The sequence below is a fragment of the Vibrio superstes genome (assembly GCF_003569005.1).
Lineage (GTDB): Bacteria > Pseudomonadota > Gammaproteobacteria > Enterobacterales > Vibrionaceae > Vibrio > Vibrio superstes.
The window spans coordinates 608861-666531 of sequence record NZ_BCUR01000001.1; the positions used below are offsets into that span (position 1 = coordinate 608861).

Below are 57671 nucleotides of genomic sequence, written 5' to 3' on the forward strand. Positions count from 1 at the left end.
TGCTGAGGCTACTTAGACCCTCGATAGAAACACTCGAGGGTGACGTGAAAGCGCGGCTTTGGCAACTCCGTCGTCTCCGAGAGCTTTTATCGGAGACCTATTCAATTGCTGAGCTACTTAGACCCCCGATAAGAGCACTCGAGGGTGACGTGAAAACGCGGCTTTGGCAAAAACACCCAGGGGTGACATGGATAAGTACAGTTGCCGACCTAAGCCGTTTAAATATTAGTCGTCACATACGGCAACCATGCGTTTTCGTATAACTCTTTTGACTGAAAGCGGTAACGCTTGATTTGCGAGCGTTCGATATTGAACTACAAAGAAAGGTACAGTTTAAGCCTTTGCCATTTGCTCACTTCCTTGTTTTGCTTAAATTGGCATTCAAGTGAATCTTTCACCAAGGCTTGATCCCGACTTATCTCTACAAGGCGCGTCGCAGAGGTATTCGATGATTTGTTATCCGCCTTTGAATAGCAACTATTAAGCCAACTTGGACCTGCGCCAAACAGCATCTCTTTTTGGCTCAAGATAAACGCCCAACATTTCGTCAGCGCAATTCGAATCATCCACAATAAGAACACCCCACCAGTAATGGTAATCACCCACCAAAGGAGCTTGTGGTAGTCAATGCCACCTGCATCAAGGTTGACCGCCTTGGCTGTCCACTCTTCTGCTTGTTTTTGCTGTGGATTCCACCAAGTTAGCTGTTCACCGCCTAAGCTATATTGACCAGGTTTATCTATGCTGTAACTGACAGTCTGAACCAAGGTCGTAGTGTGGTTACCTCGCAAGTAATCTGATGTCACCTGTGGCTCCATCAAAGACACGCTGACACCTTCAGGTGCCGAAGGCGCAAAATCCGGCATCATAAAGGTTGATGTATTATCCGCTTTGATCGTAATCCTTCTTTGGACGATATCCCCTTTTCGAAAATGTTGTGCAAGCTTTGCACCATCGAGACCCCAATCATCTTCAATGCTAACCTTGTCAGAAACCAAGTAACCCGACTCACCCTTCAAGGCGGCGGGCGATTTCACCATGATAGCCACAGGGTCAGTTTTAAGCTGTGTTTTTACCACTTGTAACTCATCGTCGACCGTTGAAAGAGTGACAGTCATCGAAGGTATGAGATACACACCTTCTTTGTTTGGATAAACCTGTATCGACCAACGCTGGCTTGCCACCTTTTCTCCATCAATATAAGAAAACCCTGACACCACCGATGTTTTCTCTTGTTTCACCATAGCGTTAGAAATGTAGGGAGCCGAAAATTCAGGGCTGTCCATAAAGTATTGATTAGTAGCGGCCAAGAACTCGAGGTTAACTTGTTCTCCTGGTGCAACATTGTGCTTATCGACCGAAAATACTAACTGAGGAGCGGCAACCGCCTGTAGCGATGCCAGCATCAATAAAAAGAGTGTGACCAGCCTTTTCATAGGTTCATCTCCCGATTGTATTCACTTAGGAATTTTCGTCTGACAAAGTCCTTAGGATCCAAACTAATATCGCGTAGCCACTTGTCTGTCGCGGCATCGCTGGTCAACACATCGGCAGCCTTAAGTTTCGAGTGAGGGATCTGTCCAAACGATTTTCGTTTCGCTCCATCAGATATCTCATTCACATCCTTAGGTGGTGGCGCAGCGTCTTTTGACGGCGGATGTGAGTCATGCTGATTCTCGCTGAGCTTCTTCATTTCTAACAAGATAGCATTCACCAACTTCAAGTTATGCTCTGCTTTCTGGTTACTAGGTTGAACTTTCAGAAGAGCAACATACAGTTGTTGTGCTGTTTTATAGCGCCCATCTTGAGCTGCCGCATTTCCCATATTGAAAATGGCGGTTTCGTCACCCGTCTTAGCAAACTCTTTCTGAGCGCACTTAAAATCCTCTTGGTAATAACAGGCCACCGCTTTCCAGTTGGGGTCTTCAAACTGCTCTTCTGCCTGCTCGTATTTACCCATATACATCAAGGCCATCCCCTGCTGATCCTTGGTCAAGAACCAATCCGTCACTCCTGCCTCTGAGCTCTGGCTGTATGGCATCAACAACAAGAGACACAAAGACCACTGCAAGGTCCATCCCTTACGAAACCACAAGGCAACAAAGATAGCGCCAATGATGATTAACCAGTGGGATTCATCTTGCCAGTGAGTGCTTTCAGAACCTCCAGCTTGGGTATTCAGAAAGTATTGCTGCAAAGCATCATCACTAATCCCCATGCTCACACCGTCAAAACTAGGGATATAGAGGTCTTTACCTACTTGTTTACCTAGATCATTTAAATACAAGGTGGCAGCTGTAATTTGGTGTTCTTGTATAAAACCTGCCAAAGCCTGTTGCCCAGAAGAAACACCATCGGTCACCAGCAGCAAGCTCGAACTGTCGAGTTTCAGGCCTTTGGTCATGCTTAATCGCTCAACTAAAGACGACAACTCTCCTCCGTCTTCAGGCATCACACCCGGCTCTAGATACGACAAATAAAGAGACAATAAATCTTGATCTTCCGAAGGCGGTAACAGTATGTGGCTAGATCCTGCCAGTGCAACTATCGCAATGGGACGATTGATCCCAGACGTTAGTAGGTTTTTCACAACAAGTTGAGCCTTCATATTGCGGCTAGGAAGCACATCGGTTTTATTCATCGATGATGATTCATCCATCACTATATATAGCGGTGGATTATCCTCAGGTGACGTATCTGATACTCTCCATACAGGCTTTGCCAAAACACCGATAACAATAAGGACAACCACAGTGACTGCCACTATCGGCCCATAGCCCTGCTTCTTATTTGGCTTATCAACAAGCTCAGCTAACAAGTGAGGAGCAATGGCCTTAGTCGGTGCCAATAAACGACTGCGTCGTTTATACAGCAAATAACCAATCAAGATGATCAAGGGGATCACTAGAGCAAAATAATTGGGTTCTAGGAAATGGAATGTCTTTAAGAAATTAAGCATTTGAACGCCTCGCCTTCCATTCATACACACTCAAGCCAAACCACATGACAAAGTAGTAACCAATGAGGGTCATTAGGATGTATGGATAGAGATAGATATACGGTTGATAGCTGCTTTGTTGATAGTGGCTTTGTTCTATCTGATTAATCTGAACCAGAACAGCATCCAATGCGCCCTTATTCATTGCGAGAAAACTCTTACCGCCAGTCAATGCAGAGACTTGTTTTAAGGTATCGACATCAACCTTGGCATTATCATCTTGGGTTGCAGGGTTACCCATAGCAATCGTATAGATCTTCACATCGCGGGTTTTCGCGACTTTTGCCGCCTCAATCGGTGGTAATTGACTCGATGTATCACTCCCATCGGTCACCAGAATCAACACTTTTTGTGGTGCAGAAGAGCCATCGAACGCGCGAATACTCAAACCAATCGCATCACCGATAGCGGTGGCAGGCCCTGCAATCTCTGTAGATAGGCTCTCAACAACTTGTGTCCACGTAGAGGGTTGATCGGTAAAGGGGACTTGTAGGTAAGCCCCCGTTCCAAACGCAATCAAGCCCAAACGATCGCCCTCTCGGTTGGCAGCAAACTTCTGCATTAGCCCTTGAAGAGCCTCCCAACGAGACGATAGCTGACCATTCTCTATTGGAAAGTCTTCTTTATTCATTGATTTAGAAAGGTCTAGAGCAACCATTAGGTCGCGTGCGGTCTTTTGTTGCACAACCTTGTTCCCTAATAACACAGGCTGCGCCGCACATAGCACCAATACACACCAAGCCACAATCAAAGAAGCCTTTTGGATCTTATTACTGCGTGGCACAAAGCTACTCTTTTGCGCTTGTTTGCCTGTGGTGTTCACAATCTTTTGGAAAAATGAGGCTCGTACAGCAATATCACTTTGACGATAAGCGGGCAGACCAAAATAAACAACGGGAGCGAGCAAACCTAACAACAGCCACCATGGCGATAACAGTGTCATAGTGAAACCCTCTTCTGTGGCATGTGTTTTTCGATCCACTGGACTGCGGCCTCAACAGATGACAGGTTGAGTTTGTTGTTATTCTCCCAGACATCAGGTGATTGATAGGTTACCGCCTCAAGATGTTGCTGGATATCAGCCGTGAACAAGACAGACTCCGCGGAGAGATTAAGAAAATCAAACCACTCTTCGCCAGTTAATCCGCCAATGGCCAAGTCTGGGTAAGCCTGGTTAGCAACCTGGCGTAATTGGCTTGGAACCAAGGCAATTGCGTCATCTGCAGACGAAGCACTAAGGTTTTTGACCGCTGCTCGTCGATAAGCATTGATATTCCATCGATGAACCTGCCACCAAACAACCAAGGCGACTGAGGCTAAAATCACAATCAAAGCTGCCCAAGCCCCGAACGTTTGGGGTTTAAAAGATACCGCTTGAGGCAACATAATGTCATTGAAGCCCTTGAGCAGATAATTGCCAAATATCTGAGGTTTAGGTAAGTCTGGAGTAAACATTATCTATTCCCCTTTAAAAGTTGGCTCAACTGAAGGTATGGCTCATCCACCGTATTAAAGTCACCAAAAGGTAAACCTGATTGATGGATGGCTTTGTGTATGGAAGCGAGCTGATCAGAAGTCGCTGCTTGGTAGCGTTGTATGTCTTTTGGGTCGTTATCGAGCTTTATCTGTCGATAGCCGTCACTGATCACCAGATCTGTGGCTGTTTGATAATCCAGCTCTAATAGATCGGTGACCAGTAACACTATGACGTTGTGTTTCATTGATAGGCGCTTGAGCAGCGATATATCACTCTCAATTAGTTCCAAGCCATCAATCACCAAGACCAAGGTGCCACTGCTTCCAAGCATGTGTAGATTTTCAGACAAGATGTCTTGAAACTGAGACTGCTCACGTGAAGTCTCTGGAAGGGTGTCACCCAATGACTGATTCACTCTAGCTATGCTAGACATGAACTGAGTGAGCTGTGAGGTCATACGTGAAGGCATTTGAGTTGCTGATTTCTGCGAACCTAGTACAACACCACCCACACGATCACCACGTAGGTGTAATAGCCAAGCCATTAGTGAGGCCATATGTGCCGCAACAACAGATTTCATATAAACCTGGCTACCAAAAAACATGTTTGGACGTTGATCACAAACGATCAATGCCGGTCTATCGGTTTCTTGAGTAAATACCTTAACTACACGATTCTTCGCTCTAGAACTCGCCTTCCAGTCAATATTTTTAATATTGTCGCCGACCCTAAAGGTGCGCAATTCTTCAAAACTTAAGCCTTGTCCACGAAGTTTGGAACGGTTTTGTCCAGAGAAGATACCACTAGGTCGAAACTGCCCACTAAGCGCCAATCTTTTTGCCTGGTTTTTGAAACCAAGTAGCGTAGAACTGTCTACGAAAAGCCGTGTATCTAACATAGTCATGCTCAACCAATCGCTATTAACTTTAGAATCTCATCGACAACGGTGCGGCTATCAATGGCATCGGCCATTGCATCAAAGCTTAATGTAATACGATGGCATAGAACCGCATGTACGACCGCTCTTACATCATCGGTATCCACATAGTTTTTACCTTGAATCAGCGCATATGCTCGCGCAGCTTTATCCAATGCAATGGTCGCCCTCGGGCTTGAGCCTATGCGGATCCACTGCTTCAAATCAGAATCTAGATACTGTTCAGGAGAACGAGTCGCCATGACTAGATCGACAATGTAATTCTCAATTGATGGCGATACGTACACATCTAAAAGTAGTTTTCTAGCCTGCAATATCGACTCAGGTTCTATCTGCTCAATCGTCTCAACAATCTTTTGCTCCTGTTTCACCAGTTGCAAAATGGCCAGTTCATTATCTCGTGTTGGATAATCAACCTCGACCTTCATTAAAAATCGGTCTAATTGCGCCTCAGGTAACGGGTAAGTACCCTCTTGTTCCACTGGGTTTTGAGTAGCGAGTACAAGGAATATTTCTGGTAACGCATGGCTTGTTCCGCCAACGGTCACCTGTCTTTCCTCCATTGCTTCTAAGAGTGCAGACTGAACCTTAGGTGGAGCACGGTTGATTTCATCGGCCAATAGGATGTTGGCAAAAGCTGGCCCTTTAACAAATGACATGACTCCATCGTCGCTAAGGGATTCGTATCCCACTACGTCACTTGGCATAAGGTCCGGAGTAAACTGAACGCGGTTGAGGGTTAAATCAAGGTTTTGAGCCAGGGCTCTTACCGAACGTGTTTTAGCTGTACCGGGCAAGCCCTCGAGCAGAACGTGTCCATCGGTCAAGAGTGCAATAAGCAGTGACTCAACAACATGTTGCTGGCCAACGACTTTTTTCGACAATGACTCAAATAATGTTTGTATATCGTTATATACACTAGTCTCTGACATAGCTTTATCCTCAACTTTTATTGGCTGAGATAATATGTCTTTGCTTTGAATAGATAAATTAGCCCTATGACATAGTGGATTAAATATAATTAAATCCAAGGTAAACCTAATTAGTCCATCCCCTCCTAATATACTCCACACGAATGCAAGTTTTATTCACACCTTTATATTCCCACTCATTAAATACGCCTAATCAATGATGAATGAAACTAAATCGACTTTTCAATATTGCTATTTTTTAAAGCTCATTGTTTCCATTAATATTCACCGCATAGCAAAAAGCTACACAGATTTATAACTCTATAAATATATGAGCAAATACATATGAATATACCATCGAAAAAAACATTGCTGACCTCAGCATTGCTGGCGATGTCAGCATTGTCATCGGTAACGGCGACAGCTGCACATGCAGCTCCAAAAGCACCGACTGAAAAACCTAACATTCTTGTTATGTGGGGTGATGACATTGGTTTGTGGAACATCAGTTACTGGAACCGCGGCCTAATGGGTTACGAGACTCCGAACATCGACAGAGTCGCGAACGAAGGTGTTGCTTTCACTGACTACTACGGCGAACAATCTTGTACCGCAGGTCGAAGCGCATTCATCACAGGTCAAGACGGTCTTCGTACCGGCATGACTAAAGTAGGCCTTCCAGGCGCTCCACAAGGTATCGCTGACGATGACATGACCACAGCCGAAGCACTTAGAGATATGGGCTACATGACGGGTCAATTCGGTAAAAACCACTTAGGTGACAAAGATAAAGATTTACCAACTAATCATGGTTTTGACGAGTTCTACGGCTTCCTTTACCACTTGGATGCAATGGAAGAACCAGAACATGATTTCTACCCTAAAGATCCTAAGTTCTTAGAGCAATATGGCCCTCGTGGCGTGATTCACTCTACAGCAGATGGTGAGATCAAAGACACGGGTCCATTGACTATCAAGCGCATGGAAACTATCGATGATGATGTCACTGCTCATGCGATGAAGTTTATGGATAAAGCACAAGCTGCGCATAAACCATTCTTTGTATGGTGGAACTCTTCGAAAATGCACTTCAAGACTCACACTAGAGCGGAAGATCGAGGCATTTCTGGTCAAGGCTTCTACAACGATGCAATGGTTGCTCACGATAGAAACGTTGGTCAACTTCTAGATTACTTGGATGACCATAACCTAACAAACAACACCATTGTTATGTACGGTACAGACAACGGTCCACACTTCAATGCGTGGCCTGATGGTGCAATCACTCCTTTCCGTGGTGAAAAAGAAACTAACTGGGAAGGCGCGTACCGCGTACCTGCTTTCGTTCGTTGGCCTGCAGGTAAATGGGATGGTGGTCGCGTACTAAATGGTATGGTTTCAGGTCTAGATTTCCTACCTACCTTTGTTGCTGCGGCAGGTAACCCTGACATCAAGGCAGAACTAGCAAAAGGCGGTTTCAAAGCAAACAATAAAGAATTCAAGATCCATCTCGATGGATACAACATGAATGATTACTTTGCTGGCCGTACTAAAGAGACTCCACGTAAGAGCATTATGCTCTACAACGCTGATGCTCAAATCGTAGCGATGCGTTACTCACAAGATAACTACATCGGCGGCGGTGAAAACCACAGCACTGATTGGAAAATTGTGTACGGTGAGCAACGTGCGAAAACTATGGCTCTTTGGGCTGAACCGTTCACATGGTTACGTCTACCTAAGATCTTTAACCTTCGCCAAGACCCATTTGAGCGTGCTGACCAAAACGCAAATGGTTACTGGAACTGGGAAATCGACAACGTCTTCGTATTCTACAAAGCTAATAAATTAGTTAAAGAACACTTGATGACTTACAAAGATTACCCACCATCACAACGCCCTGGTTCATTCACAATGGATGGCGCAAGTGAAATGGTTTACAAAAACTTTGGTATCGGTGCTGGCGGTTCAAAAACTCAAACTGCTAAATAAGCAACACAAATATCAACTGTAAATAAAAGGGTGAATGCGAATTCACCCTTCATTTGTTCTGGAGAATACTATGTATAAATCCCTCTTAGTCTTGTTGATGATTTCTTCATCCTATGCACATGCAGCAATTCAAGATGACGCCAATAGCGCCCTGCTAGAAAACATTTCTCGTTTTAACCAATACGAGCAAACGGCGACTGAAATGTCGCAAGGGCAAACCAATATCGTTCCTGCAAGCGCGCAACAGAATCAAATGGTACAAGCTACGCCACAGGTCGTAACGACACCAACCAGAGTGTCCCCTAACCCTTCTCAAGTTGGACAAACCACTACTGGCAGCAGTTCAGTTTACGAATCAGTAAAGATATTGATCAGTAGCGGGACATTATCAGATAAAGAAAAAATCAAACTAATCAGCATGTTGAGCTCTTAATTAGACTCGATTTAGTCTCGTTTAATTTACATCTAAGTACAGCTATTCGATTGATTGGCAATGGATGCCTTATAGTAGATTTCAACAACAAAACACTAGAAAGGTTAACTATGAGCGACATGACTTCAATAATCCAAGCTGGCCCTCAGTTTAATGGTCAAGCTTCTAAGCGTATGCACGTAATGGCTAAACCTATTGGCGCCGCATGCAATCTAGATTGCGATTATTGTTATTATTTGAGCAAAGAAGATCTGCTCGAATATAAAAAAGGATGTACGCCTCAATTAAACGATGAAAATCTAGAAAAATTTATTCGTGACTATATCCAAGGTCAAAATACTCCTGAGATTACATTCTCTTGGCAGGGTGGTGAAGCAACCATGCTGGGTATTCCTTATTTCGAAAAAATTGTTGAATTTCAGAAAAAATATCAACCAGAAGGCGTTGTGATCTCAAATGATCTTCAAACCAACGGTACTCTATTAAATGACAACTGGTGCCTATTCCTTAAACAGAATAACTTCCTAGTTGGCTTGAGTATTGATGGCCCAGAATTACTTCACAATACCTATCGTACTAACAAAGCTGGCCGTGGCACGTTTAAGCAAGTAATGAAGGCTGTTGATTTATTGCATAAGCATGAAGTGAAGTTTGCCACCCTAACCTGTGTGAACAACCTTACAAGCCGAAACCCTCTAGAGGTATACCGCTTCCTGAGAGATGTGGTTAAGTCTCCTCAAATGCAGTTCATCCCAATAGTTGAAATGAAAACCTTTAGAGAAACAGCGCCCAATACTTGGGATATCAGCGAACGATTAACTCAAGGTGACAAGCGACTCATTCCTGGCCAAAAAGATTCTGTTGTTGAACCTTTTTGCGTCTCTGATCATGCTTGGGGCAACTTCTTAATCGAGGTCTTCAATGAGTGGATCTGCAATGATGTGGGTACCGTATTCGTTCAGTATTTTGAGGCTTTGCTTGAGGCATGGATGGGACACAGAAACCCACTATGCACCCTTGGTGAGATGTGTGGTAAGGGTCTGGCTATGGAACCAAATGGTGACGTATATACCTGTGACCACTACGTATATCCAGAGTACAAAATTGGCAACATTGCCGAAACTGACCTGCAAGATATGGCGTTCTCTCCAAAACAACAACAGTTTGGTACAGCCAAATCTAAATCTCTGCCAAAACAATGTCGAGAGTGTGACTATAAATTCGCTTGTTTTGGAGAATGTCCAAAAAATCGCTTTACCCGAACTCAAGATGGAGAAGATGGGCTGAATTACCTTTGTGCTGGTTGGAACAAGTTTTATCGCCATGCCGATGCAGGATTTGCATTCACATTAAGAAGACTAGGCTTACCTGTTGCACATGGGAAACATAGCGACAAAGTGCTTGCCGGAAAACAAATACTACCGGAACACAGAGCATGAAGACGAAAATATTAGGTACGTTAATCGCTGGATTACTCTCTTTTTCTGTATTCGCCAATGGACAACCACCAGCGAATTACAACCCCAATGAGAATGATCCTGCCTACATAGCGCAAGACCAAGCTCAAACAGTACAAAATAGAATATCGGCCCTAGAATCATTGCGCACCGCGCCTTCACAAAATGCCTTGATAGCCATTGCAAGAGCACTAAAAGAAGATAATGAGCAGATCCAAGAAGCTGCGATTATAGGCAGCCATGGACTAGCGATTGAGTATCGCTGGAAGTTGGTTTCACCGTTTCTAAATAGCACGAGTCCATCCCTGACCCGAGCCGCGACATACAGCTTGGTTAGAGGATACCCTCAGCTCAATGGAGAAATGCGCTCTGAACTGGACAAGCACATTCCAGTCTTGGAGAAATATTATGTTTCTCAAGAAGATACATTCTCAAGATTCAAACTTGCTGAATTATACCGCTTGACTGGTCAAGCGGATAAAGCCATCGCTGAGTACAATGTGCTTGTCGATGAAATACCACAGAATCAAGCGGTATGGGTTGGGCTTTCTGAGTCATACCGTTGGAAAAAAGATGATAAAAGCGCCCTAGATACCCTAGATAAAGGCATCAGCATAAACCCAAGTTCATCACAGCTTTATTATGCGAAGTCTTTAACGCTGGTCCGCCAGGGTAACAAGGTTGATGCGCTATCGGATATTCGGTCGGCCGCCATTCTTGCTGAGACTAATAGCTATTACTGGTACCTGTATGCGGTAATGCAAAAGGAAGTAGACCTAAATCAGTCAGTACCTTTGTTTGAACATGCGTACCAATTATCTGGAGCACCCGATCAGCTATATGCCCTATGCGATGTATACATAGAAACGAATAATGCTGCAGCGTCTTCTTGCTTGAAAGAACTCAAGCCTATGCTGCCACAGACAGCATTTGAGACACTACAGTCCAAGTTACAAAGAAAATCAACTGAGTTACCATAAAAATGAAACAATTCAAAAACTTATTAAAAGGTATCGCTTTACTAGTCGTGGTACTTTCTGGATTCAATGCCCAAGCGAGCGAAGGCCCGATACATGCCAAAGACAGTGAAGTCTCAGCAGTCAAGACCATAAACAAGCCTTACTTCGACGCCTTCAAAGGCAGTGTTGAAGATAACTGGGTGTATCAACTGTCCAACAATAACCAGCTTCAGGCTCATTGTTATCTATCCAAGAACGAGTCTTTCGCCATTGGTGAAAAAACCAACTACACAAACATCCAAATGGAATGTATTCAAATTGGACAATCCACGCGAGTTTTCTGGCCAACTCGATGGGTAGAACATTGCCAATCAGTCGGTAAGCCCTATAACCAATGCATTATGGAAGAAATCAAAATCTAACTTCCCCCTAAATCTATCCAAACGACTATTGTCGTTTGGATTCTACTTCGCCCCATTAGCCCAAAACTGCTTGCTTTATTCACCTCAAGGATTGAGTCAGTATTTCATTGATTCAAATACAAAAACAACTATAACAGCCATAGAAATGCACTATGATTAAAGCTCGATAAACAAAGAGAAAACTTATGGATCTTAATCTGTTAAAGACATTTGATGCTGTTATGAAGTCCAAAAGTGTGAATGAAGCGGCTGAGATATTAAATATTACTGCACCTGCGGTCAGTCACGCTCTCAATCGACTCAGAGATCAGTATCAAGATCCGCTATTTATCAGGCAGGGTCGTGGCATCGTACCCACAAACTTTGCAATCGAACTCCATAGCGAGATCCAAGAACCTCTCAGCTTTCTCTTAAATGGTTCTAAATCGAGACAAGATTTCGAACCCTCAAAAAGCCAACGTACCTTCCGTATCTCTAGCCATAAAGATATTGATTTGATGTTGGTGCCAGCATTGACTCGATACAAAAAAGAGGTCGCTCCTCACGTCGTTATTCAAGCCGATATTGAACACCTAAATGAAGTGGATAGACAAGATGATCTGCGTCGCAGAAAAGTGGATGTGATCATAGCAACGGTCCCCCTTTCTGATCATGGCTACCACAATGAATTGATATTAGAGCTCGAAGCTGTGGTCGTAGCCAGCAAACGACATCCAACAATTCAAAAAGCACTTACCTTCGATGAATTCATGAAAGCACAACATGTAACGTGGCGAACGCAAAGACAAAGTACTAACGTGGTTGATTCTATTTTCATGGAAGGCGACTTGCCAATGCGACACGTCTCCTATTCAACCGGGTCTTTGTTAACAGCAATGCACCTAGTCTCAGAGACCGATTGGCTTGGGGCTTGCGGAAAGTGGCACGCAGATACATTCGCAGAAAAACTGGGATTGAATATCTTTCCACTGCCCTTTGAATCGAAGAAAGTACCTATCTATATGACCTGGCATCAATCACAAAAGCGAGATAAGGGACATGAGTGGTTTAGAGGCACCATTAAAAAAATAGCTCAAGAGATCATCGACTAAGCCTGAACAGAGAGTCAAAACTTTGACTCTCTGAATTCTTCACTAACACCCATCCCACAACCTATCCTACTCAGTGCATATACAGCAATTTCCAATTAGTCACTAAATACACCTAATTGTCGATTTAGTCCTATTTATTTCAACACACTTCCCGCCCCCTAAAAACCAGTTTAATTAGAACTTAAATACCATTAAAAACAAGCGACTAATCAATACTTACGCCTAATAAGGGACCGTTGACTGTTATTTTAATTAAACCAAACTAAATCGACTATTAAAAATAATGCCATCGTTCTATCTAACTACATTCATTAATATATTCACCATCAATTAATAATATTTGGTTGGAATATTCAAATATGGAACACAATAAAATCGTTGCAATCATCGAGACCCATAAAGAAGCAGAAGCGGCTATTGCTAAGCTTGCGGACAATGGATTTGATATAAATCACCTCTCTATCGTTGGTAAAGGCTACCAAACGGAAGAACATGCAACCGGCTTCTACAACACGGGAGACAGGGTGAAATCTTGGGGGAAATCTGGTGCTTTATGGGGAGGGTTCTGGGGCGCTCTTGTGGGGTCTGGTATGTTCTGGATTCCAACCTTTGGGGCTCTTCTCGTGGCTGGGCCCTTTGTATCAGCACTTGCTGGCGCTATCGAAGGAGCAGCAGTCACCGGAGGTTTAAGTGCATTAGGTGGTGCGTTAATGAGCCTTGGAATTCCTAAAGACAGCATCATCAAGTATGAGACTGCCCTTAAAACCGATAAATACCTTGTTGTAATGAACCTAGATAGCAATGAAATACAAAGAGCAAAAACCTTGTTAAATGAACACGATATCAGTCTACACCAGTCATGATTCCTAAAATGAAATTGAAGTCGGTCATCTCATGTGTGCTTGCTGCTGCAACGCTAGTCGGGTGCACCACTACAGCTGAATTTATCAATGATAACCAACCCTCAGCTGCGCTTGCCGCGCAAAATAGAGGCAGATTTGAACTCAGTTGTAGTGAGGTATCTACCACGCTTCTCAACAGTAAAACCATTGATCTCTATACGAGACAAATACCGGAATACCAGTTTGGTGTATCTGGATGCGATAAAAAAGAAATCTACACAGTCACCTGCAATCCAGATAGTGGATGTATGGCCTACCACAATAAAGACCAAGTTCTCGACGAAGTCGATGATAGCGGGGTCCCTGCTATCTCATACGTCAATGAAAGCATTAACTAAATAGAGAGAAAAACCATGAAAAATAGCAAACTCACTTTAACCACTGTAGCACTATTGTCTTCACTAGCATTGTCTCAAGGTGTCATGGCGAAGAATATTACCAATGACCAAAATTTCGCAGACCAAATGTCTCAAGTAGAGCAAGTATTTCAATCTGGCGATGTATTTATTGCATCCGATTCTGCTTCTAGTTTTAGTAAAACGGATGTTGCGTTGGATATTCAGACAGAACTAAAGGATATTTATGTGACCAAGCAAGAAGCACAAGACCTTGGGCTCACTGAAGCAAAATCGTTTAATGTTTATAGTGCAATAAGCTCCGACAAAGTAAGTGCGACTATCTCAAAAATGGTACGTAAAGATGCACCTGAATTTTTCACCGTAGACCTATATTCAAATCAAATGGGTCAATCGGACATGGTTGAATACGTCGCTAAGGTAACCGAATACAATTAAGCAAGACTAGCAGAGAAAGGAGGCACCTAGCCTCCTTCTTTTTGAAATCAGCACAAAGTTGACCACACTTACTTCATCTATCCGTATCTTGCCTCCCTAAACTACACCGCGTTTTTCCGCTTCTGGCAAACTCCAATGGTTCACCTAACCATGCACTCCGAAAGCTACCTTGTTTGGCCAAATCACTGAAGAAACAGAGTGATACAGAGTTCCAAAATACAAAGCCTTCATTGAGTTATGCGGGTACTGATTGACCTCTCAATGCCCTTTACTTCTCACCCATGACCAAAATCCCGATCACCAGCCTAGTTTGTGACATCTCATCCAATAAGATAAGTGTTCTTTCTAATCGTTAAACAGAATAAAGTCGGTGTGGTTTACGACTGGGTATCAAGAATTGCACCGCTCGATAAAGCCCTACAATCTAGGACTTATGCATCGAAATAGAGTGGTTATATAGAAATACTTTTTGTTTGTGGCACAGTCTCATCGAGAGGTTATCCACGACTGTCGTAGTTTGAAGTGCATTTGGCCTACAACCTCATGATAGTCATGGGCTGTACGCTGGGTGATTAGAGGTAGTATTCCACCTCCCCTATAGTTCTGGGTTGTTCAGAATCACACGGTTTCGGAACCGACTTCAGCGTGATATAGAATGGTCTCCAACGCCTCGATTGTTTCTCTGTCCAATACCGCAGCATCGGTAAATATCTTGCATGCCGCTATTTTTGATTCACTCAAAGCCTGCTCTGCATACTTTGGATACTCAACCAGTGCAGATACCCATAAATCATCCATAATATTGATTAATACATCGCTAAGATCCTGTTTTTTTTCGTCCTCTAGCAAGTCTTTTGCTAGTAGCAAAGTAAGGTCAGTATTTTTCTTAATTAACTCATCAATGACTTCTTTATCATCTAAATATTGGCAATCCTTGGATACTCGTTTCTTCAATACCTGCAGAAATTGAATCAGCGCTGACTTCTGCTTGAGTGATTGCAACTTATAGTCACTAATGGTTCGAGCCGAGATATCTTGCATCTCGTTTCCACAACATATTGGATTGCCTTCACTCGTAGCGCTTGTTGTCTTTTTATTGCCACAGACTGTGCATTCAAATAAATCTTGTTGTTCATTCATTATAAATTCCGCTCTGAATTAATGTTTCTAGATTGACGTTATGCAATCACATTCCTGTTCCGACTTGAAAATACAACGCATTGTCCTCTTCACTTTTAGCGATATCGATACCTACATGCATTCCATAGCGGCGTGCGATCAAGTATCGAAACCCCATGCCATAGGCATAATGATTGTCGTCAGAGAACAACTCACTAGTTTCCTCAACTGCTGACCCCAAGCCGCCAAAGACTGAGGCGGACCAGCGGTTAGTAATGTTATAAGTCAGCTGAGATTCTATCGATGCTGTGGCACTTCCTTGATAACGGTTTCTGGCTATTCCTCGTAACTGAATATCAGGATAGGCGGGAGGGGGTAACAATCGCTCATCGGTCGATAAATAGTTGTACTTACCCTGCAACGCAATGTTCCATGTCTCATTCAGACTAAAATAGTGCACCCCTTGGGCGCTCAGGGTTTGGAAGTCGTAATCACTTCCAATACTGTCATCAAACACCATATATTCCGCTTTGTAATCACCGCCCGAAGTGGGATACAAAAACTGATTACGAGTATCAACTTCCGCAACCAAGCCTAAACCAGAAACGACCGGGCTCATATTGACCCATTTTTGTAGTGCATCATCGACATGAGAACTATCAACAACCGCTAGATCTGGTGCGACAAACTTTTGTGCAAAACCAAGAAAGAGAGGTGTATCCGCCACACGGAACTTAAGCTTCTGAATGGCTCCGATTCCTTGCATGCTCATCTCAAACCCTGATGATTCGAGTTGTTCGAACGGCGAGTAGAAATTCATATGAATGTCTCCATAACCTATTCCGCCGAGGTATCGAATACTGTCTTTTTTCCAAGTATGCCTATGCCCTATAAAAGCCGCCCAAGAGCCATTCTCAGTCCCAAACGCGCCTGCAACGGTAATCGCAGGTGTCAATAACTGCGCACCACCATCCAGAGATTGCATAGCTAATTGTTTGCGTTTTTTCTTTTGTGCATCGGATTCATGGAGAAAAACCCCCATCATGCCACCGCCATAGCCCAGTGCTGGCTCTGTAATAAGAATAGGGACAGGTAAAAATCCATAAGCGTTTTCTGCCAAGTAATCCCCCATATCAAAGTGGTTATCAACGGGATCTGTGTATGTCGTTGCTAGGGCATGACTACAAGATGAGGCTAATAACATCGCTATAATGGGGTTTAATAATTTCATCGCTTTACCGTGGATCTATAAGGTGTTCTCAGAGCACTAGAGATACCTACGGCATGTCTTATGAAAATTAACAAAAGGCCATAAAACTATTGAGTTTTAGAGTGAGCCTAATGATAAAAAGGCGTGATTACGTAGGATTCCCTAGGCACTGGTTTAATAGGAAAATATTAAAGCTTTACTCAGAATCAATCGATAAAGCGCTCCTTAGAAGTGGATTAAGTGAGAGTAAATCGATTGCTTGGTTTGGGAGGTTTGTTGCTAAAGCTGACGGTATAAATTGCATTTCATACCTAAAAAATAGACGCGAAATACAAGTGAATACTGAGGGTTAGTACACAGCGGGTAGTTTTGGCAAATGATGATTTGTTTCTACGGCTAAATTAGACAATACGATTCGATACTCAGCAATCCAGTCATCAAGTTGGCTCTGAGGGACATTTAGGTTGCTCATCACGATGGTATTATCGTCTAACTGCCACAACTGACGAGAACCTTGATAGCTGAACTGTAGTGCTAGCATGGCATCCTTGTTTCCTTGCTCAGCAGCGATAAGCAACTTCCTGTTTTTCCTATAGATCAAGTTCAGCTGATGCTCAAGATCCCAAACATAGACAACTTCAAACATTTTAGGGTGCTTTTTCAACTTAACTAATGTCATGCCCAACGCGATTGCACTGACAACCACACCAAGCAAGTTCCAATGAAAATGAGAACCCGATTCTGAAGGAAAGATGTGAATCAGCACCTGAGATATAGATAAACTAAAAACCGCTAGGCTTGCGATGCACGCACAATCACTTGATTTAGTCGTGAACGGTATCGCTTTTTATCTATCTCTTTTAATTGCATTTTTGTACCAAAGTCTCTACATAATTGAGCAATAGCAACCGCTATCAATGAGAAAAAATTATACATGGTTCATGGTTTTCATTAACAAATATTTTTAAGAAATAAGAACCTTATTAGATCAAACGCTTTGTAATCAGAACCGACAATATATAGGCCTTATTATCGATAGTATAATGACCAAAAAGTAATGCCACCCTGTATTGGGTGGCATTGAACAGTACAAAGAACATGGACTTCACAGGGTTCTCATGAAGATATTAGTGAGTACCGCACTCAGTAAACACAGCATTGCTTAGTCCGTCGTTTGCCTGCTGCACTGTATCAGCACACATTGTTTTAGAGAAATTTAGCGTTTCGTTAAAATTATAACCAATCTGAGCACGAGTATCGTAGTTAGTGAACAAGAAGTCGCCGTTGTCGTGGTTATAGGTAAACTGGGTCCAAGTTGCGTATGTTTCACCATTTACAGGGTCAATAAGGTCTTGCGGTACTAAGTTACCGCTGTTGAATGAACTTAGAAATTTACCTCGCGTTTGAGCCCAAGATGCATCTTCTTTAAACGCAACGTGTTGGGTATTAAACAAACCACGAAGGTTACGGTCAGCGGAACTAATTGAGCTTGGGATATCTTTAGCTTTCAAGTCGTTAAGATCGACTTTAGCTACGTATTCTCTATGCTCTTGCTGAAGAGGAGCGTTCGTCATTACGCGCAGGTCACTTGATGTATCGCCACGGTGCACGACCATATTGCCGTCTTCGTTTAGCTGTAAAAGTGCAATATCACCACTTTTATCTTGAATAGAGATATGCAAACCATGTAAAGCACCATGTAGGCCGTCAGCCCATGCAATTTGCCATTCATTATTGTTGAATGCCTCAACCGCTTGTTCGGTTGTAGAATAGGTCTCTGTGATATAACGAATCACATCAAGGAAGCTCACTGCCGGTGCGCCAGTATCTTGGTAATCTTTAATAAACTGTTTTGAGTCATCCATATACAATAAAGATGCAGCTAAGCCTTCAGAGTTAATTGCGTCAGATGCAACACCATGAAATACATCCCACTCCATCTGAGAAATCGCATGGTATTTCGTGGTCCATTTCATTGCATTTTTGTAGCTTGGTGCTTCTGACGAATTCTTCATATCTACTGGGTTAACTTGGGCTACATTGCCTAATTGATCGCCCCAATCTAAAGAACGAACCGTGGAAACACCATGCGGAGTATCTAGCGTAAAGCGAGAACATGCGCTTGCTGTGCCTACAGTTCCTGCTAATGAAGCTGCTGCCAATACCACTGTTGCAATTTTATTCAGTGTGAATGATTTCATAATAGTCTCACTTTAATTTAATAGTTACTCTCTAAGAATGAGTCTATTATTGCTATTAATACCTTATTTAAAAGCCGCTGAGACTAGGTAAATCCCCTCTTAAAGTTGGCCAATCATCAAGGAAACTGTATGTCCGTTTCATTAGATCAGCTTAGGGCTTTTGTCGCTACCGTAGACAACAAAGGAATGGCACAAGCGGCTAGGCAGGTGGGCAAACACGTTTCCACCATACGTGAACAGATCAACACGCTCGAGATCGATACCGGATTAGATCTCTTTGTGAGACAACCACGCTCTCTAGAGGTAACCCCCGAAGGCAAACAGCTTTATAAATCGGCCATTGCGATGCTAAAAGAATCTGCGTTGTTTGATGCCAATGTTGATAGCATTTTGCAAGGCATACCTGGCAAACTAACGATCGCCATTGATAATGGCTTGTTGGACAGCCAAATTGATCAACTTCTTGCACAGATTTTGCAGACCTACCCGCACATTTCCTTAAAGGTGCAAAGCAATGACACTATGCAGATTAAAAGTGCCGTGCTTTCCGGTTTTGTAGATATTGGAGTGATTTTTAATACCGTTTATCTCCATGACGAGTTAGCAATGGAAAAAGCCTATTCATTCGATGTTGTGAGAGTAATACCCAATAACTGGTCACTACCAACAGAAGTGGATATAGACGCATTAAACGATAAACTGCAGCTGAGCCTTTCATTTTTGGACGATATTGGTATGCGTAACGCCGATGTATCAAGCCATAGATACATGCTGTCAAATAGTGGCATTCAAATTCTAAACTTAATTAAGGCAGGTGTAGGCTGGGCTTACTTGCCAAGGTTTACTTGTGAAAAAGCAATACAGAATGGGGAGGTAGAGCTATATCAAGACAGCACAGACAGTGTATCTCAATGGACAACAAACCTTATCTGGCAAAAACAGAAAACACTTAACCCTGCGATAGATTTCTTTTTAAGAGAAATGAAAATGTTCAAGGATCGCTAAAGACTCAAATCGCAAATGTCGAAGGAGTCGTGGATCGCTTTATCGTTTGAGGCACTCCAATATATGAACGAAAAACACCCCTGCTTGTAAAAGCAAGGGCGCTAAACGTATCGACCACCTCAAGCGAAATCAAGCATTCCGAAAGCTAAGCAATCAACACCTCAACTGTGTAGGTTTTTCCTGCCTCAATGTCGTCGAACAGGTTCGATGTTAAGTGTACCCCATCAACGCTCACCTCTGTTTTCATCACATCTGCTCGCTGAATTGTCACCTCAAAGGTCGCTTCGCGGAAATGGCGAACGACGCTGGCTTTATCCCACTCTGCAGGTAATTGAGGCTCGATAGATAAGCCACGCTCACACCCCTTCAGACCAAACAAGCCTTCTACAATACAACGGTAAACCCATGAAACCGTGCCAGTGTTAAATAACTGACTAGAGCGACCTGCAGTTCTTGGGAACTGATGGTACGCACCACGATAGTAGTTAGGTATAAACACCGGAAGTTGACCGCGCTGCATGTAGTCGGTCTCATCTGGACCCGTCAACATCTGGGACATTAGCTTAAACGCACGCTCCGTTTCACCTACTTGGTAGAGGCTAAAGATATAGAAAATCGCGGCGTGGTTATAAACGCTGCCATTTTCCGCAGAGCCTGGATGCTTTTGCGTAACACGCCCTACGTCATCTCGCATGCCAGTAAAGCTTGGGGCTAACATCATGACACCATAAGGCGTTTCTAATTGTTGCTCCACCTGCTTGAGCATCTTCTCTCGCTTTTCCCCATCAGCGGTATTAGCCAAGATTGCCCAGCTTTGAGGGTTAAGAAAAATACGTCCCTCTTGGTCTTTGCTTGTGCCAAACACAACACCATCATCAGTGATTCCGCGAGCATACCAATTACCGTCCCAGATGTGCTTATTGACGGCTTCATTGAGAGCATCTGCGTTGCCTCTAAACTCGCGCGCAAGTTCATTTTCACCTAATTGCAAACAAATATCAGACCAGATATTCAATGCATAAGCCGCCGCCATAGATAACCAACCCGACACACCCTTGCCTTTATAGCCCACCATGTTCATGGGATCACACCAATCTCCCTGTGCGATAAAGCTTAACCCTCGATGGTCTCGCTCATTGAACAACCAACGCATTGCGTTATTGATACGCTCAAATGCCGTCTCGGACTCCGTGCCTTTAAACTGTTGTACCTGCTCTTCGAAGATTTCATAATCGTTGGTTTCATCGAGGTAAGCACGCAAACAGACAGGGAACCAGATACAGTGGTCGGTATGTGGGATCTGGTTGATGTATTTAAGCTCGGCTTCTTCAGTCAGCAAAATGCCATCAGGGATTGCACCTGATTCTTCTTGCTGTGCTAAGGCATGTAAAAACGCGGCCCGTGTTACGTCTGGCTTGATATACACCATGCCCATCGCATCTTGGATGTAATTACGCGTCTGCGGGTCGGTGCTCAAGCGATTAACGTCACCATGATAGAACATCTGTCTTGGAAGCCAGCTGTTTACAAACTCGTTTAGCTGGGTATCTGGTGTTTGGATGTCGATACTGCCTTTTCCTTGGGCCACATACGCACTGTATTCTTGTTTGGTGCGCGCAAAATCAGGGTCTGCAAAATAGCGGTCTCGTTTTACTTTTATCTCTTCATCATCAAACGCAGGGCCTAACAAAAAGCGATAGTCTTCTTGTTGTTGCGATTCAAGAACAATCTGATATTGCAATGCGGCAGTCGGCGTCTCATATAAAGCGTCACCATTATCCAAAGTGCTTTGCTGAACGCCTGTAGGATTGTGTAAACCACCCTCACCCTCAAACACTTCTCGTATTGTTTCATACGAGGTTGGCGTTCTATCATGAAGGAAGAAGGTCTTATCCTTGAGGTCTTTGTTCTTAAAGTAGTCCTCTACTTTTTGATAAGGCGTGACACAGCTTGCAACCACACCACCAAGGTCTTGGCGATATTGTGCCGATTGATTCATCCAGCTCATATAACCGATGGGGAAGTATGGATAAACACTGATTTTTCTCGCACGTCCCGATAGGTTTTTAACCTTCAGTTGCCAAAGCTCTACCACATCATCCTCAGGCAAGCTAAGGCACAGCTCAACCTCTATCCCTAAATGCTCAATCTGCCATTTAATGTCGGACTGCCCCAGAGAGAAGCAATACTTGTCTTGCGCTTGTCTGACTGGCTCATACGGTGCAGAAAATATCTGCCCAGATTCTTCATCCTTGATATAAAAGAAGCGCCCAGGATGATGAGCAAAATAGGGTTGCTCAGGTTGCATGAAACTCTTTGCTTCAAGATTAGGGGCATGCATGTATTTTGCCGGCTCAGGTTGCATAAATTGTGCAGTTGCATACCCACGACAATTTACCTGAATCATCATCTGTTTGTTCCACAGGAAGCCAGAGGATCTCGGCATCTTGGTTGGACTTAAAAGCTCCACTCTTTCGCCATTTTCTTTAGTGTTTAATAACATCTCAGTCAGCCTTTATTAATTGTTCTAAACCGCAGTGCGCGCTTTTAATTCGATTTGAATGATTTCTATTTTGTTTGCGGTTAGGTCGTAGTAACGCAGTGCACCAATCGCAACGAAGGCAAAGAAAGCCGGCACTATGGTTTGCAGATACACAATGCTAGATAGTGACGCACCATCTTGAATTTCATTGGCTGAATACCCCACAGCGGCTAGCACCCACAACACAGTAGCCGAACCAATTGCACCGCCTAGTTTCTGTGAGAAGGTCGCAGCAGAGAATGTCATGGCAGTTGCGCGGCGACCTGTCTTCCATTCATTGAAGTCAGCGGCGTCTGCGTACATAGACCAGGTAATTGGAGACTTTGGCCCTAACGCTAGGCTTATTAGAATGTTAAGAATAAACATGGTGATGATTTCTATAGGTAGGTCTGAGCTGTCAATCATTTCACCATTGGCTAAGGTCTTTTGAATACTAATCACCGTGCCACGCGATTCATTGAGATCGAGTTGCTCTGTGCCCTGTGCAACCACAACCTTTTCATTGAATATCCAGAAGGTTTTGTGATGTTCAATCCACTCGATGTGCTCGCCTTGTAGAGTCGATTCGCCCAATACCTCTGAGGCTGTTAAGGTAATCGCGTCATCTGATGCGACCGTCACCACCCCCATAGCGGCTGGCTTAGGAACGAATGCAAACGCGACACTCAATGAACCTACGATCGCCATCAATATCATTAGTAGCTTGGCTTTATCCGCTATCTTGCGTGTGAGATAAGGCGTTGCCAGACAACCCACCGCATAGGCCGCCATTTGTAATCCTATGTATGAACCCATTAGCTCGGGACGCTCAACGAAGTACTTAAAGTAATAAGTTGCTGAGCTACCGCGAAATACAATGGTCATCATGATGATCATCGCAAGAGCGAACAAAATCAGCCAAGGCTTGTTGTTCATCAGGTCTTTGATATCCGCAATAGGATTGGTTTTCTGCCCAACAGGCGGAACCACGCGCTCTTTGGTGGTGTAGAAAGTGATAAAGAAGCACACAGTGGCAACACTCGCATACAGAGCCATTGTTAACTGCCAGCCTCTAGCATCATCGCCATTACCAAAATAAGCTGCTAATTCTGGTGTAAACGCGCCTACCAAAATGCCGGTTGCGTAGGCAAAGAAAAAGCGCAGTCCAAACAGGGAGTTTCTTTCTTCTGTATCGGCTGTTATTACACCCGCTAGCGAAGAGTAAGGAGTACTTAGTATGGTGTAACACAGCATCATCAATGAGTAGGTGCCATAGGCCCAAAGAAGCTTTCCACCCTCTCCCAGATCAGGTGTGCTCATGGTCAGTACCGCGGCACCCGCCATCGGTATAGCACCAAGCATAAGATAGGGTCTGAATTTGCCCCAACGAGAATGGGTTCGGTCAGCGATGGCTCCCATCAATGGATCAGAGATGGAATCGACAATTCGGGTCACCAAAAACATGGTTCCTGCTGCCGCTGCCGACAAACCGAAAATATCAGTGTAGAAGTAAGATAAGTAGGATCCTATGATGATCCAGTAGAAGTTGAAGCCAGAGTCACCTATGGCATAACCTAACTTTTCACGTAAGCTGAGCTTGGCTGTTCTATCTAAAGAGTTCGACATTAATTGTGCCCTATTTTTATTATTTTCCGTTATGACCGTATACACGGCTTGTTTGACACTTTAATGTATTCAACACTTCGTTCTATGGCACAATCTCTCTTGAGCATGTCAAAAACTATCAAGCGGACAATTACGTCGATGATGTCAAATAAATTCAAATTGGGTAAAAACTCGAAAGAGCTGTTTATTTCTCAAGACAATGCACCGCTTTTCGCCAGCCAGCAGATAAGGATGGCGGGAGTGACCAATGTGTGTGATGAATACCTTTGCGCTAGGAAAAACCCTGATCATCACACCCTGCTGTTTACCCTTTCCGGCAACGCAACTGTGGAAAGCGAAGGACAGACAATAAATCTAACCGCGTCTAGCATGGTACTGCTCAAACACGATGTTGACTTTGTGTACTACAAAACGGACAGTCACTGGGACTTTGTATGGTTTATTCTTGAGCCAACCTCAAACTGGGCCGGAATGAACTCACTTCCTCTCTCTTTAGGTAAGGGACACTACAACGATAATCTAAAGCACATGCTGCACTTGCTGACATTGGATGTCCCTTTTGAAACCCGAAAGATACTCAATCAAGACATTCATCGCTACATTCAAAAATCCATTGTTCAGTTTGATGCGCCTAATATTGAAGGCCAGCTTGAGCGCCTGTTTCTAGAGGTAGATCAGCAGTTGCACTTTCCTTGGACGACCCAAGTTCTCGCCAAAAAGTTGCATGTTTCAGAGCCCACCTTGCATCGCCTTTGCAACAACATCTATCAGCAAAGTCCCAAACAAAAGGTGATACAACTCAGGATAAAACGCGCTCAATTCTTACTCCTCAGCACACACTGGCCCCTAGCGGTTATTGCCGAGCAGGTGGGATATAAAGACGGGTTTGGTTTATCTAAAATGTGTAAAAAGGTACTGGGTGTTAGCCCTGAGAGCCTAAGAAGCATGGCGGAGAAATAATCTTTGTCGCTGATGGAATCTGCTCCATGCTAGGTGCCTACCTGCTATAAACACTGGTAAATTTAGTCATAAGGCTTAGAATGCGGGTAAATTTAATAGCTACCTAGAGCGATTCTTATGCTTCGTGATTATACCTTTGATTGCCTTGTCACCATGCCGCGCCATGAACTTGAAGAGTTCGGTGCTCGAATGATCAGTAAAATGGTACCTGAAGACGTAATGAGCGAGCTTTTCACCTTTGATCATGAAGAGGTTGATAGTGAAGAGCGCATGATGTCGGCACGCCTAGATGCCACTCTTCGCATGACAGCCATTGCGCTTAGTGAGGTTCAGCAAGCCTTTGATGACTCAGAGAACGCCAAACAAAACAGTGTACGAATGACGCGCTTAGTACTTTGGCATTTCTATGCGATTTCATTCAACCTAGAAGAAGCCATCACCCTAGAAACTCACTGTGAGCAGGTAGAAAAGATTCTGCTTAACCCGCCTCAAGAAGCCTTCGGCTGGGTAAAAACGCTCACCGAACTGTTGCACACCTACGCAAGTATTAACGCAGAACAAAACCCTTAATTTGAGGTTAGACTCTGTATCCAAAGAAACAGGCTCCAATAATGATGTTGGAGCCTGCCCATTTATGCCGTTGCTTTAAGCATCAACTGGTTTTAACGCCCAAAACATCATGGTGGTCACGCTAGGTATCGCAAGATGTGCGAAATCAAATTGATCGTATAGATACGTAGGTGGGATATCTTTGGCAAGGTTGGTTTGACCATCAATAAAGATGATCTGGTCTTGCTGTTTCTCAGCATAGATATAGTGGCTGTTGTCGCGAATAAGATCTTCTTCTAAGCCTATTGCAACAACAAAACGAGTCCCATTTGGGTATTCGTTCATTTCATGCCAAGACAGAGACTCCTGCACCTTGGTTTGATCCAGCGCTCTCCATTGACTGCCTAGCGGTGTCGCAAGTTCAAATGGCATATCTTCCGTCTTAACAGACAAATAGTTGGAAATACCTACTAACTGCTTTTCTACCGTAGGAGCATACTGACCCCAAAAGTGATCCCCAGTATTTGGCATAATATCTTCAGCTTCATCTGAAACCGAAGCGGTTGTTTGACGCGTCGCAAGCCCAGTCGCGTTCAATGAGCAGTTCGATAACATGCGACTCTCATTATTAGTCAAGAGTGCAACGTTGATAATTTCACCAACCTCACTAGTAATTTGATTCGCCACCGGCTTTAAGCCCTGATTCTGTGCAACAAACGCACCATTTTGGGTCGCTACCGCATTCTTAATCCCCACAATTCGCTCATCATCTATATCACTAGAAGTAAGAGCGTATGCGCTTGGCGCTAATAAACAAACTGCCATAGCAATGGACTTCACTTTAAACATATTCATCTCCTGTATATATCACACAGGGAGATGCAGAAGGTGGGCCAATGTTCGCCATACTAACCATAGTAAATGTAAGAGAGTGTTATCGGCGCCGATACACATCTTCAGCATTTGGCTAGCTTAGTTGAATCTCATAAGATCTGGAGCGTATGGAAATCGAACAACTCTTCATTTACCTAGCGCGTTTTCTGAAATGTTTGTTGACCCAAGGAGATGAAAGGATATTATGGATGTCTAGACATCTACTTTGTCTTTTCTACATTAAATGGAATTATTATGAAGATCACGAAAAGAATCACAGCATCGCTGTTGGCATCAGCACTCGCATTTGGCTTAACAGGATGTGGGGACAACGATGAGTCCGTTATTAAGATTGGTGCAACAGTTGGTCCACACGCCCAAGTTGTTGAAGCGGTTGCGAAAGAAGCTGAAAAACAAGGTCTCCATATTGAGGTGGTTGAATTCTCTGACTATATCACCCCTAATGCAGCCTTAGCTGATGGAAGCATCGACTTAAACAGCTATCAGCATCAGCCTTTCTTGGACAACTACAACGACAACCATAGTAGTGGACTGGTTTCTATTGGTCGCTCTATCTTAATGCGTATGGGCGTTTACTCGAACAAATACGACACGCTTGACTCCATTCCAGAGAACGCTCGAATCGCAATTCCTAACGACCCAACCAATGGCGGTCGAGGACTACTACTACTTCAAGAAGCAGGCTTGATCACACTAAAAGAAGATGCAGGCTACAGTGCTACCTTAGGTGACATCGAGACTAATCCAAAAAATATTCAGTTGGTAGAGGTGGACGCAGCTCAACTGCCACGCACATTAGACGATGTAGATGCAGCAGCAATTACCATGAACTACGTGATGTCTTCGGGCCTAGACCCTAAAGAACAAGGCATCTACCTAGAGTCAAAAGATGCACCTTTAGCAGTAATGGTCGTTGCTTCGAGAAACGCAGAGAAAGACAAAGAGGTTTTTGAACAAATCATGTCTATCTATCATTCGAAGGAAATCAGCAATTTCTTGGATACCACCTTTAAGGGCACTATCGAAGCGGCTAATTGATCGAACCCAGCATAAATAAAAAAGTGATGCACTTTTCAGTTTGCTTCAGAGAGCGGTAAAAAGAAGGCCTAGTAATAAACTGCGGACTAGGCCTTCAAAAAAATGCTTCTTAACTTACATGTATTACCTCAGTAGAGGTGAAGTAACGGATCTAGCTAACCGCGCTTATCAATCACCGTGTTCAAAGTAATCTATCGTCGCGTCTAGGCGGGCTTCTTCAGCCAGCATCTTACACTGCTCCGCATCAACACTACTCAAAGCTGATGCTAGCTCGATAACACGCTCATGGTCGTTAACCGCCTGAGCCTTACCCAGTTCAATACATGCTTCGGTACTGGCAAACGCCGATGCAGAGAAGAGTGACAAAATCAGTAACTTTTTCATAATTGCCTCACTGGTCCATTGTCCACAGATGACAAACAGATAAGACCCGCTTTGGCTCAAATTTATTTCGTTTTAGAAAAACTAGTAGACAAAGCGCACTCACTACTACCCCACATATACACCTGTATATCGCTTTCATCATTACTAAAGCAACTGTCGATGCTTCTGTTAGATCCTAAATACTACAACGCTTAATTGAGATATCGAGAACGCTGTAGAAAATTTGTTCAAACCCAAAAGCGTCAACTTTATGGAGTCCCTACAGTTCGCGAGGCTTTTTTGTACTTCACATTTAAAATCAAAAAGCAGTATGGAGAAACTTATTCTAGATTGCTTTTAGCTAACTTTTCGCACTGTTGATTGTTGATAATTATCACTAAAAACCAAGTCAGCCTCGAATAAACCTGAGTTACATCCAGTTACTTTTACTTAAAATCAGGGATGCTTTGGTTGCTGTGTGTACTACTAAATTTTCTGGGTATTTATGTCTATGAATATCCTGAATGTTTTTCGATGATAAGAGCCCAGAACCACCAGCTTGAACTGAACATGAGTAAGTTTAGGCTATGATGCGGCAATATAAGCGCATTGAAGCAAACGATTGCAACTGGTAGACTCCGCGCTCTTTTTCATTGAACAGTTTACCTATGCAAAATAATCAAGTGTTAACACATCTAAAGGGCCAGCCTATTCTTGTGCAAGGGGCCATGGATGTTGAGACCGAAACCCTCATTGCCTCACTGGATAACCCAACTAAAACCACTATCGCTTCATGGACGTTTTGGCAAGGTGAATACTTAAACTACCCTGTTATTGTGTCTCGCACAGAGATTGGACTTGCGAATGCTGCCGCGTCAACGACATTAGCAATAGAGCGCTTCAAACCAGCCTGCATTATTAACCAAGGTACCGCTGGAGGCCACGACCCAGAACTTTATCGCGGCGATATTGTTATTGGTGAAAGTAGCTTTAACATGGCGGCGCTTAAGTCACAGTTCACTGAAAAAGGAAAGGGAATGCATCCTCAAACGTGGGAACGCCTTGGGTATCCAATGCACCTTAGAGAGGATGACAAAGTCGTTGAACATGAACAGTTTTTTGCTAACCCTGAACTGGTAAAACTTGCACTAGAGCAAGCGGAGCATTACTCACAAGGCAAGGTGGTTAAGGGCGTTATTGGTACTGCTGATGAGTGGAACCGCGAGTTGGATAGAATCAACTGGTACCACGAGACATTGGGTACATCAGTAGAAGAGATGGAAACATCCGCGGCCGCCCTAGTCGCACACGCTTATCAGGTTCCTTTCTTGGGCATTCGAGTGCTATCTAATACCGACCAACACGAGCAAGATTTTGAGCCTAGTACCGCTATCGATTGCCAGAACTATACGCTAGGCGTCATTAAAGCACTGATAAAAAACGTGCTTTCTTAATCGAACACACATTTTCCTTTAAAAATTTTTTCGGAACACAGAATGCACATTTTAATTAGTTTTATCGGCATTTTTGCGCTGCTATTTATTGCTTACTTAGTATCAGAAAATCGCAAAGCCATCAATTTCCGTACTGTTGGTTACGCTTTTTTAATCCAGTTTATTCTCGGTGGTTTTGTTCTCTATTCATCATTTGGTCAGGCAGTCATTCTCTCTTTAGCCAATGGTTTTTCAGCCGTTATTGGTTATAGCAATGAGGGAATTAGCTTCCTGTTTGGCGGTCTTGTTAGTGACAAGATGTATGAGCTATTTGGTGGGGGCGGCTTTGTCGTCGCATTCAAAATTCTCCCCGTCATCGTTTTCTTCGCAGCTCTTTCATCCATTCTTTATCACTTGGGCATTATGCAGTTTGTGGTTAAGTGGGTCGGTGGCTTCTTGCAGAAACTGCTTAAAACCAGTAAAGCTGAGTCAATGTCGGCAAGCGCAAACATCTTTCTAGGCGTGACGGAAGCTCCTCTTCTGATCAAGCCTTATATGCCAAAAATGACCCGCTCTGAACTATTCGCTGTAATGTGTGGTGGCTTGGCTTCGATTGCCGGCACCATGCTGGTAAGCTATGCACAGCTTGGGGTGAAGATGGAGTACCTTCTAGCCGCTTCATTTATGGCAGCACCAGGTGGATTGCTATTTGCGAAGCTTCTTATCCCAGAGACAGAAACGTTCAACGATGAAGACCTTAAAGATAGCGAAGAAACCAAAGCCTCAAACATCATCGATGCTGCAACCCAAGGTACACTAAGTGGCCTTTACCTCGCATTCGCTGTTGGCGCAATGCTACTGACCTTTGTCAGTTTGGTGGCCATGTTAAATGGCATGCTAGGTGGTGTTGGTGGTTGGTTTGGTTTTGAAAACCTTAGTCTTGAACTTATCCTTGGTTACATCTTTGCGCCAATAGCATGGCTTATGGGTGTTCCATGGGACGAAGCGATGCTTGCTGGCTCATTCGTGGGACAAAAGATTGTGGTAAACGAGTTCTTCGCATACATCAATCTAGCCCCATACCTGTCTGGCGACGCCATCGTTGCAGCAACTGGCCTGCCAATGACTGAAAAGACGCAGGTAATCATATCGTTCGCACTATGCGGCTTTGCCAATATTGGTACGGTTGCGATCGCTATCGGTGGTATTGGGGGCATGATCCCAGAACGTCGCGAGCAAATTGCCTCTCTAGGTGCCAAAGCTCTGCTAGCAGGTATCATGTCAAACCTAATGGGTGCGACTATCGCCGGTATTTTTATCGGTCTTGCGTAAAGGAAGGGCTGCTTAGATAACATTAAAAAAGGGTAATGGTGCACTCAATGCGCCATTACCCTTTTTAGGATCAGTCAAAATATCTCACAAATCTCTTAACTGATCGGCACTGCTGCATAATGCAGAGCTACTTAGACCCTCAATAGAAACACTCGAGGGTGACGTGAAAGCGCGGCTTTGCCAAAAACCGTCGTCTCCGAGAGCTTTTATCGGAGACCTCTTCAAATGCAGAGGTAGTGCTAAGAGCATAATTATAGGGGGTTATACTTGGATGAGTTGACTCATCTCCTCTCGAACTTGTGGTACCGTAAGTCCAACAATAATCTGGAAGCTTTCTGCATTGCGAACGACATTGACGGCTCCTCGTTGCTGAAAGTATTCCGTAGACTCAACTAGCTCAGGGTTTTTTACTTTTATGCGTAGGCGAGTGGCACAGTTAGTCAATAGTTCAATGTTGTCGCTACCGCCAAGACCTTCAATAAAAGCATTCGCTTGACTGTCTTTGCTCACTGCACCATTTTTTTGTGCAGAGCGATACTCTTCTTTTGATACAAATTTTACTTCTGCATCATCTCGACCCGGAGTCATGATGTTGTATTTCAGTATGATTGCTCTAAAGCTGAAGAAGTAGATAGCGGTGAAAGCCAGGCCAATTATAATTTGAATGGCGTAAGTACCCATGTGATTTGCGCCAAGTGGAAGCCAGTTTTGGAATACAAAATCAATAAGACCCGTTTGGAAGTTTCCTGACACGCCTAACATGAAGGCAAGGGTTGCCATAGTCGCTGACAGCAAAGCATGAAGCACAAATAAACCAGGAGCGATAAATAGGAAGGTAAATTCAATGGGTTCTGTGATACCGGTTAGGATTGCTGTAATAGCCGCGCCTAGTACTAAACCTAGAACCATTTTTTTCTTTTCAGGTTTCGCGGTTGAGTAGAGTGCGAGAGCAATACCAGTACATCCAAATACCTTACCCATACCAGTCAGCATTAGACCGCCTTGAGGGAATTGTTCAGTTAAAGGTGCGCTGCTTTCAGCAAATTGTTGAATGTGTTGAATCCAGTAGGCTACCGTTCCGCCGTCAACAGCTACAGGGCCATAGAAAACGGGTCCATAAACAAAGTGGTGCAAACCCGTTGGAATGAGCAGACGTTCTAGCAAAGTAAATGCCCAAACACCAAATGCGCCAGCATTAACTAAGAATGTTTGAAGGCCATTGATACCGTCTTGAATTGTTGGCCAAATAAAGCAAGTGACAATGGCCAGTGCAACCATAATCGGGAAGCTAATGATCACAACCAGAGGCGTTCCATTGAATACAGACGCCCAATCAGGCAACTTGCGATCAAAATAATTATTGTGAATCCAAACAGATACACCAGCAATGACGATAGCGCCCAAAAGATTCGTATCGAAGGTTAAAATACCGCCGACCTCTGTTAGACCACGTTCCCCAGCAATATAGTTCACACCGAGATCAGCACCCCAAAATTGCAATATACCGCCGATCACATAATTAAATGTGATGTAAGAAACTAACGTTGCCAGTACTGCTCGTCCTGATGCAGATTTTGCTAACGCTATTGGCAAGCCAACAGCAAAAATCAGGGACATGTTTTTGAAAACAGCAAGTGACGCTTGAAGCAAGATTGTTGAAACACTGTGCCAGGTAGAGCCTGGAACTGCCCAAGGGAATAGGTCTTGGTTTAGCAGCATCACAGTTAAGCCGAGTAGCATACCTGCAGCAGGGAAGAGTAGAACAGGCACAAACATAGCTGCACCAAATCTTTGTATTATATCTTTCATAGGGACCTCAAAGTTCACGTTAACTGGCCGTTAAGCCAGTTAATTGATATTTATAATTATTGGAAGAATTGTGGTAGATATTTACTATTTTCTACGAGCAGCTCATCGACGATGGCTTTCGCTTTTGGAACATTAATCACAGTGCGATTTAACGTTAATGCATTGACCAATTTTTGTTTATTTCCTTCATACCATGCATCGACTACTAGCTTTTCGTAACCAAGCTGACTTTCAATCATTCCTTTTTGAAAGGTAGGAATTGCGCCAACAGAAAAAGCTTTAGGACCGTCATTGGTAAGAGCACATGGGACTTCTACCATAGCGTCGTCTTGTAAGTTAGAAATAGTGCCGTTGTTTGGAACAATTACTAAATAGGTGTCACCCATGTTGTAAGCAAGTGATGCAGCAACACGAACCATGTAGCGACCATGGATGTCAGCATGCAATGTTTCATTTGATGTTGTACCAGCTTCAATAATTCTCTGATTCAATTCAAAGACACGCTTTTCACGACCATTAATGACCTGGCGTCCACGAGTATTAGTAAGATCTTCTTTAGACACCATTTTTTCAGGGTATAGGTAATACTGAAGGTAGGTGTTTGGTAAAAACTCAGGGTTATCTTCAAGCATGGTCTTCATGTTTTTGAAGGTAGCTTGCCATGATGGATCATCCGCTATCTCTGGATCAATCGCGCTAATTCCTTGGTTTAGGATAATATTTTTAATCTCGCTGGTTAGATCTTGACCTTGTTTGTTCTTTATTTTCGTGAACCATCCGTAATGATTCAGACCAAAATACTCAGGTACTAGGTCCCAAAATTCACAGCCTAATAGGTTAGCGTAGCTGACCATAATAGCGGCGGGCATATCACAGATGTTTAGGATTCGTTTGTCGTCCGGAAACTCACGGTTTAAGGCTTCAGCAACAATAGCCGCTGGGTTGGTGTAGTTAAGAATCCACGCTTCTGTAGAGTATGAACGAATGTCGTTTACTAGCTCAATCATGTCGCCAATTGATCGAAGACCATAAGCCATTCCTCCAGCGCCACAGGTCTCTTGACCTACACAGCCATGACTCAACGGGATTTGCTCATCACGCTCACGAGCTTCTAAACCGCCAGTACGAATCTGAATAAAGAAGAAATCCGAATCAGAAAATGCAACGGCTTTATCTGTGGTGTAGATAAATTCTTCAACCTCAGGGTAGTGCTCTTTGAATAGGATTTCTGTCGCTTTTGCATTTGACTCTTGACGTTCTGCATCAATGTCATAAAAGACTACACGCTTAAGTGGGAAGGTCTCTTTCTCTGCAATTAGGCTGTTCATCATACCTAGGGTATAGGTACTTCCTGCGCCAACAACGGTTAGATTTTGCTTTTTCATAGTAATGTCTTAATGTCTGTTTCGATGGCCCAAATGTATCTTAAAAGTATTCTTTCTAGCAATACATTTGAGATACTTATGACGGGTATTTTAAGTACGATCACAATAAATACCTTGAAATGTATTTTAAAAGTATCATTGATCACATTTTGCTTTTAATATGCTTGGGAGCGAGGAGATAAGATGAACAAACCGAGATACTTGCAGATAGCAGATACGTTGATAGAGAGAATAAACAGTGGGGAGTTACCCTCTGGTTCAATTTTGCCTACTGAAGGTCAGCTTCAATTAGAGTTTGATGTAAGTAGAGTAACGATTCGTAAAGCAATGCAATTACTAGTGGATAAGGATTTACTGTCTCGTAAACGAGGGAGCGGCACTTATGTTAAACCACCCAAAGCCCATCACAATGCGTTGCAACTCAGCGGCTTTGTAGAAGAAGTTTCAGCGCAGGGCCAAATACCAAGCTCCAAAATAATTACCTTTGAGCTTATTGAATGTAGCGAATTAGTAGCGGATAAACTGAATATTGCCGTAGGTGAAGAGGTTTACTCGATCAGACGTTTACGCCTGATTGATGGTGAACCGGAGGTGTTGGAACATACATTTTTGCCAGTGGTCTTATTTCCTGATTTGAGTATCAAAGCGATGCGTGCATCAAAGTATGACTATATAGAGAAGACTAAAGGATTAAAGATTAAGCTTTCTCGTCAATCAATTCGGCCAGAGGTTTTAGACAAAAAGGGGGCTGATGAATTAAATATTGACGTATCAATCCCTGTTATTCGAGTGGACTCTGTTGGTGAATTGGAAAGCGGAGCGGTATTTGAATATACCGTTCATTATTTCAGAGTGAATCAATACAGTTTTGATTACATTGCCTATCGTTAATTATGATTTAAATCAGTCGCTTGAGATGCCTTTTTATCAGTTCTAGATGTCTTTATCTAGATAAGTAAGGTCACAGCGTTATACACGCAAATTTACCTAGGACATTAAAGTTTATGTGTTTATCTAGGTGAAAAACCTCAATACAGCGACTTCAAAAATAGTTCTTGTGGTCTATCAAAATAATAAAGCCGTTACAGAATTAGCCTAGATCCTACCCCCTATATGAGCACTTTTGTCACTATGAGTGTGTTTGGAAGCAACTTTCATTCGGGTTGTAAGGCTGCGCTTTCATCTAGTTCTGATTATTTTGGAAATAACAGCCCTAGCACCTCTTTTCTATCTGATTACTCGGAATGTGATATCGCCCAAAAAAATGTAACAACAAGTAACTGGGGTAATGCCTTTTTTAATCTCGATCAATAAAGCCATGTATCTAATTTGTATCATTAAACCGTGTCTAGGTGCGCTTATGCCGCACCTTCAAGATTAGATTTAACTAAGGCTCGACACATAACTGTTCTCTCGTTTTGAGATCTAAAGTTGTGCATCGAGCAAAAATCCTTTTTATATCCGCTCTATGATGCACATAGATTAAAACTAAATAAGGCATCACATGAGTAATACCCAATCAATACCATCACAAGCAACACTCTCTATATCTTCTCTAACTATGATTGCGACCTATGCAAGCCTTTATATAGCTCAAATTGCTCTATTTTGGACTGCATTTGAGAAGTTTTCTGGAGCACCTGAATGGTTAACCGAGATGCTAGCTTCTTCTCCATTCGCTCCATTAACTGGTTTTGGTTGGATCATGATTGGAGCTCTAGAGTTGCTAGTGCTCGCTTTTGTTGTGCTTAGCTTGGTAAAGAAAGAGTTTCTTGGTCACAACAATGGGTTATTTTTAAAAGCAGCTATTTCTATAGGTATGGTTGCATTGGCGACTATGGCAATGGGGACTAGCTTTGCCAATGACTTTGCAAGTAAAGCAAGCTTCATTTATTACTTGGGTGCTCAAGTAGTTATGTATTTGATCGCTGATCGCCAATCTCAGTAACGCTTAGTTACTATACTGTAGCTATTTGTACGAATATTAAAATAGCTACAGTGCTCCTGAGGAGCTATTGCACAATGAGCACACTAACTAATCTAAGACGACATCTACTAAGAAACATCTATGGATTAACATTTATTCAGAACGATCAACCACTTTTAACAGACGCTCGGTAACTTCTATACATCATTATGGAGAAAATAATGACGCTCATCAGCAACACACCACTATTGGATTTTCGCTGTATTTAACCCATTAATACCCGCTAAAGGATACAGTGTTGCTGCCACACCCTCAGACAATGTTAGGCTATTCATATCGTCAACAAAGAAGCGACTGGTCATAGTATGCTTACCGTTATTAATGAATATCTCCAATACAGAGTTATCTACAAATAGACGAATATTCTGCTGTCTATCTAAGCGTGGTGCATTGCGGATAACCCCATAGTCTTCAGCGTACAGAATACTATTATTTGAACGATCTAAAGTGAACTTATTGTCATGTAAACTAAAGCGTATGTCGTGACCCTTTGAGTTGCTCATTTCTAAGGTAAAATCTTGCTTGGTCGAAAATTCAAGCTCAAAAGTGGTCGTATCAAGCACAACTGTTTGGGATACTTGGTAGCTGTCTTGCCGCAAGTCTTGTAGCTCCTTCAATGGAGACTGTATTAGCATATTACCTTGAAGATTTAGCTCTCTAGGTATGCTTAATAACCCCGCCCATTGATGACGCACTGAGGGAGGGTCGATATCAGGTAGTCCTATCCAGGCCAGCATAATTCGTCGACCTTGGTCATCTAAATAGGTTTGTGGTGCATAGAAATCAAACCCGTAATCTGGCTGGACAACCGGTTGATGATTCTGCAATTCCAAAGTATCTAGATTTAGCCGGTCACCTACGAGGTAGCTCACTGAAAAAATATTCTTATAGTCATACTCATTGTCACCATTTACACCCTGTGGAGAGAAAAGCATAACCCCTCGCCCTTGCAGTTCGAAGTAGTCTGGACACTCCCACATAAACCCAAATTTACTATAACGAGTTTTAACTGGGCCAAGGTGATGCCAATTATCTAACTCATCGGCCCGAAATAATGCCATTGCGCCGTGTTTCTCATGGGTTTGAGCAGCTACCACCATGTAGTAGGTCTCTCCTTCTTTCCATACTTTGGGGTCGCGAAAATGCTCAGTGTAGAAAGAATTACGAACTACAACGCCTTTTTTGGCGATCTTGCCTTCCACATCCATCACTGCATAACACTGCGTAGGCTCTCGTACCCAATCACCATTACGCTTATTGCCAGTAAAAAACAGCAATAACTCCCCTTTATTCACAAGCCCGCTACCTGAATATACACCGTGCGAGTCATAATCCTGATCTGGATAGAGTGCGACGCCATGGTCGCTAAAGTGAATAAAGTCTGCCGTGGACAGGTGATACCAATGCTTTACACCATGCACAGGTCCAAGAGGAAACCATTGGTAAAAGATATGATGCTCACCATTAAAATAACTCAGGCCATTTGGGTCATTGAGCAAACCAAAAGGTGGGGCAATATGAAAGCTTGGGTAACCTTTATCTTGCTGTCGCTCCTTGGCTAGACGGTTGAAGTAACCTTCAGGCATGTCTCGAATCCTTTGATAACGCTGTTTTCGTGTCCAGTCTCCCCATTTGCGTTCGCTCGACCTATGCTCTCTATACTGAGTTGGCGTTAGATTTGTGTACTTCTTAAATGCACGGCTAAAGTGGGTCTGCAGTCGATAGCCATATCGAAACGCAATATCGGCAATATCATCTTGAGATTGAACGAGATCTTTTTTAGCACTCTCAAAGATAAGCTCATCAACCACCTTAGAATACTTAAGTTGTTCACGTTGCAATCTACGTTGTAACTGTCTTGGGTGCATACCAAGTATGCTTGCAGCGGTTTCAATACTTGGTCTGCCGTTGATCAAATACGGTTTAAGGCTCAACTGTAGTGTGCCTTGAAGATCAAACCAGTTATCTATAGATTGTGGCGTTGATATAGCTAACGTTTTAGTGCTTACGACCTGATTAAGTAAACCTTCAGGTAGTTCGACTCCTGTTTTATCTCTCTCTACAAATAATTGATAGTTTGCGGCCGGAAACAACTGACGAAAATATGCTTCTGCGTTTGAGCACACCCAAATTCTTTTCGGATACCAATAGGTTTTTGTTATTGCTTGTATTAAAAGTGTCCAAAATGCTACGGCATACACATCTGACATTTTGTGTTGATGTTGCTTATCTCTTACTAGCCATGTCTCATTAAACTGGTGAAAAAAATAATGATTTACTGTTGAAGACTCATAAATCGCTGAATCAAAGTAGTGATTCAACTGCGTTTCAAGCGTCTCTTTTGTCGATAAATCAACAGACATTAATGACTTTCTCACGTTTTCTCGTGCACACCATTCTATATATGCCACTTGTTGCGAAATAGTCAGACACTGTTCGAGTAGATCAGAGAGCTTATCTATTAGATTTGGTAGTACATACCATTCAGCAGTGGCTAGCATATTTTTATCGGGTAATGCACTTTGTTCCCAAAGTGGCAATACTTCAGGATGATGTCTTTGCAAATATTCCAAGGATGTCTGTAGATACTTAGATTTCGTTAAAGGTATGAAATCTTTACCCGTGTTCGTAACCACTCTTACCCTGACCTCAATCAATGTGTACTTGCCAATTTTAGAACATCACTTTCCAGTTTGAATTGTCGCAAATTGGTTAACGCCCCTCATACGAGTAGATTAGAATTTGCGCAAATTGTCAAATGAGAGTGCTCGATGAAATACACATTAATGGCATCTTTGCTAATGCTAAGTAGGCCAGTTTTTGCTCATGATATTGACCATGAACATATACATACTGAAGACGGGTGGAATGCAAAAGCTGGTTTTGTTTCTGATGTAGACGTAAAAGCAAGGCTTTGGTCAGCTCGCGGAAAAAACCAAGAAGAGATTGAAGCTCGCGCGAGTTACTTAGCGAATCAGTTTGATTCCCCACGAACTCCCGAAGAAAAAGCAAAAGATCAGGCGTTCAAGCAACGATTTAAAGATGCTATTTTTGTTAACACTATTCTTCCTGCAGCTCTAGGTGTCAAAGGTTTTAGTAAAGCAGATGTGGCCAAAGGGTTCCAGCGAAACGTAGACGCAGGCGTTAGTTTGATGAGTGTGTCAACGTATAACTTTCCAGATAGCCAAATATCTGATGAATTGAACACATTTAGCCAAACCAATGATTTAGCTAATGAACTAGGGCTAAAGAAAATCCATACGGTCAAAGATCTGCGTAACAACCATCGTCAAGGTAAAGCGTCGTATGTAATGAATACCCAAGGAGCAGATTTCGCCATTGCAGATATGAGCCTTGTTGAAAAGTATAACGCTATGGGTGTAAAGCAAATGAACTTTGTCTATAACACCGATAACGCTCTCGCTGGTGGCGGTACTAACAATAACTCTGGTGTGACAGAACTAGGCAAGAAATTTATAAGACGTGCTAATCAGGCGGGTGTACTCATTGATGTTTCCCATTCTTCAAGTCAAACCGCTATTGATGCAGCAAAATATTCAAGTAAACCAATAATCGCATCGCACTCTAACGCTTATGGACTGTTACCTATTGGTCGCAACCTTAACGATGAAGCAATTATAGCGATTGGTGATAATGGTGGTGCAGTATGTTCTACCGGTGTTGGTATGTTTTTGAATAAAGAAGGTGACGCTTCTCCAGAGGCCTTTGCAAAACATGTTGTTTACACTGCTAATCTCATCGGTAAAGACAGAACCTGTTTCTCAACGGACTACCTGCATAACTATGAAGACTTTTTAACCACAATGTTACCTTATGATGAAAAGTTTCCTCCGGAACTAGGCTTCGGTGCCCCAACAGAGAATACCACCGTGGAACAAGGCTGGGTAGTTGCACGAGTTTTATCAGAGCAATACGGTTGGAGTGATAGTGAGATACGAGGGTTCCTTGGCGAGAACGTTTTAAGAGTGTACGAAGCAAGCTGGGACACAGCTCAATAATTACGTTTAGAATCTGGAGATAACAAATTGAAAAAATGTATTTTTTAGCTCTTGTCTCATTTGCCTGTATGAACCTGACAAGGTGTGACTTATTTAATTTTGGCAAAAAACGTCGTCTCCGAGAGCCTTTATCGGAGACCTATTCAAATGCTGAGCTACTTAGACCCTCGATAGAAATACTCGAGGGTGACGTGAAAGCACGGCTTCGGCAATACCGTCGTCTCCGAGTGCTTTTATCGGAGACTTATTCAATTGCTGGATTACCTAGACCCCCGATAAGAGCACTCGGGGGTGACGTGAATGTACGGCTTTGGCAAAAACCGTCGTCTCCGAGGGTTTTTATCGGAGACCTATTCAAATGCTGAGGTACTTGACCCCCGATAAGAGCACTCGGGGGTGACGTGAATGTACGGCTTTGGCAAAAACCGTCGTCTCCGAGGGCTTTTATCGGAGAACTATTTAATTGCTGGGGTACCTAAGCCGCTTCAATATTAGTGGTCACATAAGGCAACCAAGCTTGTTGATACAGTTCTTTTGATTGAAAACGGTATCGCTTGATTTGTGACTTTTCAATATCGGTAAAGTCTCGACTTTCTACTGCCGCGAGGCGCTCAATTTTCTGCACTTGCTCATAGATGGTGTGTTCATGACCATTCTTCACATCAGCAATGTCTTTTAGGTGGAGTTGAACCTCAGCAATAATGTTGGTTTTTGGCAGTTGTACTAGGACATTCAAATCGCGGTAACCTGATTCGTTGGGCTTTTTGAAGCGATTCTTCACCTTAACAATCGTAGCTTCACGTTCCAAAACTTCATAGGCATTCATCAAGCTAGAAATATCATTAGCCACTATGGTTGCGCGCGCTAGGTCAGTAATTCGCTCTGCTTTACCACCCAACTCATATTGCACTTTCTCTTGTGCTCGTTGCTGTGATTTGATGCCAGAGAAATAGGCCTCTGATGTTGTGAGTAGAGCTGTACTTTTGCATAGCGTCTCCAACTCAGATTGGGCTTGGTGCGCCTTGCTGTACAGTACGTCGAAGTCAGAATACGGTTGAACTGGGGAGACATCATGATTTTGGATGCCATAAAGACCACTCAAGCTATGTTTAAATTTAGCTGAGCATACTTGGCCTTGATTGTTGTTTGATCGAGAGTTGTCATTGTTTGGCGCAACAGGGACTGCAGCAAACGCAGGTACACGAGTCAGTACTAACAGAGATAGTACTGCGGCACGCAAGAATAAGCTCATTGGCTCTCCTATTTTGTTTTAACTCATAAACGGTAAAGTAAGAAGACTGAGTGAAGACAAAATAAGTTCTGATTAAGATATGGGGATACGCGCTGAAAATCCAATGTCTTTACTCTTCTTTTCGTTTCCAAATGTGAACGCAATCACACGCATTTATATAACCTCTTGTTTCGATTAATAATTACCTCGATCACTTTTTAGCCTAGTTCCAACTCAAGCAAGACTAGTTCGAGAAAGGGTTAAATTCGCAAAAATAAAACAATACCAACGCGAGCCTATCTCTGCTTCGCTGCATTTAATGGATAGCCACCAGCACCGATTGTTCTTAGTGAATGCTGCTTATTCGCTAACTAAATGATTGTTATACATTAATACTATTTCCAAACCGTCATGACTCTGTTTATTTTATTTTTAGTGCGCAGGGCCTCACAGAAGTCAGTTGCACTGATATGAGGTTCTCCATCATTCACTAATAAAAAAGAATCAACATGAAACTACAAACAAAAACACTCCTGACGGCTATTTTAGCGTCCACTGTTTCCTCACACGCATTTGCCCAATTAGACCCAAGCAAAGCACCCTCTGAAAACTTTGACTTGAGCCACTGGAAGCTCAATGTACCTATCGAAGACACCAAGCCTGAACGTGAAGGCCTAGTTATGGAAGTGTCTGTGGCAGAGCTGAACAAAGGCTATGTACATCCTGAGTGGTTCTACACCGACTCTCAGACTGGCGCTATGGTCTTTGTCGCACCCAATAAGGCGATGACCACACCAAACTCAAGCAACGCACGTTCTGAACTGCATGCGATGCTTGCTGACAATCCAGAGGTTGGCACCTATGACCCAGCCAATAACTTTGCGGTTGCTTCCAATAAACATACTGAAGACTATGCTGCCGTTGGCGGTAAATTGAGTGCGGACCTAGCCGTCAATCATGTGAGTGTGAGTGGCGACCATAGGCACAACGATTCATTCTCCGTAGTGATTGGACAAATCCACGCTCGCCACAACGAGCCACTGAAAATCTTCTATCGCAAACTGCCTGATCACGAATATGGTTCTGTTTACTGGAACTACGAGAACAACGCCCTTGGTGATGATTACCATAAGCGTCTAGACATTTCTCATAACGTGTTTGGTAAGGCTAAACTGCGCTTTGGTCAAGAAGATCCACAAGACGGCATCAAGCTAGATGAGAGGATTTCTTACACTGTGAATGTTGAGGGTGACATCATGAATCTTGAGTTCACCAAGGATGCTGACACGGAAAATCCAGTCACCAAGACCTTTGCCATCAACATTGCCGAAGGTAATTACCTAGGCAACAAATACGATGCTGGCTATGCACAATCGCTGTTCTTCTACAAAGCAGGTGCGTACAACCAATGCAGTACTGGCTCTGTAGGCTGTACTAATAATGGTATGGATGCGGGCGATTACACCAAGGTAAGCTTCTATCATTTAGAACTAGACCACGATTAAGACGCATTAATTAAATAGCTACTTCAAATGATAAGGGGATCTCGTCGGGGGTCCCTTTTTACTACTTATCAAAAAGTTCTGCCTTGTTATCCAGCGTTTTTCCTGTGCTATTTCTGACCACTTACTTACTGTGATTGGTATAAGGTAATAAACGAGGTCAGAAGAGGGTTGCAGTTCACCTTGATTATCAAAGCTACACTGACTGCATCGCAAAAAGGAAAGAGCCTCAGAGAGAGGGTGAGTCACCTGAGGCCTTCGGGGATCAGAACTACTACTGTTCTGAGTTTCTCTGCTAAAAGAAATTGTTGTCCCTAAATGAGTCTTACGTTCGACTGCTCACTTGGGGAGGCCAACTTACCGGTAAGAGACAGCAAGCCAGCCTATAAACTGATACCAACCCAAATTTTATCCAAGTTGGTAGATTAAAACGTCAGCAAAAACTGACGTTCCATTTTTAGTGGCGAGTATGAGAACCAGTGAGTTCTACAGCACGCAACTGAGCAATGGCTTTAGCAAGTTCAAGCTGAGCTTGAGCAAAGTTAATGTCCATATTGCCCTTGTTGATGTTTTCTAGAGCAGCGCGTTTTGCTTCTTCTGCACGAGCACGGTCAATGTCTTTACCATGCAAGGCAGTATCCGCTAGAACAGTCACTACATCAGGTTGCACTTCAACCAAACCACCAGAGATATACAATACTTGTTCCTCTGCTTTAGGGCCTGTAACAAACACAGTCACACCAGGTTTGATCTTACTTAGAAGTGGCGAGTGACCTGGGCGAATACCCAGTTCACCGTCGGCTCCTGAAACCGCTAGGGCATGTGCAGGCCCTGAAAACAGTGTACCTTCCGCACTTACGATATTAAGTTGAAATGTATTTTCTGTAACTCCGATAGCCATGATGCACCCTGCCTCTTAGATAGATTTTGCTTTTTCAAGCACTTCGTCGATAGAGCCACAGTACAAGAAGGCTTGCTCTGGGATATCATCGTATTGACCGTCTAGCAGACCCTTGAAGCCTGATAGCGTTTCGCTTAGCGGTACAAACACACCTTTCTGACCAGTAAACACTTCTGCTACGTGGTAAGGCTGAGTTAGGAAACGTTCGATCTTACGAGCACGAGACACGGTTTGTTTATCTTCAGTAGACAACTCATCCATACCCAAAATCGCAATGATGTCTTTAAGCTCTTTGTAACGTTGCAAGGTAGTTTGTACTTTCTGTGCAATGTCATAGTGCTCTTGACCAACCACTAGAGGATCTAGCTGACGAGACGTTGAGTCCAATGGGTCAATCGCTGGGTAAAGACCCAATGCTGCGATATTACGAGACAGAACAACGGTTGCGTCCAAGTGAGCAAAGGTGGTTGCTGGCGATGGGTCAGTCAAGTCATCCGCAGGTACGTATACCGCTTGAATAGACGTGATAGAACCTTGTTTAGTTGAGGTGATACGCTCTTGAAGCACACCCATCTCTTCAGCCAATGTTGGCTGATAACCTACCGCTGAAGGCATACGACCAAGCAGTGCTGATACTTCTGTACCCGCAAGTGTGTAACGGTAGATGTTATCGATGAACAGCAGTACATCACGACCTTCATCACGGAAACGCTCAGCCATAGTAAGACCTGTCAGCGCTACACGTAGACGGTTTCCTGGTGGCTCGTTCATCTGACCGTAAACCATCGCAACTTTATCCAGTACGCCGGCTTCTTTCATTTCGTAGTAGAAATCGTTACCCTCACGAGTACGCTCACCTACACCAGTAAATACTGATAAACCTGAATGGGCTTTCGCGATGTTGTTGATAAGCTCCATCATGTTGACGGTTTTACCTACACCGGCACCACCGAACAGACCGATTTTACCACCCTTGGCGAATGGACAGATAAGGTCGATAACCTTAACGCCAGTCTCCAGAAGCTCAGTGCTGTTTGCTTGGTCTTCATAAGACGGTGCTTCACGGTGAATCTCGTAGTTCTCTTTCTGCCCAATCTCACCACACTCATCGATAGGTTGACCTAGTACATTCATGATGCGACCTAGAGTCTCTTCACCTACAGGTACGGTAATTGGCGAGCCTGTGTTCTCAACTTGCAAACCACGACGTAGACCATCTGAGGTACCCATCGCGATACAGCGAACGATACCGCCACCCATTTGTTGCTGAACTTCCAATACTAGCGAGCCTGCTTCGTCGCCGATGACTTTCAATGCGTCGTATACGCGAGGACCGCTATTGTGGCTGAATTCGACATCCACCACCGCACCGATCACTTTAACTATTTTTCCAACACTCATGTCTAAATCCTCAAATTCTGTTCCGAACCCTATACCGCTTGGGCACCTGAGACTATTTCACTCAGCTCTTGGGTAATGGCAGCCTGACGCGCTTTGTTGTATACCAACTGCAAATCGTCAATCAGTTGGCCGGCGTTATCGGTGGCCGCTTTCATGGCTACCATTCGGGCTGCTTGCTCACACGCAATGCTCTCTACAATGCCTTGGTACACCTGCGATTCTATGTATCGGTGTAGCAACTCGGAGAGTATGTCTTTTGGTGCTTGCTCGTAGATGTAGTCCCAGCGACGTGCTTCTCTTGCATCTGCGTCTGCTTCTACATCTGACGGGTGTGGCAGCAGTTTTGCTGTCGTTGGCTCTTGCACCATGGTGTTAACGAACTTGTTGTAAACCAAATACAAACTGTCGATCTTGCCTTCATCATAGTGACCCAACATCGCATTCACTGTGCCTAGGACATCTTCCAATTTTGGAGTGTCACCAAGGCCTGCCGTTTGCGCGATAACGTTACCGCCGCGTTGGAAGAATGAGATAGCCTTCGAACCGACTAAGGTTGTCTCTACCTCTACTCCCTTCGCACGCCATTGCTCCATTTCTTCCAACACCTTCTTGAACAAGTTGGTGTTCAAGCCGCCACATAAGCCGCGGTCTGATGAAATAATGATGTAAGCAACACGCTTGGGTTCACGCTGTTGAAGATACGGGTGTTGGTATTCCAACGAACCCGACGCGACATGAGAGATAACTTTACGCATGTTCTCGGCATATGGGCGGGTTAGCACCATGTTGTCTTGAACCTTACGCATCTTACTTGCCGCAACCATCTCCATTGCACTGGTGATTTTCTGAGTGTTACTCACACTGCCTATCTTGGTGCGAATTTCTTTAGTATTTGCCATTATCTGCTCCTATTTGTTTTGATTTCCAGTCAACAAACCGGAGCGATTACCAAGCCTTCAATCCAACAAAACCATCTAGAATCTCTTTAAGAGCGCCTTCGATTTCATCGTTGTAGTCACCTGTTGCGTTGATCTTTTCAATCAACTCTGGATTTTGCGCTTTAGCGTAAGCAAGTAACTCTTCTTCAAAGCTCGCAATCTTGTTCAATTCCACTTCAGTCAAGTAACCCTTCTCAGCAGCAAAGATAACCATTGCTTGCTCAGCGACTGACATAGGTGAGTATTGCTTCTGCTTCATTAGCTCTGTAACACGTTCACCATGGTCAAGTTGCTTACGAGTCATCTCATCCAAATCAGAAGAGAATTGAGCAAACGCTGCCAGTTCACGATATTGAGCCAGTGCAGTACGGATACCACCAGACAGTTTCTTGATGATCTTGCTTTGTGCAGCACCACCAACGCGAGATACCGAGATACCTGGGTCAACCGCTGGACGCAAACCTGAGTTAAACAGTTGAGTCTGAAGGAAAATCTGACCATCTGTAATCGAGATTACGTTGGTTGGTACGAACGCTGATACGTCACCCGCTTGGGTTTCGATGATAGGCAGTGCCGTCAATGAACCCGTTTTGCCTTTTACTTCACCCTTGGTGAATTTCTCAACGTACTCTTCGTTTACACGAGCGGCACGTTCTAGTAGGCGCGAGTGGAGGTAAAAAACGTCACCAGGGAAGGCTTCACGACCCGGTGGACGCTTAAGCAATAGAGAGATTTGGCGATAAGCTACCGCTTGTTTTGACAGATCATCATAGATGATAAGTGCATCTTCACCACGGTCACGGAAGTATTCGCCCATGGTACAACCTGCATACGGTGCTAGGTATTGAAGTGCTGCTGATTCTGATGCTGATGCTACCACTACGATGGTGTTTTCAAGTGCACCGTGGTCTTCAAGCTTGCGCACTACGTTAGCAATAGTGGATGCTTTTTGGCCGATAGCGACATACACACACTTAATACCAGAATCTTTTTGGTTGATGATGGCATCAATCGCCATTGCTGTTTTACCAGTCTGACGGTCACCGATGATTAGCTCACGTTGACCACGACCGATTGGCACCATGGTATCAACGGCTTTATAGCCAGTTTGAATGGGTTGATCGACCGACTTACGTTCGATTACACCCGGTGCAATCACTTCTACTGGGTCAAGTTGGTCAAAGCTTACTGCGCCCTTACCATCAATTGGCTCACCAAGCGTGTTCACTACACGACCTAGTAGGCCATTACCTACTGGCACTTCCAAGATACGACCAGTACCTTTTACTTTCATGCCTTCAGAAAGGTCAGTGTAAGGGCCCATAACTACGGCACCCACTGAGAATTGCTCAAGGTTAAGTGCTAGTGCGTATTTGCCACCTGGCAGTTCAATCATCTCACCTTGCATTACATCAGCAAGACCGTTGATTGTGATGATGCCATCACGAACAGAGACTATGGTGCCTTCATTGCGAGCTTCAGTGCTCACATTAAATTTCGCGATTCTCTCTCTGATCAGATCGCTAATTTCATTTGAATTTAATTGCATATCTGTTACCTATCTCGCGTGAAGTTGACTAGCTAATCGGCTAATTGATGTGTTCAAAGAACCATCGATGACTGTTTCGCCCGCTTGGACAACAATCCCACCAACCAATGTGTTATCGAGAACTTGCTCTAGTTCAACTCGACGCTCTAATTTCTTCTCAAGTGCGGCAGTTAGTGACGCAACTTGCTCTTTTGTAAGCGATTCTGAGCTTGTGACAGTGACAGAAACTACACGTTCATGTTCATCCTTTAGCTCGCTGAACAGCTCAAACAGCTCTCTTACAACCGAAAGACGACCATTCTCTGCCAGGACTCTAATTAGGTTCACGACGTGTTCGTCTACTAGTCCTTGGCAAACCTCAACTATGATGTTGGCCAGTTCTTCGGCTTGCTGTGTGCCTGCCCCTTCTGCTGAAGAGATCTCATTAGCGATCGTTTCTTCTTCTGCCACAGCTACAAGGATTGACAGCATTGACTGCCACTCTTGTAACTTGTCTTCACTTAAAGCAAAGTCAAACGATGCTTTAGCGTAGGGATGAGCAATACTGGTGTAATCTGACATATTGCCTCCGCTTAGATTTCGCTTATCAATTGATCAACTAACGCTCGGTTCGCTGCAGAATCTAGGTTCTTGCTAATCAATTTCTGTGCACTTTCAATTACAGCGTCTGCCATATTCGCCTGGAGTTCTTGGCGTAATTTTTGACGCTCGCCTTCTAGTTCGGCTCTACCTTGCTCTAAGATGCGCGCTTTCTCTTGCTCAGCTTCTTGTTGAGCTTGGCTGACGATTTCACTGCGGCGTTTGTTGCCTTGCTCAATCAGTTCAGTCACATTTCTTTTCGCATCTTCGATGAGTTGAGCACCATTTGCTTTCGCTATTTCTAGCTCTTTCGCTGCATTTTCTGAGTGGCGTAGGCCATCAGCAATTTCTTTTTGGCGCTCGTCTAACATCGCGGTGAGAGGTGGCCATACATATTTCATACATAGCCAAACAAAAATCACGAATGAGATTGCTTGTCCTAGCATGCTTGCATTTAAGTTCATACCTTCCTCACTAAATCTTGATTACTTATAAATCGATCTTTTCAAAGCTTGCTAATTAATGAATTAAGCTACTGCGAAGATGATGTATAGACCGATACCAACACCGATCATCGGTACAGCATCCACAAGACCCATCATGATGAAGAATTGAGTACGAAGCATTGGTGTTAGATCCGGTTGACGTGCAACACCTTCAAGGTATTTACCCGCTAGGTTACCGATACCAGATGCTGCACCTGCCGCACCCAAACCAATCAGTAATGCACCTGCTACATATAAAACTGCGCTTACGATATCCATTTGTATCTCCGATATATAAATTTGTTAATTAAATCTGTGTTAGTAATTAATGGTGTTCTTCTGTTGCCATGCCTAAATAGACGATGGTCAGTACCATAAATATAAATGCTTGTAAGAATACGATTAGTATGTGGAATAAAGCCCATGGAACACTCAGTGCCCACTGCATCCACCAAGGCATTAATGCAATCAGGATAAATATCATTTCACCTGCGTACATGTTGCCGAATAATCGCAAACCTAGTGATATTGGTTTTGAAATTAACGTTATTAGTTCAAGAATAAAGTTAACTGGGTATAGAAGTGGATTATCAAATGGCTGAGTTGTTAGCTCTTTAATAAAACCTTTTAGCCCTTTATTTTTAAACGTGTACGTTAATAGCAGAATAAATACACCCAATGCCATCGACATAGGGATATTGACATCCGCCGTCGGTAGGTCTCTGAAATGTGTCAGTCCCATTGCGCCAGTAAGCGTTGGTACTAAATCGATTGGTAATAAGTCGACTGCATTCATTAACAGAACCCAAACAAAGGTGGTTAATGCCAGCGGCCCAATCAATTTATCTTCTGCTTGAAAAATTTCTTTTACTAGATTGTTTACAAACTCAAAGATAACCTCGATAAGACATTGAAAACGACCTGGAACGCCACTGGTTCCCTTGGTTACAACGTATCGAAATGCCCCAATGAAGAGTAAACCTGTAATCCAAGAAACCAACATTGAATCAATGTTGAATGCCCAGAAACCATCACCTGTAGTTAAGAAGGTTAAGTGATGCTCTATATATTCGTGAGCGGTAGTAACTTGTTCCATACTACGCGTACTCCGATTTATTAGAGCCAGTAATAAACGGTGTTAAGAAATATCCAATCATAGTCACAATATACGCTTCTAAGATGACTGGGTTATCCAGACCAAAGAATCGAAATGCTAAGATAAACATTACAAACGTATATATGATTTTAACTACACGACTCATTTGCATTAGATCGCGCAAGCTATAATTAGGATTTCTTTGAACCTTAAGGCTTGCATATATAAAACCAATCAATGGTGGTACCATCGCGATTACGACTCCCAACACTGCAGATTCCATATCTACTTTATTACCGAAAAACACTTCAAATAAAACTACACCGATGGCTAATACTACTTGGCAAAGAATAACTCTTTTAGCTGCAACAAGAATGTCACCGCTGATTCCATCCAGCCTCATAATAAAACCTCATATTTAGCAGTGTAACTTAATATAAAAAACAGTCGAAAGTTAACTTGTTCCTAGAAACTGACTCTTGGCTACCCTTTATATCTCCCCACGAAGGTTAGCTATATAAAACTTATTGGCTATCGCTTCGATATGGATAAGTTACGCCTAAAGTTCCGTGATCAAAACACCAAATACCGACATCAATCATTCCATTTTTGATAACTGCATCACTTATTTATGAAAATTGAGCAACTGGCACTAGATGCGTTCATTTATAACGCTTGATACTGCAACCAAGTGCACAGCACTCTTGATTCATATCAATTTAATTATTTATTTACTATAAATTTGCAAGGTAACTATTCAAAACTGGAATGGTGTGAAAATATAAAGGGTTATCACTGCTTTGTTGTGCAACCTGAGTAATAAAAATAGGAGGAATATCAGTGATACCCTGCATGGACCTTTATCTACAATTAATATGCAACCAACTAAGTATACACACCCATATATTATGCAAGTCATTGATTATCAATAATAAATATAATAGTGATACAGTGATCTTCTTCATACCTAAGGGGGGGAGTTCGATGATAATATTGCACCGCTCACACCTAATACTATTAATGCATCACTAAGGTAATTCTATGCACAGCAGTGCCACCTTGAGTCACCCTCAATCTCAAGAGAAGTCATTGGAAAACGTATGTAAACGTCTTCTCCAGGAAAACAGCTTTCACAATCAGAGTGAACTACGAGAAAGCCTAATCAAAAATGGCTTTGCTGGAATCAGCCAATCAACGGTTTCACGTCTTTTGACTCAACTTGGGGTTATCAAGGCGCCAAACGCCCTAGGAAAAAAGATTTACTGCTTAGCACCAGAAACCAGCGCTATACAATTTGACTCCTCTATTGCCTCCCAGATTGACTCCATTGAAGACAACAAATCCATGATTGTAGTAAAGGCAAAACCTGGAAGTGCCCAGCTCATCGCGAGACTGATTGATTTTGACGCAGACAAAGCCATATTAGGCTCCATTGCCGGTGATGATACTGTGTTGGTTGTACCCAGTGATGTGGAGAATATAGGGCAGTGCAAAGAGGCGGTGCGAAATATACTAGCCCTAAACTGACCTTCACTTTCAAGAAAGCAGTGAGCCTTAAACCCAAAAACCCTAGAAATGGACTATCCACTTCTAGGGTTTTAGTTAGAGTATGACTTACTTGGCTACGTTACCCGCGACATTCAGGGCATCCCACGTACGAGCAAACGGAGGAGCGTAGCAGAAATCGAGATAACCCAATTGCGATGTGGTCATCTTAGCTGTAATTGCAACTGCTAGAGCATTAATGCGGCTTACTGCACCTTTCTTACCAACGATCTCGCCACCTAAGATTACTTTGGTTGTTGGGTTGTAGATTAACTTCACCTTAATATCTTCTTGACCAGGGTAATAGTCGGTTTGGTTTTTGTCTGAAATCACAGAGATCTTGTGCTCAATGCCAGACTCTTCGGCTAGTGCCTGAGTGACACCCGTGCAGGCCATCTCGTAATCTAAGACTTTCAAACATGAAGAACCTAGGAAGCCTTCCAGATAAACATCTTTGCCCGATAGATTGTCTGCCATCATTCGAGCTTGCTTGTTCGCCGTTGTAGCAAGCGGCAGATAAACCGATTGGTTTAAAGCAATGTGGTGAGCCACAGCGCAATCACCCACAGCGTAAATGTGTTCATCTGCTGTTTGGCCGAACTCATTAACAAGCAATGCACCTGTTGGATGTTTGTCTAAATCAAACATCTCGGTATTAGGCTTAAAACCCAAAGACATAACAACCACGTCTGCAAATACAGAGCCTTTATCTGTGATCACCTCGTAGCCACCAGCATCAGCATCTTGAATGGCTTCTACACTACAATCGACTCTTAAGTCCGCACCCGCTTCTGTAATACTTTGTTCTACGGCAGACACCATATCTGCGCCAAACTGGCGGCTCATTACGCGTGAGGCACGCTCAATGATAGTCACCTTCTTGTTTAAATGGTCAGCGGCATCAAATACCTCAAGACCAATGAAGCCGGCACCTATGACACAGATATTTTTATTTTTCTCATCTGCAAACGCAGCTTTTACTGCCAGACCATCTTCTTGGCTCGTCAGGGTATATACATTTTCTGGATTAAACTCACCGAAGCTTGGCACTATGGGCCTAGCACCTGTGCAAATGATGAGCTTGTCGTAGTCGATGAACTCAATGGTACCTTCAACTCGCACTTCAACTCGTTTATTGGCACGGTCAACTGCGATGACTTCTGTAGAGATCCTAAGATCTAGTCCAGACTTAATCGCCTGCTCTGGAGTACGAGAAATCATTCGCTCAGTATCATCAAACATGCCACCAGCGAAGTAAGGCAAGCCACAGCCGCCAAAGGAGATATAGTCACGCTTTTCGATAACAACCACTTCATCACTTGGCTGATTGCGTTTGTACTTTGCCGCAAAACTCATACCCGCCGCGTTACCGCCGATCACCACTATTTTCATACTAAAACCTTAACTAAAAAGGGTGGCCAATATGGCCACCAAATAGAGTATTTCTTTATATTTATTAAAGAGACCGATTAAGCTATCGCTTCCTCTGGATTCTCAGTGCCTTTGGTTACTTCCGAGTTATACACTTCTTTGTCTAGCGTGCCGTTCTTCTTCGCAGTCAATACACCGGACAACATAGAACCAGAGATATTCAATGCAGTACGCGCCATATCAATCAAGGCTTCGATTGAGACTAGGATTGCTACAACCGTGATATCTAATCCCATGATAGTCAGTACCGCTACAGCTGCGAAGGTAGCACCACCACCCACACCAGCAATACCGAATGAAGCAATCGCGATAACGGCAACTAGCTGAACAATGAAACCTAGGTCTACTGGAATGCCCATGACTTGCGCAGCCATGATAGCTAGCATTGCTGGGTAGATACCTGCACAACCATTTTGGCCAATACTCGTACCGAACGTTGCTGACATGTTGGCAGTTTCTTCGTCTACACCTAAAGTGCGATTTTGCGTTTCAACGTTAAGTGGGATAGCCGCCATGCTTGAACGAGAACCGAAACCAAACACCAATACAGGCCATGATTTCTTCACAAACTTCATTGGAGACAAACCCGTGATGGATACCATAGCGATGTGCACTAAGTACATAGCAAAGATTGCTGCGTAGCTTGCAACTAGGAAACGGCCCATCTCTGCAAGAGCAAATAGGTCGTTTGTCATCATGAACGACGTCATCAGAGCGAACACACCGTATGGCGTTAGCTTCAAGATTTCGCGAACCATAGACAGTACAACTTCTTTAGCAGAGTTAATGAAATCTACGAAGTTTTGTACTTTCTCTGGACGACGCTTCTTAACTTGCAGGATGCTGTAGCCGAGGAACATACCAAATAGAACAGTAGATAGCGTTGATGTTCTTTCAGAGCCCGTCAACATATCGAACACGTTTGCAGGAATGATTGATAGAGCAAGTGCAGCTAGACCATTGCTAGACATGCTTTCTTGAGTTGAAAGCAGACGATCACCACGAGCTTCAATAGCGCCGTTAGAGCCAACAGAGGTGACCATAGTGTTAGCATCAATACCAAAGATATAGATACTTGCAACACCAATGATGGCTGAAATCGCTACGGTGAAGATCAATAAACCAATGATTTTTGGTGCTATTTTCGACAGTGCGCCCGCACCATCTACGTTCATGACCGAAGAAACCATAGCCACAAACACCAATGGAATAACGATCATTTGTAGAAGCTTGATGTAGCCTTTACCAAATACAGAGATGAACTCGCCAAAGCTCGCGACTGCACTGTGGTCAACGCCCAGTGACAACTGAATCACGCCACCAAATAAAAGACCACCTACCAATGCACTTAATACGCGGTAGTTAAATGTTTTCTTTTGCTTTTTAAAATTGGATAGTACTGCGTAAAAACCTAAAAACAGTACGGAAAGTACAACAAATTGGAAACTCATAATTAAATCCTATTTAGGCTTTCGCTATTTGCGATGCGCAATAGCTTCGACTTCGACAAGTGCATCTTTAGGTAAGCGAGCTGCTTCTACACAAGAGCGCGCCGGTGGATTATCTGTGCCAAATACTTCGGTATATACTTCGTTAAATGCAGCAAAATTCTCCATATCAGACAGAAAACAGGTGGTTTTTAGAACGGTCTCTAGACTGGCACCACCAGCTTCTAATACTTCTTTTAGATTTAATAACGACTGCCTTGCTTGCTCTTTGATGCCACCTTCAACAAACGCCATGGTTTCTGGATCTAGAGGTAATTGACCCGAAGTCAGTACTAACTCGGAATAAGCAGTACCTTGGGCATAAGGTCCGATTGCAGCTGGAGCATTAGAGGTTGAGATAAGTTGTTTCACGACTTTTCCTTAATTTTAAATTTCAGTTGTTTCTGATTTGAATTCTCTGAGGAATTTATAGATTGCCTGACGAGTGATCCCTAGCTTTTCTGCCACTTGTGTTGTGGTCTCTTTCAGCTCAAAAATCCCATTGTCAAACAGGTGTTTGGTAATCGCTTTATTACGTCCTTTTGGAGTCACACTCGGATCGCCATCCACTTCATGAATGGCTTGTTCAAGTGCTTGATAAATCACATCACCTGCAGAGGTGCTGAAATGTTCGTTCTCCAAGAAGTTGCTCACTGACACATCAGGCATCAGTGTTTTCATGATCTCTGGGAAAGGGTGAGACAAGTTCATATTGATACACAACATGCCAATAGCTTTGCCATTCTCACCGGCCAGCACGCATGTGGTTGATTTCATCATTGCGCCATCACTACTCTTAGTGAAATAGCATTTCGGCGAAACCTCTCCTGTTCGCTCAAACTCGCTCCACATGCGTAGACCAAGGTCGGTTATTGGGGAACCGATTTCACGTCCGGTATGATGACCATTGACGATTTTTACTACTGAGTTTTCAAGGCTCTCAAAAGAGTGAATCAATACTTCGCAATGCGGCCCAATTAAATCCGCAATAGTGTCTGCAATGCGAAAATAGTGTTGAAGGCTTTTTTTGTCTTCTTTTGTAAACTTAACTTGTTGTACGCTCATCACTTAGGTTTACTTCTATTAACTCGGTAGGCACAGAATACTCCTATAGGGGTAGATAACAAAACCGACCAAAAACACATTAAGCCATTGTTTTTAAATGGATTTATTGGATAAATAGATCTAGATCAAAAAATATTAGAGAACCACATCACACTAAAGTGGTAGTTTGAGTTTAATTTTATTAACTGCATCAAGGTTTAAAAATGTAAACTTAAACTCCGCCACCAGACTGACACAAAATAAACGAGATCTTGCTCAACATTGGCGAAAAATAGAGCGATAAAAGATGAATTTAAAGACTAAAGAATTGGAGATTAAAGCTCATTCATCGCTGGTTGATTAATAGACACGTCAAGTGTCTTTAACGGCAAAATAACTTTCAAAGTCATATTGTTAGATATATTTCGCCTAGAATAAGCAATGTAGCTATTTTAGAGATAAGGAAATTCAAGGAAATGATTAAACGGCCACTAACCTATATAGGTATTACTGCACTCGTTTGCTCTGGTGTGGCGGTTTGTTATTTTCAACAACCTACCTCCTCAGGCGATTATCGTAGCGCAGCCAAAACCGTAAAACAGACCTATGAGCAGGAACTATTTACTCTCTCACCCTATAAGCAAGGTCACTTTGGTTTACGCATGTTCCGACAAACGCTAGATCCTAAATACCTTGTCGTGATTGAAGAAGACATCGGCATCATGTCCATAAGATTGAACCAACTCTCTGTCGAACTCAACGCCAAGCAAACCATGAATCAATACGCAGAGCGGCGCCTAACGCAATATCAACAAGGTAAAGATGAGCGCAGTAAAAGACGGCTGGTCGCTACAAAGGACAAACCAGAATACTTTTATCTAGGCTTGGATTTACTGAGATATATGGCTCGAGTCGATGACTATGGTCTAAAGCACAAAGATGATAAGAGGCTAAGAAGACATCTTGAGCAATACCCCTTTGATAAGCTGTTTACGGACAAAGCGATGATAAGAGCATGGGCTGCTCAACTGGCCAATCAGGTTTATTGGCTGAAGCAGTTGGGGATGGGAGATCACGTCACTAAGTTCACTCAAGCTCTAAAAGATACCTACCCAGATCATGAAGATTATCGACTGTCTCTACAGCAGTATGAAAACAAGCTCTATGGTATGACCCATATTGTGATTGCGGACTCGGGCTACTATCAACGCCAAGTCAACGAAGAGGATCATGCTTGGATATACGACTATTTCCGAAAAAACATAGAAGACATCATCACCTATACCAAGCAAGACATCATCGCAGAGGTTGGTATTAGTTTCTTACTCGCCGGACTTGAGGATGATCCCGCGGTCTATAAAGCTCGAGAAGCCATCAGACAATCTATCGATGAAACCGCAGGTCGCATCCCTTCTGTCTCTGGAAACCTAGATTTTAGCTACGGTGAACACCGCAATGTTTTAGCGATCATGCTTCTCGATTGGCACTTACCCAATGCAGGTCCGAATACCTCCACAACACCAAGCCTATTTAAAACCCTTCCCTACGGACTGCAGATAAAACCTGTTCAGTAAGACGAACTAACCCTTCTCTAATCAAGAAATGCCTTTAACAATAAGTAAAGCTTATTACTCATAGTAGCGATTGGCATTGGAGCTAATCAAACCTTGTTGATATAAATGCCCCCGAACCCATGCACCCATGCTCTGTGACTTATGTTCGCGGAACCTAGAGCTAAAAGGTAAGTAAATGAAGCATCTTATATCGATACTAGTATTAATCACTCTTGTAGGTTGTAACTCCTCTAGTGATGACAATACCTCACAACAGTTACCACCCTCACACTTACCAGAGGGCACTGTTCCTGATCGTCCTTCTCCTGATGCGGGCAATCCTGGGCATCTACCCGGTGACTTTATCCCAGATAGACTGCCGATTGATTGGTATAATGAGGCCTCTGCTCGATATGGTATGTCCGTTGAAAATCTAGATGCAGTATGTCGTTATACAACCTCACACCCTCAAATCAATACTCATGTCTCTTGTGATTGGAGGAATGAAGAGCTGACCATCGTGTATTTTGCTTCTCGCTATAACAGCGAACCAGAATTGCTTTTTGACCACTCTTTTATCTGGGTGATCAACGACACTAGAATCAACCATGGATTGATCTGGCCCATGACCAACCACAAAGCCGTTGGTTTGGAAGGACAGAACCTCTCGGTAAAATACGATGCGGTGAGTCTCAATATCCGAACACAATGCTCGGCTTCAGATTGCACCTTAATCAATCATGTTCTGACTCATACCTCTGACAATAATCATGTCCTTTCAAATGGTATCCCTTACAACCACACCACCGACTTTGACATGCAGACCTACAAGCAGTCAGAGCGTTTCTACTATCGCACCAACTTTGTGGATTTGGATACCGGTGAGTCTTACAACAATACATTGCACCTAGAAGATGACTTCCCAGCGCTGATGCATGAGGTCTTAGCTCCTGCGTTTGGCTACTAAACAGCCCAATAAAAAAGAGAGAGTTGAATCATCAACTCTCTCTTTTCAAAGGTGTGAACAGATAAAATTCAAAACTTCATTGTATTGCTTACTTCCCCTATCCCATCAATAGCAACAGAAACGACATCGTTATTTTTC

At 43.3% G+C, this 57671-nt stretch carries 53 protein-coding genes and 2 pseudogenes (1 of these 55 cut by a window edge); 22 read left to right on the top strand and 33 right to left on the bottom strand.

From position 1 onward, the window contains the following. Positions 1 to 314 precede the first annotated feature (314 nt). Genes D5I41_RS02520 through D5I41_RS02545 form a run of 6 tightly spaced genes read right to left on the bottom strand, consistent with a single transcriptional unit; the run spans position 315 to position 6344 of the window. Entirely contained in the window at positions 315 to 1436 is a 1122-nt protein-coding gene (locus tag D5I41_RS02520) for a BatD family protein (RefSeq protein WP_119008347.1), read from the bottom strand. After that, entirely contained in the window at positions 1433 to 2959 is a 1527-nt protein-coding gene (locus D5I41_RS02525) for a tetratricopeptide repeat protein (protein ID WP_162892775.1), read from the bottom strand. Before D5I41_RS02525 ends, D5I41_RS02520 begins: the two co-directional genes overlap by 4 nt. Then, complete coding sequence (locus D5I41_RS02530) at positions 2952 to 3941, bottom strand: VWA domain-containing protein (protein WP_119008349.1); 990 nt, start codon at positions 3939 to 3941, stop codon at positions 2952 to 2954. Before D5I41_RS02530 ends, D5I41_RS02525 begins: the two co-directional genes overlap by 8 nt. Continuing rightward, positions 3938 to 4453: a DUF4381 domain-containing protein gene (locus D5I41_RS02535; protein ID WP_119008350.1), complete on the bottom strand. Its 516-nt coding sequence runs from the start codon at positions 4451 to 4453 to the stop codon at positions 3938 to 3940. The genes D5I41_RS02530 and D5I41_RS02535 overlap by 4 nt, the downstream gene beginning before the upstream one ends. Continuing rightward, the gene (locus tag D5I41_RS02540; RefSeq protein ID WP_119008351.1) at positions 4453 to 5379 is read right to left on the bottom strand and encodes a DUF58 domain-containing protein; all 927 of its coding nucleotides are present in this window, start codon (positions 5377 to 5379) and stop codon (positions 4453 to 4455) included. Before D5I41_RS02540 ends, D5I41_RS02535 begins: the two co-directional genes overlap by 1 nt. A gap of 2 nt (positions 5380 to 5381) precedes the next feature. Then, positions 5382 to 6344 carry an AAA family ATPase gene (locus D5I41_RS02545; protein ID WP_119008352.1) on the bottom strand — a complete coding sequence of 321 codons (963 nt, stop codon included), beginning with the start codon at positions 6342 to 6344 and terminating at the stop codon, positions 5382 to 5384. A 324-nt stretch (positions 6345 to 6668) separates the two neighbouring features. Here D5I41_RS02545 and D5I41_RS02550 point away from each other — a divergent pair, with 324 nt between their 5' ends. From D5I41_RS02550 to D5I41_RS02590, 9 genes are all read left to right on the top strand, one after another. Further along, a complete protein-coding gene (locus D5I41_RS02550; protein WP_119008353.1) occupies positions 6669 to 8315 on the top strand; it encodes an arylsulfatase in 1647 nt (548 codons plus the stop codon). A gap of 70 nt (positions 8316 to 8385) precedes the next feature. Then, positions 8386 to 8748 carry a hypothetical protein gene (locus D5I41_RS02555; RefSeq protein ID WP_119008354.1) on the top strand — a complete coding sequence of 121 codons (363 nt, stop codon included), beginning with the start codon at positions 8386 to 8388 and terminating at the stop codon, positions 8746 to 8748. 119 nt (positions 8749 to 8867) lie between these two features. Next, on the top strand, positions 8868 to 10187 hold the full coding sequence (locus D5I41_RS02560) for an anaerobic sulfatase maturase (RefSeq protein WP_119009215.1): 1320 nt from the start codon (positions 8868 to 8870) through the stop codon (positions 10185 to 10187). Then, complete coding sequence (locus tag D5I41_RS02565) at positions 10184 to 11185, top strand: tetratricopeptide repeat protein (RefSeq protein ID WP_119008355.1); 1002 nt, start codon at positions 10184 to 10186, stop codon at positions 11183 to 11185. Before D5I41_RS02560 ends, D5I41_RS02565 begins: the two co-directional genes overlap by 4 nt. 2 nt (positions 11186 to 11187) lie before the next feature. Beyond that, complete coding sequence (locus D5I41_RS02570) at positions 11188 to 11586, top strand: hypothetical protein (protein WP_119008356.1); 399 nt, start codon at positions 11188 to 11190, stop codon at positions 11584 to 11586. 185 nt (positions 11587 to 11771) lie between these two features. Next, on the top strand, positions 11772 to 12677 hold the full coding sequence (locus tag D5I41_RS02575; protein ID WP_119008357.1) for a LysR family transcriptional regulator: 906 nt from the start codon (positions 11772 to 11774) through the stop codon (positions 12675 to 12677). Positions 12678 to 13036: 359 nt separating this feature from the next. Next, positions 13037 to 13540 carry a general stress protein gene (locus D5I41_RS02580; RefSeq protein ID WP_119008358.1) on the top strand — a complete coding sequence of 168 codons (504 nt, stop codon included), beginning with the start codon at positions 13037 to 13039 and terminating at the stop codon, positions 13538 to 13540. 8 nt (positions 13541 to 13548) lie between these two features. Then, the gene (locus tag D5I41_RS02585; protein ID WP_147094859.1) at positions 13549 to 13917 is read left to right on the top strand and encodes a hypothetical protein; all 369 of its coding nucleotides are present in this window, start codon (positions 13549 to 13551) and stop codon (positions 13915 to 13917) included. A gap of 15 nt (positions 13918 to 13932) precedes the next feature. After that, positions 13933 to 14373 (top strand): hypothetical protein, encoded by a 441-nt coding sequence (locus D5I41_RS02590; protein ID WP_119008360.1) that lies wholly within the window; start codon positions 13933 to 13935, stop codon positions 14371 to 14373. 618 nt (positions 14374 to 14991) lie between these two features. Here the strand turns inward: D5I41_RS02590 and D5I41_RS02595 are convergent. From D5I41_RS02595 to D5I41_RS02615, 4 genes and pseudogenes are all read right to left on the bottom strand, one after another. Beyond that, the gene (locus tag D5I41_RS02595; protein ID WP_119008361.1) at positions 14992 to 15513 is read right to left on the bottom strand and encodes a hypothetical protein; all 522 of its coding nucleotides are present in this window, start codon (positions 15511 to 15513) and stop codon (positions 14992 to 14994) included. Positions 15514 to 15559: 46 nt separating this feature from the next. Then, positions 15560 to 16723 (bottom strand): BamA/TamA family outer membrane protein, encoded by a 1164-nt coding sequence (locus tag D5I41_RS02600; protein WP_119008362.1) that lies wholly within the window; start codon positions 16721 to 16723, stop codon positions 15560 to 15562. Between the two features lie 328 nt (positions 16724 to 17051). After that, a pseudogene (locus D5I41_RS02610) lies at positions 17052 to 17572 on the bottom strand (DUF3087 family protein). A 257-nt stretch (positions 17573 to 17829) separates the two neighbouring features. Further along, a complete protein-coding gene (locus tag D5I41_RS02615; protein WP_119008364.1) occupies positions 17830 to 18903 on the bottom strand; it encodes a linear amide C-N hydrolase in 1074 nt (357 codons plus the stop codon). Positions 18904 to 19032: 129 nt separating this feature from the next. On the opposite strand from D5I41_RS02615, the gene D5I41_RS02620 reads away from it, so the two are divergent. Continuing rightward, positions 19033 to 19908, top strand: coding sequence for a LysR family transcriptional regulator (locus D5I41_RS02620; RefSeq protein ID WP_119008365.1), 876 nt, complete (start codon positions 19033 to 19035; stop codon positions 19906 to 19908). 145 nt (positions 19909 to 20053) lie between these two features. On the opposite strand, the gene D5I41_RS02625 is transcribed toward D5I41_RS02620, so the two are convergent. Continuing rightward, positions 20054 to 22411: a GH36-type glycosyl hydrolase domain-containing protein gene (locus D5I41_RS02625; protein WP_119008366.1), complete on the bottom strand. Its 2358-nt coding sequence runs from the start codon at positions 22409 to 22411 to the stop codon at positions 20054 to 20056. Between the two features lie 24 nt (positions 22412 to 22435). After that, positions 22436 to 24055, bottom strand: coding sequence for an MFS transporter (locus D5I41_RS02630; protein WP_119008367.1), 1620 nt, complete (start codon positions 24053 to 24055; stop codon positions 22436 to 22438). A gap of 138 nt (positions 24056 to 24193) precedes the next feature. Between D5I41_RS02630 and D5I41_RS21370 the strand changes: the two genes are divergently transcribed. Together D5I41_RS21370 and D5I41_RS02640 are read left to right on the top strand one after the other, a co-directional pair. Further along, positions 24194 to 25015, top strand: coding sequence for a helix-turn-helix transcriptional regulator (locus tag D5I41_RS21370; RefSeq protein ID WP_162892777.1), 822 nt, complete (start codon positions 24194 to 24196; stop codon positions 25013 to 25015). Between the two features lie 117 nt (positions 25016 to 25132). Further along, positions 25133 to 25585, top strand: a complete 453-nt coding sequence (locus D5I41_RS02640) for an exoribonuclease R (RefSeq protein ID WP_119008369.1) — start codon at positions 25133 to 25135, stop codon at positions 25583 to 25585. A gap of 75 nt (positions 25586 to 25660) precedes the next feature. Here D5I41_RS02640 and D5I41_RS02645 read toward each other — a convergent pair whose 3' ends face one another. Continuing rightward, positions 25661 to 26413 (bottom strand): hypothetical protein, encoded by a 753-nt coding sequence (locus D5I41_RS02645; protein ID WP_119008370.1) that lies wholly within the window; start codon positions 26411 to 26413, stop codon positions 25661 to 25663. 279 nt (positions 26414 to 26692) lie between these two features. On the opposite strand from D5I41_RS02645, the gene D5I41_RS02650 reads away from it, so the two are divergent. Next, complete coding sequence (locus D5I41_RS02650; protein ID WP_119008371.1) at positions 26693 to 27496, top strand: MetQ/NlpA family ABC transporter substrate-binding protein; 804 nt, start codon at positions 26693 to 26695, stop codon at positions 27494 to 27496. A 168-nt stretch (positions 27497 to 27664) separates the two neighbouring features. Here D5I41_RS02650 and D5I41_RS02655 read toward each other — a convergent pair whose 3' ends face one another. Next, on the bottom strand, positions 27665 to 27880 hold the full coding sequence (locus tag D5I41_RS02655) for a hypothetical protein (protein WP_119008372.1): 216 nt from the start codon (positions 27878 to 27880) through the stop codon (positions 27665 to 27667). Positions 27881 to 28527: 647 nt separating this feature from the next. On the opposite strand from D5I41_RS02655, the gene mtnN reads away from it, so the two are divergent. After that, complete coding sequence (mtnN, locus tag D5I41_RS02660; protein WP_119008373.1) at positions 28528 to 29313, top strand: 5'-methylthioadenosine/S-adenosylhomocysteine nucleosidase; 786 nt, start codon at positions 28528 to 28530, stop codon at positions 29311 to 29313. Between the two features lie 42 nt (positions 29314 to 29355). Continuing rightward, positions 29356 to 30624, top strand: coding sequence for a NupC/NupG family nucleoside CNT transporter (locus tag D5I41_RS02665; protein ID WP_119008374.1), 1269 nt, complete (start codon positions 29356 to 29358; stop codon positions 30622 to 30624). Between the two features lie 261 nt (positions 30625 to 30885). Here D5I41_RS02665 and D5I41_RS02670 read toward each other — a convergent pair whose 3' ends face one another. Both D5I41_RS02670 and D5I41_RS02675 read right to left on the bottom strand, forming a co-directional pair. Further along, positions 30886 to 32433: an alpha-glucoside-specific PTS transporter subunit IIBC gene (locus D5I41_RS02670; protein ID WP_119008375.1), complete on the bottom strand. Its 1548-nt coding sequence runs from the start codon at positions 32431 to 32433 to the stop codon at positions 30886 to 30888. Positions 32434 to 32489: 56 nt separating this feature from the next. Further along, the gene (locus D5I41_RS02675; protein ID WP_119008376.1) at positions 32490 to 33818 is read right to left on the bottom strand and encodes a 6-phospho-alpha-glucosidase; all 1329 of its coding nucleotides are present in this window, start codon (positions 33816 to 33818) and stop codon (positions 32490 to 32492) included. Positions 33819 to 34001: 183 nt separating this feature from the next. Here D5I41_RS02675 and D5I41_RS02680 point away from each other — a divergent pair, with 183 nt between their 5' ends. Together D5I41_RS02680 and D5I41_RS02685 are read left to right on the top strand one after the other, a co-directional pair. Further along, positions 34002 to 34709 (top strand): GntR family transcriptional regulator, encoded by a 708-nt coding sequence (locus tag D5I41_RS02680; protein WP_119008377.1) that lies wholly within the window; start codon positions 34002 to 34004, stop codon positions 34707 to 34709. Between the two features lie 613 nt (positions 34710 to 35322). Continuing rightward, complete coding sequence (locus tag D5I41_RS02685) at positions 35323 to 35766, top strand: hypothetical protein (protein ID WP_119008378.1); 444 nt, start codon at positions 35323 to 35325, stop codon at positions 35764 to 35766. Positions 35767 to 35990: 224 nt separating this feature from the next. Here the strand turns inward: D5I41_RS02685 and D5I41_RS21375 are convergent, their stop codons facing one another. After that, positions 35991 to 37391: a sucrose-6-phosphate hydrolase gene (locus tag D5I41_RS21375; protein ID WP_235868883.1), complete on the bottom strand. Its 1401-nt coding sequence runs from the start codon at positions 37389 to 37391 to the stop codon at positions 35991 to 35993. A 78-nt stretch (positions 37392 to 37469) separates the two neighbouring features. After that, positions 37470 to 38306, bottom strand: a pseudogene (locus D5I41_RS21500) (helix-turn-helix transcriptional regulator); the annotation flags it as partial. A gap of 270 nt (positions 38307 to 38576) precedes the next feature. Here D5I41_RS21500 and D5I41_RS02695 point away from each other — a divergent pair. Next, positions 38577 to 39824, top strand: a complete 1248-nt coding sequence (locus tag D5I41_RS02695) for a dipeptidase (RefSeq protein WP_119008380.1) — start codon at positions 38577 to 38579, stop codon at positions 39822 to 39824. Positions 39825 to 40299: 475 nt separating this feature from the next. On the opposite strand, the gene D5I41_RS02700 is transcribed toward D5I41_RS02695, so the two are convergent. After that, positions 40300 to 41076 carry a RelA/SpoT-related domain-containing protein gene (locus D5I41_RS02700; RefSeq protein ID WP_119008381.1) on the bottom strand — a complete coding sequence of 259 codons (777 nt, stop codon included), beginning with the start codon at positions 41074 to 41076 and terminating at the stop codon, positions 40300 to 40302. Positions 41077 to 41564: 488 nt separating this feature from the next. Between D5I41_RS02700 and D5I41_RS02705 the strand changes: the two genes are divergently transcribed. Continuing rightward, a complete protein-coding gene (locus D5I41_RS02705; RefSeq protein WP_162892778.1) occupies positions 41565 to 42560 on the top strand; it encodes a polysaccharide lyase family 7 protein in 996 nt (331 codons plus the stop codon). Between the two features lie 454 nt (positions 42561 to 43014). On the opposite strand, the gene D5I41_RS02710 is transcribed toward D5I41_RS02705, so the two are convergent. From D5I41_RS02710 to D5I41_RS02750, 9 genes are all read right to left on the bottom strand, one after another. Then, positions 43015 to 43458: a F0F1 ATP synthase subunit epsilon gene (locus tag D5I41_RS02710; protein ID WP_119008382.1), complete on the bottom strand. Its 444-nt coding sequence runs from the start codon at positions 43456 to 43458 to the stop codon at positions 43015 to 43017. 15 nt (positions 43459 to 43473) lie between these two features. Then, positions 43474 to 44859: a F0F1 ATP synthase subunit beta gene (gene atpD / locus D5I41_RS02715; protein WP_119008383.1), complete on the bottom strand. Its 1386-nt coding sequence runs from the start codon at positions 44857 to 44859 to the stop codon at positions 43474 to 43476. A 29-nt stretch (positions 44860 to 44888) separates the two neighbouring features. Then, positions 44889 to 45758, bottom strand: a complete 870-nt coding sequence (gene atpG, locus D5I41_RS02720; RefSeq protein WP_119008384.1) for a F0F1 ATP synthase subunit gamma — start codon at positions 45756 to 45758, stop codon at positions 44889 to 44891. A 46-nt stretch (positions 45759 to 45804) separates the two neighbouring features. Further along, the gene (gene atpA / locus D5I41_RS02725) at positions 45805 to 47346 is read right to left on the bottom strand and encodes a F0F1 ATP synthase subunit alpha (RefSeq protein WP_119008385.1); all 1542 of its coding nucleotides are present in this window, start codon (positions 47344 to 47346) and stop codon (positions 45805 to 45807) included. Between the two features lie 9 nt (positions 47347 to 47355). Then, positions 47356 to 47907 (bottom strand): F0F1 ATP synthase subunit delta, encoded by a 552-nt coding sequence (locus D5I41_RS02730; protein ID WP_119008386.1) that lies wholly within the window; start codon positions 47905 to 47907, stop codon positions 47356 to 47358. An 11-nt stretch (positions 47908 to 47918) separates the two neighbouring features. Beyond that, on the bottom strand, positions 47919 to 48389 hold the full coding sequence (locus D5I41_RS02735) for a F0F1 ATP synthase subunit B (protein WP_119008387.1): 471 nt from the start codon (positions 48387 to 48389) through the stop codon (positions 47919 to 47921). A gap of 63 nt (positions 48390 to 48452) precedes the next feature. Then, positions 48453 to 48689: a F0F1 ATP synthase subunit C gene (gene atpE / locus D5I41_RS02740; RefSeq protein ID WP_004730405.1), complete on the bottom strand. Its 237-nt coding sequence runs from the start codon at positions 48687 to 48689 to the stop codon at positions 48453 to 48455. A 46-nt stretch (positions 48690 to 48735) separates the two neighbouring features. Next, the gene (atpB, locus tag D5I41_RS02745) at positions 48736 to 49506 is read right to left on the bottom strand and encodes a F0F1 ATP synthase subunit A (protein ID WP_119008388.1); all 771 of its coding nucleotides are present in this window, start codon (positions 49504 to 49506) and stop codon (positions 48736 to 48738) included. A 1-nt stretch (position 49507) separates the two neighbouring features. Further along, the gene (locus D5I41_RS02750; RefSeq protein ID WP_119008389.1) at positions 49508 to 49909 is read right to left on the bottom strand and encodes an ATP synthase subunit I; all 402 of its coding nucleotides are present in this window, start codon (positions 49907 to 49909) and stop codon (positions 49508 to 49510) included. A 638-nt stretch (positions 49910 to 50547) separates the two neighbouring features. On the opposite strand from D5I41_RS02750, the gene D5I41_RS02755 reads away from it, so the two are divergent. Continuing rightward, complete coding sequence (locus D5I41_RS02755; protein ID WP_119008390.1) at positions 50548 to 51033, top strand: arginine repressor; 486 nt, start codon at positions 50548 to 50550, stop codon at positions 51031 to 51033. Positions 51034 to 51120: 87 nt separating this feature from the next. On the opposite strand, the gene D5I41_RS02760 is transcribed toward D5I41_RS02755, so the two are convergent. From D5I41_RS02760 to D5I41_RS02775, 4 genes are all read right to left on the bottom strand, one after another. Then, positions 51121 to 52443, bottom strand: coding sequence for a CoA-disulfide reductase (locus D5I41_RS02760; RefSeq protein WP_119008391.1), 1323 nt, complete (start codon positions 52441 to 52443; stop codon positions 51121 to 51123). A gap of 77 nt (positions 52444 to 52520) precedes the next feature. Continuing rightward, positions 52521 to 53933, bottom strand: a complete 1413-nt coding sequence (locus D5I41_RS02765; RefSeq protein ID WP_119008392.1) for a cation:dicarboxylate symporter family transporter — start codon at positions 53931 to 53933, stop codon at positions 52521 to 52523. 24 nt (positions 53934 to 53957) lie between these two features. Further along, on the bottom strand, positions 53958 to 54341 hold the full coding sequence (locus D5I41_RS02770; RefSeq protein WP_119008393.1) for a RidA family protein: 384 nt from the start codon (positions 54339 to 54341) through the stop codon (positions 53958 to 53960). A 15-nt stretch (positions 54342 to 54356) separates the two neighbouring features. After that, positions 54357 to 55034 (bottom strand): helix-turn-helix transcriptional regulator, encoded by a 678-nt coding sequence (locus D5I41_RS02775; RefSeq protein ID WP_102542816.1) that lies wholly within the window; start codon positions 55032 to 55034, stop codon positions 54357 to 54359. A gap of 455 nt (positions 55035 to 55489) precedes the next feature. On the opposite strand from D5I41_RS02775, the gene D5I41_RS02780 reads away from it, so the two are divergent. Then, positions 55490 to 56587: a DUF3541 domain-containing protein gene (locus tag D5I41_RS02780; RefSeq protein ID WP_119008394.1), complete on the top strand. Its 1098-nt coding sequence runs from the start codon at positions 55490 to 55492 to the stop codon at positions 56585 to 56587. A 175-nt stretch (positions 56588 to 56762) separates the two neighbouring features. Continuing rightward, positions 56763 to 57533 (top strand): hypothetical protein, encoded by a 771-nt coding sequence (locus tag D5I41_RS02785; protein WP_119008395.1) that lies wholly within the window; start codon positions 56763 to 56765, stop codon positions 57531 to 57533. 68 nt (positions 57534 to 57601) lie between these two features. Here D5I41_RS02785 and D5I41_RS02790 read toward each other — a convergent pair whose 3' ends face one another. Next, a protein-coding gene (locus tag D5I41_RS02790) for a fumarylacetoacetate hydrolase family protein (protein ID WP_119008396.1) crosses the window boundary here: on the bottom strand, positions 57602 to 57671 show its 3' end. It continues 737 nt past the right edge of the window; the window shows 70 of its 807 coding nt (coding positions 738-807); its start codon lies off the right edge, out of view; it ends in the stop codon at positions 57602 to 57604.

Coding starts and splice junctions, on each gene's coding strand:
- D5I41_RS02695 (WP_119008380.1), top strand. CDS start 38,577: ATGAAATACACATTAATGGCATCTTTGCTAATGCTAAGTAGGCCAGTT.
- D5I41_RS02700 (WP_119008381.1), bottom strand. CDS start 41,076: ATGAGCTTATTCTTGCGTGCCGCAGTACTATCTCTGTTAGTACTGACT.
- D5I41_RS02545 (WP_119008352.1), bottom strand. CDS start 6,344: ATGTCAGAGACTAGTGTATATAACGATATACAAACATTATTTGAGTCA.
- D5I41_RS02650 (WP_119008371.1), top strand. CDS start 26,693: ATGAAGATCACGAAAAGAATCACAGCATCGCTGTTGGCATCAGCACTC.
- atpD (WP_119008383.1), bottom strand. CDS start 44,859: ATGAGTGTTGGAAAAATAGTTAAAGTGATCGGTGCGGTGGTGGATGTC.
- D5I41_RS02670 (WP_119008375.1), bottom strand. CDS start 32,433: ATGAAAGATATAATACAAAGATTTGGTGCAGCTATGTTTGTGCCTGTT.
- D5I41_RS02685 (WP_119008378.1), top strand. CDS start 35,323: ATGAGTAATACCCAATCAATACCATCACAAGCAACACTCTCTATATCT.
- mtnN (WP_119008373.1), top strand. CDS start 28,528: ATGCAAAATAATCAAGTGTTAACACATCTAAAGGGCCAGCCTATTCTT.
- D5I41_RS02620 (WP_119008365.1), top strand. CDS start 19,033: ATGTCCGTTTCATTAGATCAGCTTAGGGCTTTTGTCGCTACCGTAGAC.
- D5I41_RS02580 (WP_119008358.1), top strand. CDS start 13,037: ATGGAACACAATAAAATCGTTGCAATCATCGAGACCCATAAAGAAGCA.
- D5I41_RS02750 (WP_119008389.1), bottom strand. CDS start 49,909: ATGAGGCTGGATGGAATCAGCGGTGACATTCTTGTTGCAGCTAAAAGA.
- D5I41_RS02760 (WP_119008391.1), bottom strand. CDS start 52,443: ATGAAAATAGTGGTGATCGGCGGTAACGCGGCGGGTATGAGTTTTGCG.
- atpB (WP_119008388.1), bottom strand. CDS start 49,506: ATGGAACAAGTTACTACCGCTCACGAATATATAGAGCATCACTTAACC.
- D5I41_RS02540 (WP_119008351.1), bottom strand. CDS start 5,379: ATGACTATGTTAGATACACGGCTTTTCGTAGACAGTTCTACGCTACTT.
- D5I41_RS02705 (WP_162892778.1), top strand. CDS start 41,565: ATGAAACTACAAACAAAAACACTCCTGACGGCTATTTTAGCGTCCACT.
- D5I41_RS02630 (WP_119008367.1), bottom strand. CDS start 24,055: ATGTCGAACTCTTTAGATAGAACAGCCAAGCTCAGCTTACGTGAAAAG.
- D5I41_RS02565 (WP_119008355.1), top strand. CDS start 10,184: ATGAAGACGAAAATATTAGGTACGTTAATCGCTGGATTACTCTCTTTT.
- D5I41_RS21370 (WP_162892777.1), top strand. CDS start 24,194: ATGATGTCAAATAAATTCAAATTGGGTAAAAACTCGAAAGAGCTGTTT.
- D5I41_RS02730 (WP_119008386.1), bottom strand. CDS start 47,907: ATGTCAGATTACACCAGTATTGCTCATCCCTACGCTAAAGCATCGTTT.
- D5I41_RS02585 (WP_147094859.1), top strand. CDS start 13,549: ATGAAATTGAAGTCGGTCATCTCATGTGTGCTTGCTGCTGCAACGCTA.
- D5I41_RS02555 (WP_119008354.1), top strand. CDS start 8,386: ATGTATAAATCCCTCTTAGTCTTGTTGATGATTTCTTCATCCTATGCA.
- D5I41_RS02520 (WP_119008347.1), bottom strand. CDS start 1,436: ATGAAAAGGCTGGTCACACTCTTTTTATTGATGCTGGCATCGCTACAG.
- D5I41_RS02570 (WP_119008356.1), top strand. CDS start 11,188: ATGAAACAATTCAAAAACTTATTAAAAGGTATCGCTTTACTAGTCGTG.
- D5I41_RS02645 (WP_119008370.1), bottom strand. CDS start 26,413: ATGTTTAAAGTGAAGTCCATTGCTATGGCAGTTTGTTTATTAGCGCCA.
- D5I41_RS21375 (WP_235868883.1), bottom strand. CDS start 37,391: ATGCCTGAAGGTTACTTCAACCGTCTAGCCAAGGAGCGACAGCAAGAT.
- D5I41_RS02600 (WP_119008362.1), bottom strand. CDS start 16,723: ATGAAATTATTAAACCCCATTATAGCGATGTTATTAGCCTCATCTTGT.
- atpG (WP_119008384.1), bottom strand. CDS start 45,758: ATGGCAAATACTAAAGAAATTCGCACCAAGATAGGCAGTGTGAGTAAC.
- D5I41_RS02525 (WP_162892775.1), bottom strand. CDS start 2,959: ATGCTTAATTTCTTAAAGACATTCCATTTCCTAGAACCCAATTATTTT.
- D5I41_RS02560 (WP_119009215.1), top strand. CDS start 8,868: ATGACTTCAATAATCCAAGCTGGCCCTCAGTTTAATGGTCAAGCTTCT.
- D5I41_RS02550 (WP_119008353.1), top strand. CDS start 6,669: ATGAATATACCATCGAAAAAAACATTGCTGACCTCAGCATTGCTGGCG.
- D5I41_RS02735 (WP_119008387.1), bottom strand. CDS start 48,389: ATGAACTTAAATGCAAGCATGCTAGGACAAGCAATCTCATTCGTGATT.
- D5I41_RS02665 (WP_119008374.1), top strand. CDS start 29,356: ATGCACATTTTAATTAGTTTTATCGGCATTTTTGCGCTGCTATTTATT.
- D5I41_RS02655 (WP_119008372.1), bottom strand. CDS start 27,880: ATGAAAAAGTTACTGATTTTGTCACTCTTCTCTGCATCGGCGTTTGCC.
- D5I41_RS02615 (WP_119008364.1), bottom strand. CDS start 18,903: ATGAAATCATTCACACTGAATAAAATTGCAACAGTGGTATTGGCAGCA.
- D5I41_RS02680 (WP_119008377.1), top strand. CDS start 34,002: ATGAACAAACCGAGATACTTGCAGATAGCAGATACGTTGATAGAGAGA.
- D5I41_RS02625 (WP_119008366.1), bottom strand. CDS start 22,411: ATGTTATTAAACACTAAAGAAAATGGCGAAAGAGTGGAGCTTTTAAGT.
- D5I41_RS02775 (WP_102542816.1), bottom strand. CDS start 55,034: ATGAGCGTACAACAAGTTAAGTTTACAAAAGAAGACAAAAAAAGCCTT.
- D5I41_RS02575 (WP_119008357.1), top strand. CDS start 11,772: ATGGATCTTAATCTGTTAAAGACATTTGATGCTGTTATGAAGTCCAAA.
- D5I41_RS02535 (WP_119008350.1), bottom strand. CDS start 4,453: ATGTTTACTCCAGACTTACCTAAACCTCAGATATTTGGCAATTATCTG.
- D5I41_RS02675 (WP_119008376.1), bottom strand. CDS start 33,818: ATGAAAAAGCAAAATCTAACCGTTGTTGGCGCAGGAAGTACCTATACC.
- atpE (WP_004730405.1), bottom strand. CDS start 48,689: ATGGATATCGTAAGCGCAGTTTTATATGTAGCAGGTGCATTACTGATT.
- D5I41_RS02590 (WP_119008360.1), top strand. CDS start 13,933: ATGAAAAATAGCAAACTCACTTTAACCACTGTAGCACTATTGTCTTCA.
- D5I41_RS02785 (WP_119008395.1), top strand. CDS start 56,763: ATGAAGCATCTTATATCGATACTAGTATTAATCACTCTTGTAGGTTGT.
- D5I41_RS02530 (WP_119008349.1), bottom strand. CDS start 3,941: ATGACACTGTTATCGCCATGGTGGCTGTTGTTAGGTTTGCTCGCTCCC.
- D5I41_RS02595 (WP_119008361.1), bottom strand. CDS start 15,513: ATGAATGAACAACAAGATTTATTTGAATGCACAGTCTGTGGCAATAAA.
- D5I41_RS02710 (WP_119008382.1), bottom strand. CDS start 43,458: ATGGCTATCGGAGTTACAGAAAATACATTTCAACTTAATATCGTAAGT.
- D5I41_RS02640 (WP_119008369.1), top strand. CDS start 25,133: ATGCTTCGTGATTATACCTTTGATTGCCTTGTCACCATGCCGCGCCAT.
- atpA (WP_119008385.1), bottom strand. CDS start 47,346: ATGCAATTAAATTCAAATGAAATTAGCGATCTGATCAGAGAGAGAATC.
- D5I41_RS02765 (WP_119008392.1), bottom strand. CDS start 53,933: ATGAGTTTCCAATTTGTTGTACTTTCCGTACTGTTTTTAGGTTTTTAC.
- D5I41_RS02755 (WP_119008390.1), top strand. CDS start 50,548: ATGCACAGCAGTGCCACCTTGAGTCACCCTCAATCTCAAGAGAAGTCA.
- D5I41_RS02780 (WP_119008394.1), top strand. CDS start 55,490: ATGATTAAACGGCCACTAACCTATATAGGTATTACTGCACTCGTTTGC.